Below are 56186 nucleotides of genomic sequence, written 5' to 3'. Positions count from 1 at the left end.
GGCCCAGTTGACGGTGATCGACGACTGGATCGAATCGGTCAGATAGGGGTAGCGGGTCAACGCCGTGACGGGGGCGGCCGCGGCGGACCGCTCCACCGCGGCCATCGAGGTGGCCAGGAGCAGGCCCACGAGGGCCGAGCGTCGTCCGCGCTCGCCCCAGCTCCGGACCTGCATGACGTTTCCCCTTGAACCGTCGGTCTCGCAACCGACCTCACGGTCCTATCACTCGGCCGGGCTGAGCGGATCCGCTGTTTGCCGGAGATCGAACGGCCGGGGCCTATGACGCCCGGGTCGGATCAGAGCCCGAAGGCGGACCGCGGGTCGGGTGCGGTGGCGGCGCCCCGCCCGCGCCATCGATGGCCGAACTCACGTCGACCGAATCCGTGCCGGTGTTGATCGTGACCGGCCCGGACGACCCCAGGGCCGGCCGTCGACGTCACACGTCTGTCTCGATCCGAGCACCGCGTCGACGCCGACCGGAACCGGTTGAGAGAGTGGTGGCGTGAAGGTGCGGATGGGGACGTACGGCGCGTTCAACCTGGTGCTCGGCGCGCTCAGCGTCATCGTGTTCGCGACGATCGCGCTCGTGGTCGGCAACGCCATCTCCGACGAGGCCCACACCTCGACCTGGACCGTCGTGGCGCTGATCGGTTCGAGCGTGCTCGGCCTGGCGTCGCTGCTGGTGGTGGCCGAAGGGCTCAGCGCGCTGCGCCCGGTGGTGCTGACCACCGATCCCGGTGGTGCGGCGCTGTCGTTGCCGCGGTTCACGCTGCGCCGCGGGCTGACCCGCGTGGTCGTGCCGGTCGACGAGATCAAGGACGTCGAGTTCGACTTCCTGCGGTTGAACCGAACCGGCCGTTGGCAGCTCGTGGTCACCCGGGTGGACGGGTCCGAGATCCGCTGCGACAGCGTGACCGGTGCGGCGAAGATGGTGGTCGAGGGGTCCGAGCAACGCCGGCTCGTGCAGCAGCTGCACAACGAGGTCGTCGCGGCGCAACGCGGGTGAGCTCGATGCAGGAGCGGCTCGACGCGATCCTCGACCGCGGGCCTGCGGGCGTGCGCTGGTCGGTGTGCCTGCGCGACGGCGTCTCGACGCCGGCCGAGCGCGCCGCCGACGACGTGCTCGGTACGGCGAGCATCGGCAAGCTGCTGCTGCTGGCCGAAGTGGCGCGGCGGGACCCGAGCTCGCTCGACCGCCGCGTCGCGCGTTGTGACGCCGTGCCCGTCGCCGACTCGGGCATCTGGCAGCACCTGCGGGTCGACGAGCTGAGCGTCCACGACCTGGCCGTGCTCGTCGCGGCGACGAGCGACAACCTCGCCACCAACGCGCTGATCGCGCACGTCGGGCTCGACGCGGTGGCGGCGTGCGGGCGTGACCTCGGGCTGCGCCGGACGAGCCTGCTCGACGTCGTGCGCGGATTCCGCGACGACACGGTGCCCGAGCAGCTGTCCTGCGGCAGCGCGCGCGAGCTGGCCGGGTTCATGGCGGCGGTGGCCGCTGGGCAGCTGGTCGACGCCTCGGTCTCGGCCCGCCTCGCCGGGTGGCTCGCGTTGAACACCGATCTGTCGATGGTGGCGAGCGCGTTCGCCCTCGATCCGCTGGCGCACACTGCGCGCGACGAGCCGGGCGTTCGGCTGTTCAACAAGACCGGCACCAACAGCGGGGTGCGCGGCGACGTCGGGCACGTGTCCGGCGCGGGTGGGAGCATGTCGTACGCCGTGCTGGCGAACGTGATCGACCCCGCGCTGCACCCGCACGTGCTCGCGACGATGCGCGAGGTCGGTGACCTGCTGGTCGACCGGGTGGGTTAGGCGATGACCAGGGCGCCGATCTCGTCGACGACGCGGCGGGGGCCGGCGACGTGCCAGCGGTGCCCACGCGCCTCGATCACCTCGGCCGCCCCGCCGGCGGCGCGGACGAGCGCGGCGCCGGGCAGCCAGTCCCACGGCATCGAGTCGGCCTGCAGGAACGCGCCGAGGCGTCCGGCCGCGACGGCGGCGAGCTCGACCGACCCGGAACCGAGCATGCGCACCGTGGCCGCGCCCCGCATCGCCTGCAGCAGTGGCACGCGCAACGACTCGTCGGGCAGCGTCGTCGGGTGCAGGTAGGTCGCGATCGAGACGTCGGCGAGCGCGGCGTCGCTGAGCGGTTCGAGCGGCTCGCCGTTGCGCGTGGTCGCGTGCCCTGCACCGCCGAGCCAGAGCTCGTCGGCCGCCGGGTGGTAGATCGCGCCGAGCAGCGGGGTGCGGTCGGCGTCGGCGAGCGCGAGCGCGGCGCACCAGGTCGGCAGGCCGGAGAGGAAGTTGTAGGTGCCGTCGACCGGATCGACGAACCAGGTGCGCCCCTGGCCCGAGTCCGACGTGCCCTCCTCACCGACGATCCCGTCGTCCGGGCGCTCGGCCCGCAGCCGCCCGACGACCAGTTCCTCGGCGGCGTGGTCGGCGGCCGACACGACGTCGGAGATCGAGGTCTTGTGGTGGGTCGTCAGCCCGTCGGCGAGCATGCGCGCCGCGAGCACCCCGGCGTCCCGGACGAGAGCGGCGGCGAGGTCGAAGTCGTCGGGTGAGGGCACGTCTCGACGGTAGCGGGGTGCCGGGCTACCCCTCGTAGTGGTCGACGAACTGCTGCCGCACCACGTTCTTCTGGATCTTGCCGGTCGAGGTCTTGGGCAGCTCGTCGACGACGATGAGCGACTTCGGCACCTTGTAGCCGTCCACGTGCTGCTTCATCGCGGCCAGCAGCTCGGCCTCGTCCAGCGTGACGCCCGGCTTCGCCACGACGACCGCGGTGATCGCCTCGGACCAGCGCGGGTGCGGCAGGCCGACGACGACGGCCTCGGCGATGTCCGGCGAGGCGGCGTAGACCGCCTTCTCGACCTCGATCGAGGCGACGTTCTCGCCGCCGGTCTTGATGACGTCCTTGTGCCGGTCGCTGAACCAGAGCATGCCGTCGGGGTCGAGGCGGCCGACATCGCCGGAGTGGAACCAGCCGTGCGCGAAGGCTTCGGCCGTCGCGTCGGGGTTCTTCAAGTACCCGTTGAGCGCCTGCGGCCCGCGGTAGACGATCTCGCCCTCGTCGCCGCGCGGCAGCAGCGTGCCGTCGTCGGCCATGATGCCGATCTGCACGTTGACCACCTGCGTGCCCACCGCTCCGGAGTGCGAGAGCTGGTGCTCGGGCCGGAAGAACGTCGTCACCGGGCTCATCTCGGTCTGCCCGAACGCGAGGTAGAAGTCGCTCCTGAACGTGTCGAGGCACTGCCGCAGCAGGGCGTCGGGCATCGGGGCCATCGCGTACGCCGACATGCGCAGCGACGAGAGATCGCGCGAGGCGATGTCGTCGCGCTCGACCAGCGCGCGGTACATCATCGGCAGCGCGAACATGCGGGTGATCGACTCGCGCTCGATCAGGTCGAGCAGCGCGTCGGGGTCGAAGCCGCGCAGGAGGTACTGCGTCGCGCCCATCATGATCGCCGGCGTGCCGAAGCCGTTGAGCTGCGCGGTGTGGAACAGCGGCATGAGGCAGGCGATGCGCTCGGCGCCGTTGAGCCCGGTCTCGGCTGCGACCATCAGCGACTCGGTGTAGATCGCGAGATGGCTGCCGACGACACCCTTGGGGAAGGACGTGGTGCCCGACGTGTAGAGGTAGCTGATCGCGTCCCGCTCGTGGACGTAGTGCTCGGGATCGCTGTCGGGACCGGTCAGTCCGTCGAAGGCCGTCCAGGACCGGTCGAGCAGCGTCTCGGTCACCTCGCCGCCGGTGCCGGGGGCGACGATGAGGTCCTGCACCGCCGGCACCTTCTCGACCCCGGGCAGCACCTGCGGCAGCAGCTGGGCCTCGACGACGATGCCGCGCGACTCGGAATGGTCGAGCACGTAGGCGATCTCGTCCGGGCGCCAGCCGAGGTTCATCGGCACGCAGACGACACCCAGCTTCGCGCAGGCGAAGTAGGTGACGAGGAACTCGACGCTGTTGCCCGACGCCAGGCCGAGCGCGTCGCCGCGCGTGTAGCCGCGCTCGGCCAGCCCGTGGGCGACCCGGTTCACCCAGGCGTTCAGCTCGGCGTAGGTGAAGCGGCGCTCGCCGTCGACGATCGCCGGATGGTCCGGCACGCGACCCGCCGTGCGGGTCAGCGCGTCGCCGATGTTCACCCGGGTGATCAGGTTGGTGGCTAGGTCATCCGTCATGGGATGACGGTGGCAGAACCCGCGCCGGAAGGGGAGGGTCCGGCCGCGCGTATCGTCGAATTCATGGCAGGAATCCAGCGTCCGCGGGTGGGTCACATCCAGTTCCTGAACTGTCTGCCGATCTACTGGGGCCTGGTCCGCGCCGGCACGCTGCTCGACGTCGAACTCACCAAGGACACCCCCGATCACCTCAATGAGCTGCTGGTCGCCGGAAAGCTGGACATCGGCCCGATCTCGCTCGTCGAGTACCTACGTAACGCCGACGACCTCGTGTTGCTGCCCGACATCGCGATCGGCTCGGACGGGCCGGTGCTGTCGGTCAACCTCGTCTCGCAGGTGCCGCTCGCCGAGCTGGACGGTCGCCGGGTCGCGCTCGGCTCCACCTCGCGGACGTCGGTGCTGCTCGCCCGCATGTGGCTGGAGCAGGTGCACGGAGTGCGTCCGGACTACTTCGTCTGCCCGCCCGACCTGTCGACGATGCTGCTCGAGGCCGACGCCGCCGTGCTCATCGGTGACGCCGCGCTCCGCGCGAACTACGACGCGCCGAACCGCGGCCTGACCGTGCACGACCTCGGTGCCGCCTGGCGCGAGTGGTCGGGGCACCCGATGGTCTTCGCCGTCTGGGCCGCGCGGCGCGAGTACGCCGAGGCGAACCCGGGCCTGGTGAAGGACGTCCACGAGGCGTTCATCCGCAGCCGCGACGACGCGCTCGCGCATGTCGACGAGGTCGCCGCCACGGCCGCGCGCTGGGAGATCTTCGACGTCGCCACGCTCGCGACGTACTTCCGCACGCTCGACTTCTCGCTCGGCCCGCGTCAGGTCGAGGGGCTCGTCGAGTTCGGCCGCCGCGCCGGCATCGACGTCACCCCGGTGTTCGCCGACGTCTGAGGCGCTACTTCAGGCCGGGGTGACCCTTGGCCAGCACCGGGACGAGGAGCTTGCGCGGGGTGAGGTGCGCGACGACGGTGCCGACCCGGTTGGCCGCACCCGGGATGGCGACGAGGCGGCCCTTGTCGAGACCGTTGATCGCGACCTTGGCGACGTCGGCGGCCGACTCCCAGAGGAACTTCGGCAGCGCCGTCGTCTCCTGCTCCTTGGTGAAGCCGGCGGTCTCGCCGAAAGCGGTGGCGACCGGCCCGGGGCACAGGGCCGTGACGCTGACGCCGGTGCCGCGCAGTTCGCCGGCCAGGCTCTGCGTGTACGACAGCACGAAGGCCTTGCCGGCGGCGTAACCGGCCTGGCCCGGCAGCGGCTGGAACGCGGCGGTGGAGGCGACGTTGAGCACCGCGCCGCGGCCGCGTTCGACCATGCCGGGCAGGAAGCGGCTGCACAGGTCGGCGACCGCGACGACGTCGACCTCGAGCATGTTGACCTCGGCCGCCGGGTCGGACTTCGCCACCGGCCCGAGCGTCGACAGCCCGGCGTTGTTGATCAGGATGTCCGGCGTCAGGCCGAGCGCGGTGATGCGGTCGAGCAGCCCGGCGCGGGCCGCGCCGTCGGCGAGATCGGCCGCGACGACGTGCGCGTTGCCGAGTTCCTTCGCGAGCTGCTCGAGCTTGCCGGCGCGGCGGGCGACGAGCACGACCTGGTGGCCGCGCCGCGACAGCTCGCGGGCGATCTCGGTGCCGATGCCCGACGAGGCGCCGGTGACGACGGCGGTGCGGTCGGGGCCGGGGGTGGGGAGGCTCATGCGTCCGAGCGTAGGCGGTCGGTGAGTTCGTGTCGGGCTAACCCAGCAAGGCGTGGAGAGGAGCCAGTACCGAGTTGGCGTCGGACGCCTGCAGGTTGCCGTTGTCGACGCTCGGGGTACAGCCCGGCGACACCCGGACCCAGACCGGCGGACCGTCGCGGTAGGTGAACTCCAGCTCGTAGGTCGCGTCCGTCGGTGAGCCCTGGCACGTGTGGGTCGACGGTGAGGTCCGCAGTGCATCGAGCGCGGCGACGAGGTCGTTGATGTCGACCCGGTCGGTGCGAACCGGCCTCCTGCCGTCGCGATACGTGCAGATGGTGACGGCGGTGGGGTGGTCGGGGACCATCACCGTCTCCTGGCCGAGTCGGCCCGCCGCGAATCCCGTGCAGGGCGCGGGCATCGCGTCCTTTGCCGGCCAGACACCCGATCGGTAGGTGCTCTCGGCGAGCGCGCGCAAATTTCGGACGGTGCGGAACCGGCCGTTCGACGCACCGGCACAGTGGTTGCCCGGTACCGAGATCCACTCGGTCGCGCCCCGGTACGTGAGCCCCAGCAGATAGTTGTCGGAGTCGGTGGTGGCGAGGTAGGACGCACATGCCGTCGGCGCGCTGCCCAGCCTGGGCTGCCAGGTGAGCGTGGGGGTGACCCGGGCGAGGTCGCCGGTCACGGCCCGGCTGCCGCTGAGCGATGCGCCGCTCGGGTTGAGGTACGCGCAGACGACGAGCTCCGCCGGCGTGCGGTCCGGTGCCAGTCGGGCCGCACCGTCGAGTCCGACGGGCTGCGCCGGAACCCAGATGTCGTTCCGGCCGGTCACGTACCTGTCCGGGCAGCTGAGCGCACCGGCCGCTCGGCCGGCCGAGCTCGTGACCGATGCCGCGGCACCGGCCTTCGGGGCGCCGCGGTTCTCGCCGGGGCCGAGCGCGAAGGTTATGCCGACGAGGGTGAGGACGGCGGCGGCCGCGGCGGCGATGGGCAGCCAGGTGTAGCGGCCGCCGGTGGGCACGCGCGGGGCGTCGGCGGCCCGGAAGTCGGGGAGCCCGGCGGCCGGGGCCTCGTGGTCGTGATCGCGCATGGTGGCCCGCAGTTCGTCCTCGAAATGGTCGCTCATGGCGTGCTCCGGAGTTGCGATCGGGGTGAGCGCAGGGCGATGAGGGCCCGCGAGGCGAGGCTGCGCACGGTGGCCTCCTTCGCGTCGACGAGCTCGGCGATGCGGTGGTCGGGGAGGTCCTCGTAGTAGCGCAGGACGAGCACGGCGCGCTGGCGGGCCGGGAGGGCGCCGAGGGCGCGCCAGAGCTCGTCACGGTCGACGATTGTCTGCTCGGCGGACGCGCGACCGGTCTCCGGGACCCGCTCGGTGACGATCTCGGACGACGCGTGCAGCCGCTTGCGGCGCAGGTACTCGTTGACGACGGCGCGCCGGGCGTAGGCCTCGACGTTCTCGATCTCCGGCAGGCGGCGCCGCCAGCTGCGGTGGATGTTCATCAGCGCCTCCTGCACCACGTCCTCGGCGGCGGCCCGGTCGTGGGTCAGCTGGTAGGCGAGGCGCAGCAGCCGATCACCCGATGTGGTGACCAGCTGGGCGAGCGTCTCGTCCGGACCCATGTCCCTCCCTGCCTCTAGAGATGCGTTGGTGACCGAAGCGTGTTGCACAAGCATCCGACAATTCTCGTTCCGGCCATCGACAGCCTCGTCGCTGTCCACAGCGGCGCGGTCTCCGCCCCGTCGACCGGCAGATCTCGCCAGTCTGGACGGCGGAAGTCACAATGGGTCAGCGAGAGGAGTTCTCATGCATCCGGTGCTCGAGATGCGGGATACGTGGACGTTCGACGACCTGCAGGCGCTCCCGGAGGACGTCGACTGGCGACGTTACGAGATCGTCGACGGGGCGCTCGTTGTGAGTCCCGCCCCTGCCCCGCTGCACGAGTACGTCATCAGCCAGGTGCAGTTCGCGCTGCGGAGCGCGATCCCGAAGGGGTACGCGGTCATCGGCTCGAGCGCGATCGACCTGCACCCGTCCTACCGAGTCCCGGACGTCACGGTGGTGGCGTTGTCGGTGTTCGCGTCGCAGGAACTGCTGGTCCAGCCGGCGGACATCCTGCTGACGGTCGAGGTCGTCTCGCCCGGGTCGGTGACGACCGATCGGATCACGAAGCCCGCTCAGTACGCCGCCGGCGGTATCCGCGCCTATTGGCGGGTCGAGACCGATCCCGACATCAGCCTGAGCGCGTACGTCCTCGATGCGGGTGTGTACCGGGAGGTGGGCAGCTGGAGCTCGGGCGAGATCGCCCGGATCACCGACCCGTTCGCGGTCGAGATCACAGTCGCCGACCTCGTCCCTCGCTCGGACTCAGGGTCGGCTGCGACGTAGTCTCGTGCCATGACGTCCGCCATCGGGTACCTGCTCGACCGCGCCGCCGACGGTGGTCGCATCACGCCTGACGAAGCGCTGCTGCTGTACACGCACGCCCCCTTGCACGCGCTCGGCCAGGCGGCCGACCAGGTGCGCCGGCGTCGCTACCCCGACAACATCGCGACGTACATCATCGACCGCAACATCAACTACACCAACGTCTGCGTGACGGCCTGCAAGTTCTGCGCGTTCTACCGCGCGCCGAAGCACGAGGAGGGCTGGACGCACCCGCTGGAGGAGATCCTGCGGCGCTGCGGCGAGGCCGTCGACCTCGGCGCCACGCAGATCATGCTGCAGGGTGGTCACTCGCCCGAGCTCGGCATGCGGTGGTACGAGCAGACGTTCTCGGCGATCAAGTCGGCCTACCCGCAGCTGACGCTGCACTCGCTCGGTGCGTCCGAGGTCGTGCACATCGGCCGGACGTCGAACCTCGACCACGCGACGGTGATCGCGCGGTTGAAGGCGGCCGGGTTGGACTCGTTCGCCGGTGCCGGCGCGGAGATCCTCGTCGACCGTCCGCGCACCGCGATCGCGCCGCTGAAGGAGAAGGGCGAGGTCTGGCTGTCGGTCATGGAGACCGCGCACGGCCTGGGCCTCGAATCGACCGCGACCTTCATGATGGGCACCGGCGAGACGAACGCCGAGCGCATCGAGCACCTGCGCATGATCCGCGACGTGCAGGATCGCACCGGCGGCTTCCGCTCGTTCATCCCGTGGACCTACCAGCCCGAGAACAACCACCTCAAGGGCCGCACCCAGGCGACATCGCTGGAGTACCTGCGCATGGTCGCCGTCGCGCGACTGTTCTTCGACAACGTCAACCACCTGCAGGGCTCGTGGCTGACCACCGGCAAGGACATCGGCCAGCTGACGCTGCACTTCGGCGCCGACGACCTCGGCTCGGTGATGCTCGAGGAGAACGTGGTGTCCTCGGCCGGCGCGAAGCACCGCTCGAACCGGACGGAGCTGATCGAGCTCATCCGCGGGGCGGGGCGCATCCCGGCCCAGCGTGACACTCTCTACCGGCACATCGCGGTGCACGACGACCCCGCGAACGACCCGGTCGACGAGCGCGTGCACTCGCACTTCAGCTCGACCGCGCTGACCCTGCTCCCGACCCCCGCCTGAGCTGCCGCGCGCCGGGCCGCACAGGGGCGACCGGTCGGGCGGGCGGTAGCGCGTCTCACCTCGGCAGCTAATCTGCCTGAATGTCCCTGGTCGTCGCCGTCCCGTTCGGGATCGCGTCGGCGGTCGTGTACGGGACGTCGATAGTCGTGCAGCACCGCACCGCCCAGCAGCACGCGGGCGAGGGGGGCGAGGCGAGCGCGTCGGGGCTGATCGCCATGGCCAAGCACCCGATGTTCCTGCTCGCGATCGCGGGCGACGCCATCGGCTTCGTGCTGCAGATCATCGCGCTGGCGGCGGGGCCGGTGGTGTTCATCCAGCCGCTCGTGGTGCTGATGCTGCCGGTGTCGCTGGGCGTCAGCTTCCTGATGGGCGGCCACCGGCCGCGGGTGGGCGACTACCTCGGCGTCGCCGGCGTGCTCGGCGGGCTGAGCGTCTTCCTCGCGCTCATCGGCCACCCGGGCGACGCGCACGTGCCGCGCTCGCGCTACATCGCCCTGGCCATCGCCGTCGTGCTCGTCGTCGGCATCGTGCTGTGCCTGGCGGTGCAGGGCCGCAACAAGGTGATCAAGGGCGCGATGTACGGCGCGGTCGCCGGCGGCTACTTCGGCACGCTCGCGGTGATGGTCGACGCGGCGTCGGACCGGTTCAGCCGGCACGGCTTCCACGGCCTGTTCGTGGGCCATCGCGGCCTCGTGCCGCTGGTGGGCATCGTGGTGCTCGGCGCCGGCGGCATCATCCTGACCCAGGTGTCGTTCCAGGTCGGCGCGCTGGGCGCCACCCTGCCCGCCAACCTCGCCGTCGACCCGCTGATGGGCGTGCTGCTCGGCGCGGTGCTGCTCAGCGAGCGCGTGCCCTACACCGCCTGGCACCTCGCGGCCTACACCCTGTGCCTGGCCGCGATCGTGGCCGGCGCGATCCGGCTGGCCGACCCGCAGGTCGGTGGGGTCGACCCCGACGAGCAACCCGAGGACCCCGTCGGCGGCCCGCCGACGCAGCAGGGATCATAGGAACCGTGAGCCGCGCGACGCTGGACAAGCAACCCCGAGAGGTTGCCCGCATGTTCGACGGCGTGGCCGCCCGCTACGACGTGACGAACACGGTGCTGTCGTTCGGGCAGGACCACCGTTGGCGCCGGCGCACCCGGCAGTGCCTGCAGTTGCGGCCGGGCCAGCGGGTGCTCGACCTCGCCGCCGGCACCGGGGTCTCGACGGTCGAACTCGCCCGGGGCGGCGCCCGTGCGGTGGCCTGCGACTTCTCCCTCGGCATGCTGCGGGCCGGCCGGGCCAACAAGAAGCGGGCCGGCGTGCCGTTCGTCGCCGGCGACGCCGTGCACCTGCCGTTCGCGGACGCCTCCTTCGACGCCGCGGTCATCAGCTTCGGCCTGCGCAACGTGTCGGACGTGCCGCTGGCGCTGCGCGAGATGGCTCGCGTCGTGCGTCCGGGCGGCCATCTGGTCGTGTGCGAGTTCAGCCGCCCCACGTGGCGGCCGTTCCGCTTCGTCTACCTCAACTACCTGATGCGCGCGCTGCCGTGGGTGGCCCGCAAGGTGTCGTCCAACGCCGACGCGTACGTCTACCTGGCCGAGTCGATCCGGGCCTGGCCGGCGCAGGACGACCTGGCCGCGACGGTGGCGGCCAACGGCTGGACGGCGGTGCGCTACCGCAACCTGACCGGCGGCATCGTCGCGCTGCACATGGCCGAGCGCCCGGCCGGCTGAGCGCGGCAGTTAGCCCCGCGACGGTCGGGGGTACCCGCAACGGGCGATGCGTGGCTAACGTTGAGCTCGCGGCCGTCCGGTCGCGGTGGTCGGGACCTCGGAGGACGCACATGAACTTGGACGACGACACGACGGTGGGCGACGGCGGAGCGGACGGCGGCGCCGGCGGCGACGGCGGCGCGGACGGTCACGCCGGCCCGGGCGGCGACGGCGGGGCCGATGGTGGCGCCGGCGGCGACGGTGGTGCGGACGGCGGTGCCGGTGGTGACGGTGGCGCCGATGGTGGTGCCGGCGGCGACGGTGGCGCGGACGGCGGTGCCGGTGGTGACGGTGGCGCCGACGGTGGTGCGTGAGCACTGATCCAACTCAGCGCAGCGGCGCAGGCGGCTCGGCCCTCGGCCGGTGCATCGCCTGCGCCGCTGACGTGTTCGCCGGCGAGAACTGGGGCCGGGCACCCCGCCTGACCCGGGCCGCCGAGCTGTCCGGCGGCTTCGGTGATCTGCTCGACGCCGCGGCGGTCGACGAGCTCGTGTCCCGCCGCGGGCTGCGCACGCCGTTCCTGCGCATGGCCAAGGAGGGCACCGTGCTGCCCCCGGCCCGCTTCACCCGCGGCGGCGGCGCCGGTGCCTCGATCAACGACCAGGCCGCCGACGACAAGGTGCTGGCCGCGGTCGCCGACGGCGCGACGCTCGTCCTGCAGGCGCTGCACCGCACCTGGCCGCCCCTAGTCGAGTTCGGCTCGGCCCTGGCGGCCGAGCTGGGCCATCCGGTGCAGATCAACGCCTACATCACCCCGCCGCAGAACCAGGGCTTCGCGCCGCACTACGACGTCCACGACGTGTTCGTACTGCAGATCGCGGGCCGCAAGCGCTGGACGATCCACCCGCCCGTCGTCGAGGCGCCGCTCGACAACCAGCCCTGGGAGAACCACCGCGACGCCGTCGGCGCCCGCGCCCAGGAGCAGCCGCTGCTCGACACCGTGCTCGAGCCGGGCGACGCGCTGTACCTGCCGCGCGGCACGATCCACGCCGCCCAGGCCGAGGGCGAGACGTCGATCCACCTGACCGTCGGCGTGCACCCGGTCACCCGCTACCAGCTCGTGCGGCACCTGCTCGAGGCGGCGCAGGACGACCCCGCGCTGCGGGCCTCGCTGCCGATGGGCGCCGACCTCGGCGACCCCGACGTCCTCGCCCCGCACCTCGCCGCGACGATCGCCGCGCTGCAGGAGCGGCTCGGGCAGATCCCGGCGGCCCGCGTCGCCGAGCGGGTCGAGACGAACCTGATGCAGCGCACCCGGCCCGAGCCGATCGGCCCGCTGGCGCAACTGGCCGCGGCCGACTCGGTCGAGGTCGGCACCGAGGTGCGCCTGCGCGCCGGCCTGCGCCTGCGGCTGCGCGAGGACGGCGGTCAGATCCGGCTCGTCCTGCTCGATCGCACCGTCCCGCTGCCCGCCACCCATGCGGAGGCGGTCAAGACGGTCCGGTCGGGGGTCGCGTTCACCGCCGCCGAGTTGCCCGGGCTCGACCCCGAGCAGCAGCTCGAGCTCGTCCGGCGGCTGCTGCGCGAGGGAGTGCTCGTTCCTGTCTGAGCACCCCGTCCCGCACCCGCGCGAGACCCCCGACCGTTGCTCGGTCCGGGCCGAGTTGCGCGGCGACCCGATGCTGGGCACCGCCTTCCCCGCCGCCCGGTTGCTGCTCGTCGAGCAGCCGGGTCCGTGGGGACGCAGCGGCCTGCGCGAATCGCACTTCGACCGCACCCTCGCCGCCCGGCTCGAGCAGCAGGCCGGCCGCACCGGCTACCGGGTCGAGGCGATCCGGCACGTCGGGCGCACGTTCGCGGCCGCGCCGCGCCGCTTCGCGCTCGTCGACACCCGCGACGGTCACGAGACGCTGCGCTGGGGTGCGTTCGATCGGGACGAGGAGCTGCTCGACCTGGCTCTGGACGACGAGTCCCTCGGGGTGCCCGACACCGACCCGGTCTATCTCGTCTGCACCCACGGCAAGCACGACGCCTGCTGCGCACTGCGCGGGCGGCCGGTCGCGGCGGCCCTGCACGCGGTGCGGCCCGACCGGGTGTGGGAATGCAGCCACCTCGGCGGCGACCGGTTCGCCGCGAACGTGCTCGTGCTGCCCACCGGCCTGCTCTACGGGCGGGTGCTACCGCTCGCCGCGGCCGAGTTCGTCGCGGCGGCCGAGGCCGGCGAGGTCATCGGCGGGCTGCTGCGCGGACGCATCGGGCTGCCGTCACCGGCGCAGGCGGCGCTCGCCTTCGCCCACGAGCACCTGGCGCTGCGCCGCCGCCGCGACCTGCAGGTCGAGCGGACCTCGGAGATCGTCGACGGGCACGCGAGCGTGCGGCTGCGCGGCCCGCACGGGCGCATCGACGTCGTCGTGCAGGTCGAACGGGTCGCGGCCGACGGGCTCACCTGTGCGAACCCGCGGCCGAACCAGTACCTGCGCTACCGGCCGTCCTCGATCACGGCGGTCGAGCAGTAGGTCAGTGCCCGCCCTCGGCGACGCGCTGCTTCTCGCGGTCGTACGAGCGCGCGATCTCGCTCTCGGCCTCCTTGCGGCCGACCCAGTTCGCGCCCTCGACCGACTTGCCCGGCTCGAGCTCCTTGTAGACCTCGAAGAAGTGCTGGATCTCGAGGCGGTCGAACTCGGGGACGTGGTGGATGTCGCGCAGGTGCTCGAGGCGCGGGTCGGTGACCGGCACGGCGAGCACCTTGTCGTCGCCGCCCTTCTCGTCGGTCATGCGGAACATGCCGATCGCCCGGCAGCGGACGAGCACGCCCGGGAACAGCGGGTCGCCGTGCAGCAGCACGAGCGCGTCCAGCGGGTCGCCGTCCTCGCCGAGGGTGTCCTCGATGAAGCCGTAGTCGGCGGGGTACTGCGTCGAGGTGAACAGCGTGCGGTCGAGGCGCATGCGGCCCGACTCGTGATCGACCTCGTACTTGTTCTTGCTTCCTCGAGGGATCTCGATGAGCACGTCGAACTCCACGGCGGCTGGCCCCTTCCGTCTCGATTTCCTGGCTAGTGTGACGCATCGTGGGGCGATCACGGACACGGACGGTGCTCCTCGTTCTGCTGGTCCTCGTCCTCTGCGCCGCTGCCGGGATCGGCGCGTACGCGACCACCCGCGCGGCCCGCCACGTGGACGCCGCCCCCTCGACGACCCCGCCGCCGCCCCCGCCGTCCGCCTATCTGGGGGCATCGGACGCGCCCACCCCCGCGCCCACGCCGACCTCGACGCCGGACCGCGCGGCCGGGGTCACCCGCGCGCTGGCCGCGCCGCTCGCGGCCGGCGGCCTGGGCCAGCGGGTGCGGGCCACCGTGCTCGACGTCACCACCGGGGTCGCCCTGCTCGACCGGACCGGTGCCGTGCCGGCCGCGCCCGCCTCGACGGCCAAGCTGCTGACCGCGGCCGCGCTGCTGACGGTGCGGCAACCTACCGACCGCATCACCACCACGGTCCGGGCCGGGGCGAACGGCGCCGTCGTGCTCGTGGGCGGTGGCGACCCGACGCTCTCCGGTGCGACCACCGGCGACCCCCCGTACGCCGGGGCCGCCCGCCTCCGCGACCTGGCGAGCCAGCTCCGCGCGGCGGGCGTCCGGCCCACCCGCGTCCTCGTCGACGACTCGCTGTTCACCGGCCCCGACGTCTCACCCTCGTGGGCCGCCGAGGACGTGCCGACCGACTACGGCGCCGCGATCACCGCGGTGATGACCGACGGCGGACGCGACACCCCCGACGCCACGATCCGCAGCGCGACGCCCGACCTCGCCGCCGGCCACGAGCTCGCGGCCGCCCTGGGCGTGCCCGATGCCCCGGTCGCCCGCGGCCGGGCCGCCGCAGGGGCGACGACCCTCGCCCGGGTTCGGTCGGCCCCGTTCGCGACCCTGATCGGCCAGATGCTGCAGGAGTCCGACAACGTCATCGCCGAGTGCCTCGCCCGCCAGGTGGCGCTGACCGAGCACCGAGCGCCGTCGTTCCTCGGTGCGGCCGCGTCCGTCCGAACCGTGCTGACGGGCATCGGCCTCGACCCGGGCGCGGGACTCGTCGACGGCAGCGGACTGGCCGCCGCCGACCGGGTGAGCCCGCGCGTGCTGGCCGGCGTGTTGCGGGCGGTCGCCACCCGCCCGGGGCTGTCCGCGATCGTCGGCGGCCTGCCCGTGGCGGCGTGGTCGGGCACCCTGGCCGACCGCTACGTGACCGGTTCGGCCCGGTCCGGCGCCGGGATCGTGCGGGCCAAGACCGGTACCTTGAGCGGGGTCTCGGCCCTCGCCGGCCTGGTGCACGATCGCAGCGGTCGGCTGCTCGCCTTCGCGATCATCGCCGACCGCGCCGGGTCGACGGCCGCGGCCGAGGCGGCCCTCGACGCCGTCGCCGCCCGGCTCGCCGACTGCGGCTGTGGGTGAGAACCGGCCAGGCACGCCCGCCGGCGGAAGGCGGATCACCAGCCTGGCCGGTAGCGTGCAGTCATGGCCTCGCTCATCGACTGGGACGTCGCCGCTCGCGCGGCCAAACGGTTCAGTCCGCCCTCGCCCGGGGTTTCGCGGCGCGAGGCCGACGACGTCGTCGGGGAGCTCTACCGGGCCACCGCGACGGCCGCCGACCAGGTCGCCGAGCTGACCCAGCTCTCCGAACCGCCGGTCACCGCCGTCACCCGGGTGATCGACCGCCCGGCCTGGATCGACGCGAACGCCGGCGGCATGCGCGCCGTCATGGCTCCGATCGTCGAGCGGCTGGTCGAGGAGCACCCGGTCGGCAAGGTCGCCGAACGCGTCGGCGGGCGCCTCACCGGCGTGCAGGTCGGCGTGATCCTGGGCTTCCTGTCGGGCAAGGTGCTGGGCCAGTTCGAGTTCTTCGACCGGCCGGGCGGGCAGCTGCTGCTCGTCGCGCCGAACCTCGTCGCCGTCGAGCGCCAGCTCAAGGTCGACCCGAAGGACTTCCGGCTCTGGGTCTGCCTGCACGAGGTCACCCATCGCGTGCAGTTCACCGCCGTTCCGTGGCTGCGCCAGCACATGCTGGACGAGGTCGCCGCGCTCAGCGCCACCATCGAGACCGACCCGGCCGAGATGCGCAAGCGGCTCTCCGGCGCGGTCGGCGAGCTGGTCAAGGTCGTCCGCGGTCAGGGCAACGGCTCCGGGCTGCTCGGCGTGCTCGCCACCCCCGAACAGCTCGCAGTGCTCGACCGCGTCACCGCGTTCATGTCGCTGGTCGAGGGGCACGCCGAGTACGTGATGAACGCCGTCTCGCCGTCGGTCATCCCGAGCCAGAAGGTCATCGAGAGCCGGTTCGCCTCGCGCCGGCGCCGCGGCGGCAACCCGCTCGACAAGCTGCTGCGCCGCCTGCTCGGCATGGAGGCCAAGACCCGGCAGTACGTCGACGGCTCGGCCTTCGTCCGCACCGTCGTCGACCGCATCGGCATCGACGACTTCAACGCCATCTGGACCTCCCGCGAGACCCTGCCGACCAAGGCCGAGATCTCCGACCCGGGGCTCTGGATCGCGCGCGTGCACGCCTGACCCGATGGGACCCGCGCCCGCCGTCGCCGCGGTCCGCCGTGCGGTGCGCACGCTGCTCGCCGGGGTCGACGGCCCCGTGCTCGTCGCCTGTTCCGGCGGGGCCGACTCCCTCGCCCTCGCCGCCGCCACCGCGTTCGTCCGCTCCCGGGACGGTCGGGTGGCCGGCCTCGTCACCGTCGACCACGGCCTGCAGCACGGCTCGCACCACCACGCCGCGCGGATCGCCGACCTCGGCCGCAGCCTCGGCCTCGACCCGGTCGAGGTGATCCGGGTCGAGATCGGCACCGCCGGCGGGCCGGAGGCAGCCGCGCGGGACGCCCGCTACGCCGCGCTGACCGAGGTCGCCGTGGCCCGCGGCGCGTCCGTGCTGCTGGGGCACACCCTCGACGACCAGGCCGAGACGGTGCTGCTCGGGCTGGGCCGCGGCTCGGGCCCCCGCTCGATCGCCGGCATGGTCGCAACGGACGGGCGCTGGCTGCGGCCGTTGCTCGGGTTGCGCCGGGCAACCACCGAGGCGGCCTGCGCCGCGCTAGGCCTCGACGTGTGGGACGACCCGCACAACGCGGACGCCCGCTTCCAGCGGGTCCGGCTGCGGCGCGAGGTGCTGCCCCTGCTCGAGGACGCGCTGCAGGGCGGCGTGGCCGAGGCGCTCGCCCGCACCGCCGACCTGCTGCGCGACGACCTGGACGCGCTCGACGCCTGGGCCGCCGGCGTCCCGATCGGGGCCGAGCCGGACGTCGCCGCGTTGGCCGCCCTGCCCCGCGCGGTGCGCACCCGGGTGCTGCGCCGCTGGGCCGCCGCGGCCGGGGCGCCCACGCTCTCGGCCGAGCGCACCGCCGCCCTCGACGCCCTGATCACCGGCTGGCACGGGCAGGGCCCGCTCGACCTGCCGGGCGGCGTCACGGTGCGCCGGGCGTCTGGGAGACTGGTGGCGATCCCGAGCACCACCCCCGCCGGGTCCCACCATGCTCCGAAGGAGTGACGTGTCCGAGCTTGACAAGGACATCGAGGCGACCATCGTGTCCGCCGAGCAGATCCGCGAGCGCATCGCCGAGCTCGCCGCCCAGATCGATGCCGACTACGCCGGCCGCGAGCCGATGCTGGTGGGCGTGCTCAAGGGGGCGGCCATGTTCATGTCCGACCTCGCCCGGGCCCTGGAGCGTCCGTCGACCATGGAGTTCATGGCCGTCAGCTCCTACGGCAGCGGCACCCAGAGCAGCGGCGTGGTCCGCATCCTCAAGGACCTCGACCGCGACATCGCCGGCCAGCACGTCCTCATCGTCGAGGACATCATCGACTCCGGTCTCACCCTGTCGTGGCTGCTGAAGAACCTCCGCAGCCGCAACCCGGGCTCGATCTCGATCGTCACGCTGCTGCGCAAGCCGGAGGCCGTGAAGGTCGACGTCGACGTCAAGTACGTCGGATTCGACATACCGAACGAATTCGTCGTCGGCTACGGGCTGGACTACGCCGAGCGCTACCGTGACCTCCCGTATATCGGGCGTCTCAAGCCCGCCGTGTACAGCGGGTGACGTGTACCGTCAAGGTCTCTGAGCAAAGGCTCCTGAGCAAGCATTCCGTTGAGGTCGTGTGACGCCTCCAGCGCGGGAAGGAACGCGGGCGGCCAACCGTTCGTGATAACGATATGAATCGCAAGCGCATCCTCCGGTCCTGGTGGCTGTATGCCGTCCTGGTCCTGTTCGCCTTCCTCATCCTGCCCGGGCTCATCTCGGGCGGGAGCAGCTACCACGGGGTGAGCACCTCCGACGCGCTGCAGCAGATCAGCTCGAACAACGTCAAGAAGGCGGTCCAGGCGGACAAGGAGCAGACGCTCCAGCTCGAGCTGAACACGCCGTTCCAGGGCAAGTACGCCAAGATCAGCACCCAGTACCCCGCCGACGCCGGCTCCGACGTCTACCGGACGCTCGAGAACGCCGCGAAGGCCAAGGGTTCGACGCTCCAGTTCCGCACGCTCGTCACCAAGGACAACACCTGGCTCTCGCTGCTGGTGAGCCTGCTGCCGATCCTGCTCATCGTCGGCGTCCTGTTCTTCGTCATGAGTCAGGTGCAGGGCGGCGGCAACCGGGTCATGAGCTTCGGCCGGTCGAAGGCCAAGCTCGTCACCAAGGACACCCCGAAGACGACGTTCGCCGACGTCGCCGGGGCGGACGAGGCGATCGAGGAACTGGACGAGATCAAGGAGTTCCTCGCGAACCCGGCCAAGTTCCAGGCCATCGGCGCCAAGATCCCGAAGGGCGTGCTGCTCTACGGCCCGCCCGGCACGGGCAAGACGCTGCTGGCCCGCGCCGTCGCCGGTGAGGCCGGGGTGCCGTTCTACTCGATCTCCGGGTCCGACTTCGTCGAGATGTTCGTCGGCGTCGGCGCGAGCCGCGTCCGCGACCTCTTCGAGCAGGCCAAGTCCAACGCGCCGTCGATCGTCTTCGTCGACGAGATCGACGCCGTCGGCCGCCACCGCGGCGCCGGCATGGGCGGCGGGCACGACGAGCGCGAGCAGACCCTCAACCAGATGCTCGTCGAGATGGACGGCTTCGACGTCAAGGGCGGCGTCATCATGATCGCCGCCACGAACCGACCCGACATCCTCGACCCGGCGCTGCTGCGTCCCGGCCGCTTCGACCGCCAGATCGCCGTCGGCCCGCCCGACGTCATCGGCCGCGAGGCCGTGCTGAAGGTGCACGCCAAGGGCAAGCCGTTCGCCGCCGACGTCGACCTCAGCGTCATCGCCCGCCGCACGCCCGGCTTCACCGGCGCCGACCTCGCGAACGTCATCAACGAGGCCGCGCTGCTCACCGCGCGCAACAGCGGCCGGCTCATCACCGGCGCCGCGCTCGAGGAATCGATCGACCGCGTCATCGCCGGGCCCGAGCGCAAGACCCGGGCCATGAGCGACAAGGAGAAGCGGGTCACCGCCTATCACGAGGCCGGGCACGCGCTCACCGCGTGGGCGATGCCGAACCTCGACCCGGTGCACAAGGTGACGATCCTGCCGCGCGGCCGCTCGCTCGGGCACACCCTCGTGCTGCCCCTCGAGGACCGCTACACCCAGACCCGCGCCGAGATCCTCGACCAGCTCGTCTACGCGCTCGGCGGCCGGGCCGCCGAGGAGCTCGTGTTCCACGAGCCGACGACGGGGGCGTCCAACGACATCGAGAAGGCGACCAAGCTCGCGCGCGCGATGGTCACCGAGTACGGCATGAGCACAAAGCTCGGCGCGGTCAAGTACGGCACCGGCGACGCCGAGCCGTTCATGGGCCGCGACTACGGCCACCAGCGCGACTACTCCGAGGACATCGCGGCCGACATCGACGCCGAGGTGCGCGACCTCATCGAGGGCGCGCACGACGAGGCCTGGGAGATCCTGCAGCAGTACCGCGACGCCCTGGACGCCATGGTCCTTGAGCTCGTCGAGCGCGAGACGCTCACCAAGGACGACCTCGAGCGCATCCTCGCGCCGGTGCGCAAGCGCCCGCCGCACAACACGTTCAGCGCGTTCGGCAAGCGCACCCCGAGCGACCGCCCGCCGGTCGACATCCCGGTGGCGCTGCGCAAGCCGGCGGCGAACGGGGCGAACGGGCACAACGGTGCCAACGGCAGCAGCGAGCCGTCCGGCTCCTTCCCGGGCGCGATGCCGGAGCCGGCCCCGCCGCAGCCTCCGGCGCCGTCCGACCCAGGTGGCGGCTTCTTCGGGCCGCAGCACGGCGAGTCGGCCACTCCGCCGTACGGCGGAGGGTGAGCGACTCTTGCGGATCGAACCATCGGTGCAGAAGTCCTGTGGCGGCCGTATCGAGCGTAGCGAGGTAGGCCGATGAGCACCCTCGAGTCCGGCGTGAACGGCACGGCCCCCGCGGTCGATGTCGCTCGCGCCGAGGCCGCCGTGCGTGAGTTGCTGCTCGCGATCGGGGAGGACCCCGATCGCGAGGGCCTGAAGGCCACGCCGGGACGGGTCGCCCGCGCCTACGCCGAGGTGTTCGGCGGACTGCACGTGAACCCCGACGACGTCCTCCAGCCGACCTTCGACGAGCACCACGACGAGCTCGTGCTGGTCAAGGACATCCCGCTGTACTCGACCTGCGAGCACCACCTCGTGCCGTGGCACGGCACCGCCGCCGTCGGCTACATCCCGGGCACGGACGGCCGCATCACCGGGCTCTCCAAGCTGGCCCGCGTCGTCGACCTCTACGCCCGGCGGCCGCAGGTGCAGGAGCGCTTGACCTCGCAGGTGGCCGACGCCGTCATGCGCCGCCTCGAGCCGCGCGGCGTGATCGTCGTGATCCAGGCCGAGCACCTGTGTATGGCGATGCGGGGTATCCGCAAGCCGGGCGCGCAGACCATGACCTCGGCCGTCCGCGGCACCTTCAAGGCCGACCCCCGCACCCGGGCGGAAGCGATGAGTCTCATCCTCGGTCGCTGACCGTGGCCGTCCTGCCGGGTCGCCCCGACCGCATCAGCGTCGTCGGCGTCCTCAACGTCACACCGGATTCGTTCTCCGACGGCGGCCGCTACGCCTCGGTCGACGGCGCGATCGCGCACGGCGTCGCCATGCGGGACGACGGGGCCGACCTCGTCGACATCGGCGGCGAGTCCACCCGTCCCGGTGCGCGGCGGGTGTCGGCCGACGAGGAGCTGCGCCGGATCATGCCGGTGATCGAGGGGCTGGTCGACGAGGGCGTCGCGTTGAGCGTCGACACCTACCGGGCCGAGGTCGCGGCGGCGGCGCTCGGGGCCGGGGTGGCGGTGGTCAATGATGTGTCCGGCGGGCTGGCCGACCCGGCGATGGCGGCCGTGGTGCGCGACGCCGGCTGCCCGTGGATTCTCATGCACTGGCGCGGGCACAGCGAGCGGATGGCCGAGCTCGCCGCCTACGACGACGTCGTCAAGGACGTGCGGGACGAGTTGTCGGCCCGGGTCGACGCGGCCGTCGCGGCCGGCGTTCCCGAGTCGCGGCTCGTGATCGATCCCGGTCTGGGGTTCGCCAAGACAGGCGCGCACAACTGGGCCCTCCTGGCCGCGCTCGACTCCTTCGTGGGCATCGGGCTGCCGGTGCTGGTCGCGGCCTCACGCAAGTCGTTCCTGGGGACGCTGCTGGCCGCGGCTGACGGCACGCCCCGACCGGTCGACGATCGGGAGGACGCCACGACCGCGATCACCGCGCTGTGCGCCGCCGCCGGGGTGTGGGGCGTGCGGGTGCACGAGGTGCGTCCGGCGGTGGACGCCGCGCTCGCGGTCGCGGCGGTTCGGGCGGCGCGGGCATGAGCGGCGCGTGCGGAGCGAAGCGTGGGCCCAGAAGTCCTTCGGCGGCCGGACCGGACGCAGCGGGGGTAGGCCGATGAGCGACACCATTTCGCTGACCGGCCTGCGGGTACGCGGGTTTCACGGGGTCTTCGACTTCGAGCGGCGCGAGGGGCAGGACTTCGTCGTCGACGTCGTGCTCGAACTTTCGACGGCCGCGGCCGCGGCGTCCGACGACATCGTCGACACGGTGCACTACGGCGAGCTGGCCGAGGGGCTGGCGGCGGTGGTGGCCGGGGAGCCGGTCAACCTGCTCGAGACGCTGGTGGCGCGACTGGCCGACGCCTGCCTCGCCGACGCCCGCGTCGACGCCGCGACCGTCACCGTGCACAAGCCACAGGCGCCGATCCCACTGACGTTCGGCGACGTCGCGGTGACGATCCGGCGGGCTCGATGAGCGACGCTAGCGGACCGATCCATGGGCACAGATCTCCTCCGGCGGCAGAACCGAGCGCAGCGAGGGCAGGCCGATGACCGCAGCGGTGCTGTCGATCGGGTCGAACCTGGGTGATCGCGCGGCGACGCTGCAGGCCGCGGTCGACGCGTTGCGGCCGTGGCTGCGGGCCGTCTCGCCGGTGTACGAGACGCCGCCGTGGGGTCCGGTGCCGCAGGACCCGTACCTGAACGCGGTGGTGCTCGTCGCCGACGCGCGGGCCACGCCGCGCGACTGGCTGAGTCGCGCGCACGCGGCCGAGCAGGCCGCCGGCCGCACCCGAGAGGTGCGGTGGGGCCCGCGGACGCTCGACGTCGACGTGGTGGCCGTGGACGACCTGGTCAGCGACCACCCGGAGCTGACCCTGCCGCATCCGCGCGCGCACGAGCGGGCCTTCGTCCTCGTGCCGTGGGCGGCGGCCGACGCCGCGGCCGTGCTCGGCGGGCGTCCGGTGGCGGACCTGATCGCGGCACTGCCGACCGGCGACGTCGCGGGTGTCGTCCGCACCTCGGTGGAACTCGCGTGACCCACGAACCGGGCATGCGCCGCACCCGGTGGGGCGACCTCGCCGTGCCGCTGGTCGTGATCGGGGTGACGGTCTACGTGCTGCTGCGCTTCTCCTACGGCTCGTTGCCGCCGCTGCAGCCGCTGACGCCCGTGCCGCTGGCCGCGCTGGCCGTCGTAGAGCTCGTGGCCGCGCGGCGGGTGCGGGCAGCGGTGCGGCACGTGCCCGACGCCAAGCCGATGACCGCCATCGCGATCGCCCGGTGCGTGGCGCTCGCCAAGGCGTCGTCGCTGGTCGGTGCCGGCGTGGTGGGGGCGGCGCTGGCACTGCTGTTGCGGGTGCTGCCCGACGCCGGGACGGTCTCGGCCGCGTCCCGCGACACCCGCGCCGGGGTGTTCCTGCTGCTCGCGGCGGCGGTGCTGGTCGGGGCCGGGCTGCTGCTCGAGCGGGCGGCGATCGATCCCGGACACGACCAAGATCGACGCCGGTGAGGAAGCTGTGAGCATCCGGCCGGTCTGATCGGCCGGACCGGCGGGGCTGGTCACGTTGTCTACGATGGTGCGGTGCCACGCCCCGATACCCCGCCCCTGACGCGTGGTGTCGCCCTCCGCACGGCCGGGTTCGGCCTGGCGGTCGTGCTCGGGGTCATCGCCGTATGGCTCATCTCGACGAGCACCACACCGAAGAGCCTGCAGCTCGGCGTCCTCGCCGGCCTGTGGGGCGCGATCCTCGGCGCGTTCACGGCGTTCGGCCGCCGGCAGCACGACGAGCCCGAGGCTCCGGCCGAGACGGGCACCGAGCTGGAGCTGCGGGCGTCCGGTGAGCTCGACCGGGCCGACGAGGCCGCGGCCCGACGCGCCTACGAGGTGCGGCTCGAGCACATGCTGCGACGCGAGATCAACGCGACGATGACCCGCGAGGTCGCTTCACTGCGGTCGGAGATCGCCCAGCTGCGCCAGGACCTGCTCGAGAAGGTGGGCGGCCAGCTGCGGCTCGAGCGGATCGAGACCACGCGCCTCATCGGCTCCGACCTCGAGGCGCTGCAGCACGAGGTGCGCCAGCTCAAGCAGGCCAGCACCACCGGGTCGCTCGAGATCGCGCTCGGTCGCCTCGCCGGCGCCGACCTGGGCCGCACACGCTCGGTCGTCGAGGCCGACGTCCACACTGTCGAGCGGGTCGACGCCTCGGTGCGCCCGGTCCAGCCGACGGTCGAGGTGCGCGAGCCGATCGCCCCGCCGCCCCCGCCCGCGCCGCCCGAGCAACGGACTCCGCCACCCGCGAACGCGCCGGCGCAGCAGCCCGCCGCCCCGCAGCCCGCGGCTCAGCAGGCGGCCGGCCCGGCCGCCCCCGGAGCACGCCTCAGCCCGCCGGTCAGCCGGGGGCCGCGCCTGCCGCAGAAGGCCGACGCGGCCGCACCGCCCCGCGTCGCCGCACCTCCTCCGGCCGCGGCTCCGTCCGAGTCGCGTCCGCAGCAGCCGGCGCGCCCGGCCGTGCCGCTGCCGCCACCGCCGCCGCCACCGATCGCCGTCGGCGCCGCCCGGGGCGAGGATCCGTTCGCGTCGCTGCCCCGCATCCGTCCGTTCACCGACTTCGAACTCGACCCGATCGAGTCGGTACCCGCCGCGGCGAAGCCCGAGCGCGAGCCGGAGCCGGCCGAGGGTCCGCGCTACACCGGACGCCGCCGCGTCGCGGACGAGATCGAGGCGGAGAAGGCGGCCCAGGCCGCGGAGAAGGCGGCCGAGGCCGAGCGCGACGCCGGGCGCCACTCGCGCGGCGGCGAGGGTGGGGCCGAGGCTCCGGCCGGACGCCGGCACCGCCGCGCCGACGAGAGCGACTCGGGCGAGGACCTGCTGGCCCGCCTGCTCGCCCGCGAAGGCGTCCAGCGCTGAGCTCGGGCCCCGTTACGGGTGCAGCGTGGCGTCGAGGATCGTCGCCCACTGCCGGGCGATGCGGTCGCGCCGCGCGCTGTCGTCGGTGAGCAGGGTGGCCAGGCCGAGGCCACGGGCAAGGTCGAGGGTGGCCTGCACGGTCTCGCGCACGCCCTCGACCTGCTCGTCCACGCCGAGGAGTTCGACGACCGAGCGGTGGATCTCGCGCCCGATGCGGGCCTCGAGCGGGACGATCTGGTCGCGCAGCTGAGGCTCGGACGCGGCCGCCACCCACAACATCAGCGCGGCCCGGAAGAACGTGCCGGTGAACAGGCCGAACACGAGGTCGACGATCGCCGCGGTGTCGAACTCACGGCGCTTCTCGCTGACCTCGCGGCGCATCTCGGCCGCCCGCTCGGTCGTCACCTGTTCGAGCGCGGCGGTGAAGAGCGCCTCGCGGGTGGGGAAGTGGTGCTGCGCGGCCCCTCGCGAGACGCCGGCGTGCTCGGCGACGACCGCGACGGTGCTGGCCGTCCACCCGAGGTCGGCAAGACACGTGATGGCCGACTCCAGCAGCCGCGCGCGGGTGGCCCGGGAGCGGTCCTGCTGCGGCTGGCGCGCCTCGGCGACGGTCATCGGGCGGTGGACATCGGTCTAGGCGCTCGCCCAGCGGGGCGGACGCTTCTCGAGGAACGCCCGCATGCCCTCGCGGGCCTCCTCCGAGCCGAACAGCCGCTGCGACTGCGCCTGCACCTCGTCGCCCCGCTCGGCGAACGCGGCGAGCATCGTCCGCGTGGTCACCGGTTTGGTCTCGGCCAGGCCCTGGGGCGAGCAGGCCCGCAGCGCGTCGGTGAGCACCGCGAGCTCGGCGTCGAGATCGTCGGCGGCCGTCGTGATCAGCCCGCAGTCCGCAGCCGCCGCGGCGTCGAACTTCTCGCCGGTGAGGTAGTAGCGCGCGGCGGCCCGCTCGCTCATCCGGGTCAGCGTGCTGAGCGAGATGATCGCCGGGGCGAGGCCGAGGCGCACCTCGGTGAACGCGAACGACGCCGCCGGGCTCGCCACGGCGATGTCGCTCGCGCCGACGATGCCGAGGCCACCCGCCCGCACCGCGCCGTCGATGCGGGTGATCACCGGCTTGGGCAGCTCGGCGATGGCGCGCAGCAGGTCGAGCATCCGTTTCGTACCCATGGCCGGACCGCCCTCGGCGGCCGACTCCTTGAGGTCGGCGCCCGCGCAGAAGGTCGTGCCGGAGTGGGTGAGGACGACGGCCCGCACCGCGTCGTCGGCCGCGGCCGCCTGCAGGTGCTCGGTGGTCTCGGTGACGAGCTGGGCCGAGAGCGCGTTGCGGTTGTGCGGCGAGTCGAGCGTGATCGTCGCGATCGCGCGCTCGACGGTGTAATGCGTGAGTGCCATCAGTACGACTTCGGCAGGCCGAGACTGAACTGGGCGACGAAGTTGAGGATCATCTCCCGGCTCACCGGCGCGATGCGCGCGACCCGGGCGCCGATGAGCAGGTTGCCCAGCCCGTACTCGTGCGCGAGGCCGTTGCCGCCGTGGGTCTGGACGGCCTGGTCGACGGCGGCGATGGACGCCTCGGCGGCGGCGTACTTCGCCATGTTGGCGGATTCGCCCGCGCCCATGTCGTCGCCGGAGTCGTAGAGGGACGCAGCCTTCTGCATCATCAGCTTGGCCAGCTCGAGCTCGACCTTGGCCTTGGCCAGCGGGTGCGAGATGCCCTGGTGGGTGCCGATCGGCTTGCCGCCCCAGACGGCGCGCTCGTTGGCGTAGGCGACGGCCTTGTCCATCGCGTAGCGGCCCATGCCGATCGAGCCGGCTGCGGCCATGATGCGCTCGGGGTTGAGCCCGGCGAACAGCTGGGCGAGGGCGGCGTCCTCATCGCCGATGAGCGCGTCGGCCGGCAGCCGGACGTCGTCCATGTAGAGCATGAACTGCTTGTCCGGCATCACGACGTCCATGTCGATCGCGTTGTACTCGAAGCCGGGGGTGTCGGTCGGGAAGGCGAAGAGGGCAGGCTTGAGCTTGCCGGTCTTCTGGTCCTCGGTGCGGGCGACGATGAGGATCGCCTGCGCGTGATCGACACCGGACACGTAGTACTTGCGGCCGCTGAGCAGCCAGTCGCTGCCGTCGCGCCGCGCCGTCGTGGTGATCTTGTGTGTGTTCGAGCCGGCGTCGGGCTCAGTGACCCCGAAGGCCATGATGATCTCGCCGCTGGCGATGCCGGGCAGCCAGCGGTCCTTCTGCTCGTCGGTGCCGAAGCGGCTGATGATCGTGCCGTTGATGGCGGGCGAGACGACCATCATGAGCAGGCCGCAGCCGGCCGCGTTGAGCTCCTCGCCGACGATCGCGAGCTCGTACATGCCGGCCCCGCCGCCGCCGTACTGCTCGGGCAGGTTGAGCCCGATGAAGCCGGCCTTGCCGGTCTCGTTCCACAACTCGGTCAGCGGCTCGCGGTTGCGGGCGCGGGGCGCGGTGTACTCGTGGCCGTAACGGCGGCCGAGCTCGGCAACGGCCTTGCGCAGCGCGAGCTGCTCTTCCGTCTCGCGAAAGTCCATGGTCACTCCTCCGGGTCGGTGACCACGGCGAGAACCGCGCCCACGTCGATCTGCTGTCCTGCGCTGACCGGCAGCTCGGCGATGACGCCGTCGGCCGGGGCATTGATCTGGTGCTGCATCTTCATGGCCTCGAGCCAGAGGATCGGCTGGCCCGCCGTGACGGTGTCGCCCTGCGCGACGGCGATGCGGATGACCGAGCCGGGCATCGGGGCCAGCAACGAACCCGCGGCCACCTGCTCGGCCGGGTCGACGAAGCGCGGGACGCGGCGCAGCCGCACCGCCCCGAGCGACGAGTCGACGTAGGTCTCGTCGCCGTGGACCTCGACGGTGAACCGGCGCCGCACGCCGTCGGTGTCGAGAGTTACGAGAGCACTGCTCACAGAAACGAGAGCAGTGCTCTCGAATCCGTCGGCAACGAGCCCGTCGCGGGTCAGCCGGTAGCCGACCTCGTGGGTGGTGGTGCCCTCGAAGGTGATCTGCTGCGGCCCCGACACGACGTTGCGCCAGCCGGACGGGATCTCGCGCAGCACCACCGCGTTCTCGCGGGCCGCGGCGTCGAGCGCGAGGGCAGCGGCGAGCGCGCTGATCCGTTCCCCCCCGGCGTCGGCCAGCGGGGCGGCCAGCGTGTCCAGCCCGTGCCGGTCGAAGAACGCCGTGTCGGTCTCGCCGGCGAGGAAGGCGGGGTGGCGGAGCACGTTCACGAGCAGGTCGCGGTTGGTGACGACGCCGTGCACGCGGCTGCGGGCCAGCGTGGTCGCGAGCGCTCGGGCGGCCTGGTCGCGGGTCGGCGCCCAGGCGATCACCTTGGCGAGCATCGGGTCGTAGTGGATGCCGACGACCGAGCCGTCGACCACGCCGCTGTCGAGGCGGATGCCGGCCGAGCGCGAGTGGAGGTCGAACTCGGTCGTGACGCCCGGAATCTCGACGCGGTGCAGCGTTCCGGACTGGGGCTGCCAGCCGGCCGCCGGATCCTCGGCGTACAGGCGCACCTCGATGGCCGCGCCGTGGCTCGCGGGCGGTTCGGGGTCGAGCGTCGCACCGCCGGCGACCGCCACCTGGAGGGCGACGAGGTCGAGGCCGGTGGTGCACTCGGTGACCGGGTGCTCGACCTGCAGTCGGGTGTTCATCTCGAGGAAGAAGAAGCGACCGTCGTCGTCAGCGATGAACTCGACCGTGCCCGCGCCGGTGTAGGCGATGGCGCTCGCGGCGGCCCGGGCGGCGTCGAAGAGTTCCTTGCGCAGGCCGTCGCCGATGCGCTCGACGAGCGGCGAGGGCGCCTCTTCGACGACCTTCTGGTGCCGGCGCTGGATCGAGCACTCGCGCTCGCCCACGGCCCACACCGTGCCGTGCCGGTCGGCCATGACCTGCACCTCGATGTGCCGCCCGGTCGCGAGGTAGGGCTCGCAGAAGACGGTCGGGTCGCCGAACGCGCTCGCCGCCTCGGATCGGGCGGCCTCGACCTCACCGGTCAGGGCGTCGAGGGAGCGGACGATGCGCATGCCACGCCCGCCGCCACCCGCGCTGGCCTTGATGAGCACCGGGAGGTCGGCCTCGGTGACCGATCCCGGATCGAGCTCGGTCAGCACCGGCACGCCGGCCGCGGCCATCATCCGCTTGGACTCGATCTTGCTGCCCATCGAGTCGATCGCCTCGGGCGGCGGCCCGATCCAGGTGAGCCCGGCCTCGATGACCGCGCGGGCGAACCCCGCGTTCTCGGACAGGAAGCCGTAGCCGGGGTGGACGGCATCGGCGCCCGCCTGCCGCGCCGCGGCGACGATCAGGTCACCCCGCAGGTACGTCTCGCCCGGCGTGCTGCCCGGCAGGTGCACCGCGGCATCGGCCTCGCGCACGTGCGGCGCATCGGCGTCCGGGTCGGAGAACACGGCCACCGTGCCGAGTCCGAGGTCGCGGCAGGTGCGGAACACCCGTCGCGCGATCTCGCCCCGGTTCGCGACGAGGACGGTCGTGACGCTCATCGGTGCAGCCCCATCCCGTTGAGTGGCGAGTTCCGCCGTTGAGTGGCGAGTAGGTACGCGCCACTGAAGACCGTTTCTCGCCACTCAACGGTCGGGGCGGGCGGCGGGGCTTGCCGGATCGCTCCGCAGGCGTCGCTCACAGCCGGAACACCCCGTAGCCCTGGGCGCCGGCGACGGGTGCGTTGTGGACGGCCGACAGCGCGATGCCGAGGACGGTGCGGGTGTCGCGCGGGTCGATGATGCCGTCGTCGTAGAGCATGCCGGAGAGGAAGGGGGCGAGCGACTGCTCCTCGATCTGGCCCTCGACGTAGGCGCGCATCTGGGCTGCGCCGGCCTCGTCGAACTCCTGACCCCGGGCCTCGGCGGCCTGCCGGGCGACGATGGTCATGACACCGGCGAGCTGGGCCGGTCCCATCACGGCCGACTTCGCCGAGGGCCAGGTGAACAGGAAACGGGGGCCGTAGGCGCGTCCGCACATGCCGTAGTTGCCGGCGCCGTAGGAGGCGCCCATCGTGACGGTCAGGTGCGGCACCTTCGAGTTCGACACCGCGTTGATCATGAACGCGCCGTGCTTGATGATGCCGCCCTGCTCGTACTCCTTGCCGACCATGTAGCCGGTGGTGTTCTGCAGGAACAGCAGCGGGGTGTCGGCGCGGTTGGCGAGCTGGATGAACTGCGCCGCCTTCTGCGCCTCCTCGCTGAACAGCACGCCGCGGGCGTTGGCCAGGATGCCGATCGGATAGCCGTGCAGCGACGCCCAGCCGGTGACCAGCGACGATCCGTAGAGCGGCTTGAACTCGTCGAACTCGGAGCCGTCGACGAGCCGGGCGACGACCTCGCGCGGGTCGAAGGGCACCTTCAGGTCGGTGGGGACGATGCCGAGCAGGTCCTCGGCGTCGTAGAGCGGCGGAGCCGGATCCGGTTTGGGCGAGGGGCCCTGCTTGTGCCAGTTGAGCCGGCCGATGATCTCGCGGCCGAGGCGGATCGCGTCCCGCTCGTCGACGGCGAAGTAGTCGGCCAGGCCGGACTGCCGGGCGTGCATGTCGGCGCCGCCCAGCGACTCGTCGTCGGACTCCTCACCGGTCGCCATCTTCACCAGCGGCGGGCCGGCCAGGAACACCTTGGCCCGCTCCTTGACCATGACGACGTAGTCGCTCATGCCCGGGATGTACGCGCCGCCCGCGGTGGAGTTGCCGAAGACCAGCGCGAGGGTCGGGATGCCCTCGGCCGACAGGCGGGTGAGATCCCGGAAGATCTGCCCGCCCGGGATGAAGATCTCCTTCTGCGTCGGCAGGTCGGCACCACCGGACTCGACCAGCCCGATCATCGGCAGCCGGTTCTCCAGCGCGATCTGGTGCGCCCGCAGGCTCTTCTTCAACGTCCACGGGTTGGACGCGCCGCCGCGCACGGTCGGGTCGCTGCCGCTGATCAGGCACTCGACGCCGTTGACGATGCCGATGCCCGTGACGACGGAGGCGCCGACGGTGAAGTCCGAACCCCACGCCGCCAGCGGTGAGAACTCGAGGAAGTGCGAGCCCGGGTCGATGAGCAGCTCGACGCGCTCGCGCACCAGCAGCTTGCCCCGCTCGTGGTGCCGGGCGACGTACTTCTCGCCGCCGCCGGCGACGGCCTTGGCCTGCTCGGCCTCGACGTTCGCGATCTGCTCGAGCAGCGCCGCGCGGTTCGTGGCGTACTCCGGCGACGACCGGTCGACCGTGGTCTTGAGGATCGTCACGACGTGTATCCGAGCGTCTTGGCCGTGAGCCCGGTCAGGATCTCGTTCGTCCCGCCGCCGATGCCCATGATCCGCATGTCGCGGTACTGCCGCTCGACCTCGGACTCGCGCATGTAGCCCATCCCTCCGTGCAACTGGACGGCCTGGTCGACCGCGTACATGCCGGCCTCGACCGCGGTGTTCTTCGCGAAGCAGGCCTCGGTGACGAGGTTGGTCTCGCCGGCGGCGGCGCGGGCCGCGACCGAGCGGGTGTAGACCCGCGCGACCTCGATGCGCCGCGCCATCTCGGCGAGCGTGTTCTGCACCGGCTGCCGGCTGATCAGCGGGCGGCCGAACGTCTCGCGGTCCCGGCACCACTGCACGGTGAGATCGAGCGCGCGCTGCCCGCAGGCGTAGGACTGCACGGCCAGCCCGATGCGCTCGGAGACGAAGTTCTGCGCGATCTGGACGAAGCCGGTGTTCTCCTTGCCGACGAGATTGGCGACCGGCACCCGCACGTCGACGTAGGAGAGCTCGGCGGTGTCGGAGCAGAGCCAGCCCATCTTCTCCAGCTTGCGCGAGACCGCGAAACCGGGCGTGCCCTTCTCGACCACGATCAGCGAGAGGCCGTGCGCGCCGGCGTCGCCGGTGCGCACCGCGGTGACCACGAAGTCGGCCCGCACGCCGGAGGTGATGTAGGTCTTGGCGCCGTTGATGACGTACTCGTCGCCGTCGCGTGTGGCCGCCGTGCGGATGCCCGCGACGTCCGAGCCGCCGTCGGGCTCGGTGATCGCGAGCGAGCCGATCATCGCGCCGGCGATCGTCGGGCGCACCCAGCGGTCGATCTGTTCGGCGTCGCCCGCCGCGACGAGGTGCGGCAGCGAGATGCCCGACGTGAACAGCGACGCGAACAGCCCGCTCGACCCGCCGGCGTAGTGCATCTCCTCGGCCAGCACCAGCGCGTCGACGGCGTCTCCGCCGCCACCGCCGACCGACGACGGATAGGAGAGCCCGATCAGTCCGAGCTCGCCGGCCCGCTCGTGCAGGGAGCGCGGTAACTCACCCTCACGCTCCCATACCGTTTGGTATGGCAGCACATCGCTGCGGACGAAGCGCCGGATCGTGTCGCGCAGCGCCGCGCGCTCCGGGGTCGCGAACGGGTCAGAGAGCACGAGCCGCCTCCGGGATCTCGACGACGCGCGAGCGCAGCCACTCGCCGATGGCCTTGGCCTGCGGGTCGTGCCGCGCCTGCGAGGCGACACCCTGCCCGAGCACGCCCTCGACCACGAAGTTGAGCGCGCGCAGGTTGGGCAGCACGTTCCGCGTGACCGGCAGGGACGCCGTCTCCGGCAGCAGCCGCTTGAACTCGGCGACCGTGAGGAAGTTGGCGAGCCACGACCAGGCGGCGTCGGAGCGGGCCCACACGCCGACGTTGGCCGAGCCGCCCTTGTCACCGCTGCGGGCGCCGACGAGCGTGCCGAGCCAGAGCCGCCGCGACGGCCCGGACGGCAGTGCGGCGGGCAGGTCGGGCTCGGGCACCGCCTCGAGCTGGCGCGTCTCGCCGGCCGGGGCGATGTCGACCCGCGTCCCGTCGGGATGCACCGCGACGTGCGGCACCTCGCCCGCCGGCACGAATGCCGAGGTGAACACGCCGTAGGGGGAGGCGTCACCGGGCGGGGCGGTGACGAAGAAGCCCGGGTAGGACGCCAGCGCGAGCTCGATGGCCGCCCCGGAGAATGCCCGGCCGAGCGCCTTCGGATCGGTGCCCCGGACCACGCAGTGCAGCAGCGCCGCGGCCTCCTCCTGCACGTCGGCGTCGGTGTGGTCGGTGCGGGCGAGCGTCCACGTGGCGTCGAGGTCGGCCAGCTGCTGCTTGACGAACGACGCCTTGGCCTCGATGTCGAGACCGGTGAGCACGAAGGTGACCTCGTTGCGGAATCCGCCGAGGGTGTTGAGCCCGACCTTGACCGTGGGCGGGGGGGCCTCGCCCCGCACGCCGCTGATGCGCACGCGGTCGGGGCCGTCGCCGGTCAGCTCGATGGTGTCGAAGCGGGCGGTGACGTCGGGTCCGGCGTAGCGGGCGCCGCCGATCTCGTAGAGCAGCTGCGCGGTCACCGTGCCGACGCTGACCGCGCCGCCCGTCCCGGGGTGCTTGGTGATGACCGACGAGCCGTCGGCGAAGACCTCGGCGATCGGGAAGCCGAGCGGCTTGTCGAGGGGGCCGAGCTCGCGGAAGAACGCGTAGTTGCCACCGGTGGCCTGCGGCCCGCACTCGATGACGTGCCCGGCCGCGACGGCGCCGGCCAGCTCGTCGTACGAGGTCCGGTTCCAGCCGAAGTGCGCCGCGGCCGGCCCGACGACCAGCGACGCATCGGTGACCCGCCCGGTGACGACGATGTCGGCGCCGGCCTGCAGGCACGAAGCGATGCCCCACGCGCCGAGGTAGGCGTTGGCCGCGAGCGGCTCACCCAGCCCGAGCTCGCCCGCGCGACTCCGCAGGTCGTCGCCCTCGACGTGCGCGACCGAGACGTCCAGGCCGAGGTTGTCGGCCAGGGTGCGCACCGCGTTCGCCAGGCCGGCCGGGTTGAGCCCGCCGGCGTTCGTCACGATCTTGACGCCCTTCTCGAGCGCGGTGCCGAGGGAGGATTCGAGGTGGCGCAGGAAGGTCTTGGCGTAGCCGAGAGAGGCGTCCTTGAGCCGGTCGCGGCCGAGGATCAGCATCGTCAGCTCGGCCAGGTAGTCGCCGGTCAGGACGTCGATCTCCCCGCCGGTCAACATCTCGTGCATGGCCGAGGCGCGGTCGCCGTAGAAGCCGGAGGCGTTGGCGATACGCAACGGAACCGAAGGTGGTGTGCTCACGTCGCGTCTCCGGACGGTGCGCGTCCCTCGCCGGGCGGCCCGGCGAAGGCCTGGGCGATGTCGAGCCAGGCGTCGGCGTCGGCCCCGACCGCGACGACGGCGAGATCGGCCCGGTTGCGGCGCTGGGTCACGAGCAGACAGAAGTCGAGCGCCGGGCCGGCCACCTGCTGCGCGGCGTCGTGCGGCCCCCACGTCCACAGGTCGCCGAACGGGCCGACGAGCTCGACCCGGAACGGCTCGGTCGGCAGGGTGCGGTCGTTGACGAGGAACGCGAAGTCCCGGGTGCGCACGCCGATGTGGGCGATGTGCCGCAGCCGATCGGTACCGAAGTGCTCGACGCCGAGCGCGTCGAAGACGTCCTGCGAGTGGGCCCACGTCTCCATCAGGCGTGCGGTGGCCATCGACGTCGGGCTCATCGGCGGCCCGAACCAGGGCAGCTTGACACTCTCGGGCACCCGGCGCAGCGCGTCGGCCAGGGCGCGGCGCGACGCGCGCCACGAGGCCAGCAACTCCTCCGGCGGCCCGGCGGCCCGTTCGGCGGCGGCGCGGTCGACATAGCCCTCCCAGGCCGACGCGACCTTGCTCAGCTCCAGTTGGAAGGCGTCCGGCTCGGCCGCGGCCAGCCGGGCGATGTCATCGGTCCAGGCGAGGTGCCCGACCTGCTGCGCGACCGTCCACCCCGGTGCCGGCGTGAGTCGCGACCAGTCCTCGGCGGGGCGCGTCGAGAGCAGTTCGTCGAGCGTGTCGCCCTCGTCGGCGAGGTCGGCGAGAACACCGGCAAGGTCAGCCACATTGGGAGCCTGGCACGGGCCGCCCGAAGAATCAAGCCTGCATGCTTGTTTTTCGCGGCGTCAGCAACCGGGCCGACGATCGAGGTGGGGGCTACGCCGCTTCGGACGACGTGGACGGGTGCTCGGGGGCGCCCTTGAGCATCCGGCTGTTCGGCACGACCAGCAGGCCGCCGGCGACCATCAGGGTCGTGTTGGCCGGCCCCACGCGCACTATCTCGGCATCGACGACCGAGTGCAGCGTGGGCACGAACAGGCGCACCTGCTCGCCCGGGCTGTACGGCTGGGCCAGGCGCATACCGGCGCCGGCCACGAGGCTCTCGACGGTGCGCCGGCCCAGAACCGCGGCCACCAGCGCCACGCCCCCGCCGACGAGCACGACCAGGTCGTCGGGCAGGCCGAGCACCAGCGTGACGGCCACGGAGAGCAGCACGGCGACGACGGCGGACGTGAGCGGGGCGAGCACCGGGGTCGGCCGCGCCGAGGCGCGGGCGCGGCGATCGGCACAGTGCCGACGCGCGTCGTCCCGGATCAAGCTCATTCGCATCACATCCCTTGCGTAGCAAGGGATTCCCGGCTGGGGTCGGGACTACTCACACCTCTGCCAGCGTGTCTAGTGAGGGTGCTCACTCGCCCCGGTCGGATCAGGCCATCTTGCGCAGAACGCGCAGCGGCGCGTGCCGCATCACGAAACCGAGCGGGCGCCACGGCCAGGCCGGGACAGCGGCCTCGGCGACCTCGCGGTCGATCGCGGCGACCATCGCGCGCACGCCCTTCTCGGTCGTCGCCACGAGCGGCGTGCGCTGCGCCACACGCTCGTTCATCTCCGAGGCGATGTAGCCCGGGAAGAGCGTGGTCACGACGATCGGCGTGCCGACCATCTCGACCCGGATGCCCTCGGCGACCGACGCGATGCCGGCCTTCGAGGCGGCGTACGCGGTCAGGCTCCCGGGCAGCCCGCGCATCGCCGACATCGACGAGATCACGACGAGAGATGGCCGGCGTTCGCGGCGCGGAAGTGTTCCATCGCCGCCTCGCACTGGGCCAGCGCCGAGACCAGGTTGGTGGTCACGGTCTGGCGGTTGACGTCGAAGCGGCCGGTGCCGACCGGCGCGCCCTTGCCCAGCCCGGCATTGACGATGACGCGGTCGAGGCCGCCGAGCTCGTCGGCGAGGCCGCGGATCACGGTGAAGACGTCGTCGTGGTCGTCGACGTCGAGGTTGCGGATCACCACCGTGCGCTCGGGGTGTGCGGCCCGGATCTCGGCGCGCAACTCCTCGAGCCGCTCGAGCCGGCGCGCGCACAACGCGAGGTCGTGACCCTTCGCCGCGAACTGCCGGGCCATCTCCGCGCCCAGCCCCGAGCTGGCGCCGGTGATGAGGATGCGGCGGCGGTCGCCCCTAGGCGCTCTCAAAGGGCCAGCCGTTCTCGCTGGCCGCCTTCGCCTGCTTGCCCTTGAACTCCAGGTGCTCGGCGGTCAACTCGACGGCTCGGGCCAGGTCGACCCCGGTCTGGTCGGCGAGCAGGAACACCCCGTACGCGAGCTCGCCGATCCGGGGCGACCAGTCCGGGCCGGGACGGAACGGGCGGCGGCCCCGGTCGGTGCCGGCGGTCACCGTGGCGGTGAGGGCCCCGAGCAGCGTCTGCAGCTCCAGCAGGAGCGTGGGGACGGTGGCGTGCAGGTCGGCGGTGTCGGCGCTGCGGGCGACGGTCTCTTGCAGATCGGTCACGGCTCCCGAACCTACCTGCCGGTGACTCTGCGTGACAGCCGTGACCCGAACGGGCCCGCGCGGGCGGCCAGTAGGCTCGCGGACGTCGCTCGACACCGGCGAAGTGAGGATCGTCCATTGACCAGCGCGCCAGCAGCGCGACCGGCTCGTCTCCGCGTGGGTGTCGTCGGCGCCGGCCGGGTCGGCAGTGCCCTCGGTGCGGCGATCGCGCGGGCCGGTCACGACGTCGTCGCCGTGAGCGCGGTGTCGGCGGAGTCGCTGGCCCGGGCCGAGCGGATGCTGCCCGGTGTGGCGGTCCGCCCCGTCGACGAGACGGTCTCGACGGCCGACTTCGTCCTGCTCGCGGTGCCCGATGACGTGCTGCGTCCCCTCGTCGCCGGTCTCGCCGAGACCGGCGTCTGGCGGCCGGGGCAACTCGTCGCGCACACCTCGGGGGCCCAGGGCATCGGGGTGCTCGACGCCGCGGCGGCGCGCGGCGTGCTCGCGCTCGCGCTGCACCCGGTGATGACCTTCACCGGACGACCCGAGGACCTCGATCGGCTCGACGGCGCGACCTGGGGCGTCACCGCCCTCGACGAGCTGCGCCCGGTCGCGGAATCGCTCGTGCTCGAGATGGGTGGCGAGCCGGTATGGGTGCCCGAATCGGCCCGGCCGCTCTATCACGCGTCGCTCACGGTCGCGTCCAACCACCTCGTCACGCTCGTCAACGACTCGATGACGCTGCTCGACGGTGCCGGGGTGGCCGAGCCGGCCCGCCTGGTAGCGCCGCTGCTCAGCGCCGCGCTCGACAACGTGCTGCGCCTCGGCGACGCCGCCCTCACCGGTCCGGTGTCCCGCGGCGACGTCGCGACCGTGACCGCCCACGTGCAGACGCTCGCGCGACGCGCGCCCGACGTGCTGCCCTCCTACCTCGCGATGGCCCGCCGCACGGCCGAACGGGCGCACGCCTCGGGCCGGCTCAGTGCTGCCCAGACCGACGCCGTCCTCGCCGCCCTGGAGATTGCATGACGGTGTTCGCACTGACCCGGGCGGATCTCGCCGCGGCCCGGGACGACCTCGCCGGACCGGTCGGGCTCGTCCCCACGATGGGGGCGCTGCACGCCGGGCACGCCGCGCTCATCGAGGCGGCGAAGGAGGTCTGCGAGTCGGTCGTCGTCACGATCTTCGTCAACCCCATGCAGTTCGCGCCGACCGAGGACCTCGCCACCTACCCCCGCACCCTCGACGACGACGTCGACCTGTGCCGCCGCCTCGGGGTCGACCTGGTGTGGGCGCCCGGCGTCGAAGACGTGTACCCGGCCGGCGAATCGCAGGTGAGCGTGCACCCGGGCCCGCTCGGCAGGATCCTCGAGGGCGCGTCGCGGCCCACCCACTTCGCCGGCGTGCTGACGGTCGTCGCCAAGCTGTGCCACCTCGCCCGCCCGGCGCTGGCCTTCTTCGGCGAGAAGGACTACCAGCAGCTCGCCCTGATCCGTCGGATGTCGGGCGACCTCGATCTCGGCGTCGGTATCGCCGGCGTGCCGACCGTGCGCGAGCCGGACGGCCTGGCGCTGTCGAGCCGCAACGTCTACCTCTCGGCCGACGACCGGCAGCAGGCGCTCGCGCTGTCCCGCGCGCTGTTCGTCGGCCGCGACGCCGCCCCCGACGGTGCGCTCGCCGTGATCACCGCGGCCACCGCGGTGCTGGCCGCCGCACCCGGCCTCGACGTCGACTACCTCGAGCTGCGCGCGGCCGATCTCGGCGAGATCCCCGAGCACGGCCCGGCCCGCCTGCTCGTTGCCGCCCGGGTCGGACGAACCCGGCTCATCGACAACGTCGCGGTGGAGCTGTGAGGCTGCCGACGCGCCTGGCGGCCCCGGAACCCGGATGGCACGTCGAGACCGACGTCGTGGTCGTCGGTTCCGGCATCGCCGGGCTCACCACCGCGCTGCACATCAGCCGCCAGTCGTCGCTGCGGGTGCTGCTCGTGACGAAGGACGTGCTGGCCGCCGGCAGCACCCGCTGGGCGCAGGGCGGCATCGCGGCGGCGCTCGGCGCCGGTGACTCGCCCGAGGACCACTTCGCCGACACCGTCGTGGCCGGTGCGGGCGTGTGTGACGAGGCCGCCGTGCGGGTGCTCGTGCGCGAGGGCGCCGCCGCCGTGCGCGAGCTCGTGCAGATGGGCGCCCGGTTCGACCGCGCCGGTGACGGGCAGCTGTCGCTCACCCGGGAGGGCGGCCACCACCGCGACCGCATCGCGCACGCCGGCGGCGACGCGACGGGGGCGGAGATCCAGCGCGCACTCGTCACCCGCGTGCTCGACGCCACCGGCGTCGACGTCATCGAGCACGCGCTCGTGCTCGACCTGCTGACCGCGGCCGACGGCTCGGTCGCCGGGCTCACGCTGCACGTCATGGGCGAGGGCCAGCGCGACGGCGTCGGCGCCGTTCGGGCCCGCGCCGTCGTGCTCGCCACCGGCGGCATCGGCCAGGTCTACGCGTCGACGACCAACCCCAGCGTCTCGACCGGCGACGGCGTGGCCGCGGCGATGCGGGCCGGGGCTGTCGTCCGCGATCTCGAGTTCGTGCAGTTCCACCCCACCGTCACCTGGCTCGGACGCAACTCGCGGGGCCAGCAGCCCCTCGTGAGCGAGGCGGTGCGAGGCGAGGGCGCGTTCCTCGTCGACGATGCGGGTGAGCGGTTCATGCAAGGGCAGCACGAGCTCGCCGACCTCGCCCCGCGCGACGTCGTCGCCAAGGCGATCCTGCGCCGTATGCGCGAGACAGGCGCCGAGCACGTGTGGCTCGACGCGCGCCACTTCGGCGCCGAGAAGTGGCGCGTCCGCTTCCCGACGATCCACGAAACCCTGCTGTCGTTGGGGATCGACCCGGTGCGCGACCTGATCCCGGTCGTCCCGGCCTGTCACTACGCGAGCGGTGGCGTGCGCACCGACCTCGTCGGGGAGTCGTCGCTGCGTGGCCTGTTCGTGTGCGGTGAATCGGCCTGTACCGGCGTGCACGGCGCCAACCGGCTGGCCTCGAACTCGCTGCTCGAGGGTCTCGTGTTCGGGCACCGCATCGCCGAGACCGTCGTCGCCCGACTCAGCGAACCGACAGCGCCGCCGGAGGTCGTCGCCCCGGCGGCGGTCAGCGGGGGCCTGCTCGCCGAGTCGGCGCGTCCGGAGCTGCAGCAGCTGATGTCGCGCGACGTCGGCGTGCTGCGCGACGAGAAGGGGCTGACCGTGGCCGGCGAGGGCCTGGCCGCGCTCGCCACGCGCGACGGCGGCACGCCCGGCACCGAGGCGTGGGAGACGACGAACCTGCTCACCGTCGCGTCGGCCCTCGTCGCCGCCGCGCAACGCCGCGAGGAGACCCGCGGCGCGCACTGGCGCGACGACCACCCCGATCTCGACGACGCGCACTGGCGCGGGCACCTCGACACCGGGCTGACCGCCGGCGGCGAGCTCGTCACCGACTACGTGGCCATCCCCTCATGACCGAGCTCGCACCCGGGCTGCCCCGCGACGTCGTCGCCGACATCGTGGCCCGCGCGCTGGCCGAGGACCTCGGCCCCGAAGGTGACGTGACCACCACCTCGACCGTCGACGCCGCCACCGTCTCGGCCGCGAACCTGGTGTCGCGCCAGGACGGCGTCGTGGCCGGCCTGCCCGTCGCCGCGTACGTCTTCGAGACGGTCGGCCAGGGGCGCGTGCAGGTCGAGTTCGGCAGCGCCGACGGCGCGCGGGTGACCTCGGGCGAGGTGCTGGCCACCGTGCGCGGGCCGATGCGCGACCTGCTCACCGCCGAACGCACCGCGCTGAACCTGCTCGGGCACCTCTCCGGCGTCGCGACGCTCACCCGGCGCTGGGTCGACGCGATCGAGGGCACCGGCGCGGCGATCCGCGACACCCGCAAGACCATGCCCGGCCTGCGCGCGCTGGAGAAGTACGCGGTGCGCTGCGGCGGCGGGGTGAACCACCGCATGTCGCTGTCCGACGCCGCGCTGGTGAAGGACAACCACGTCGTCGCGGCGGGCGGCGTCGTCGAGGCGTTCCGCCGCGTGCGCACGGCCCACCCCGACCTGCCGCTGGAGATCGAGGTCGACACCGTCGAGCAGGCCCGCGAGGTGATCGACGCCGGCGCCGACCTCGTGCTGCTCGACAACATGGGCCCGGCCCTCCTGCGCGAGGTCGTCGCCTACGCGCGCGGCCGCGCCCGGCTCGAGGCGTCCGGACGGCTCTCCCTCGACACCGCGCGCGAGGTCGCCGGGACCGGCGTCGACTACCTTGCTGTCGGCGCGCTGACGCACTCGGCGTCCGTGCTCGACATCGGCCTGGACATCTAGGGGAACCGCTCATGCTGCTCGCGATCGACACCGGCAACACGAACACCGTCATGGGCGTGTTCGACGGCGAGACGCTGGTGCAGTCGTGGCGCATCAAGTCCGACGCCCGCACCACCGCCGACGAGCTGGCGCTGACCTTCCGCGGCCTGCTGGCCGACCACGTCGTCACCGGCATCGCGGCCTGCTCGACCGTCCCGGCGGTGCTGCGCGAGCTCCGCACCATGCTGTTGCGCTACTACTCCGACGTGCCGACGGTGCTGGTCGAGCCGGGCATCCGCACCGGCGTGAGCATCCTGACCGACAACCCGAAGGAGGTCGGCACCGATCGCATCTGCAACACCGCGGCGGCGCACCACCTGATCGACGGCCCGTGCATCGTCGTCGACTTCGGCACCTCGACGAACTTCGACGTCGTCAGCGCGCGCGGCGACTTCCTCGGCGGCGCCCTCGCCCCGGGCATCGAGATCTCGCTCGACGCCCTCGCCGCGCGGGCCGCGCAGCTGCGCAAGGTCGAGCTCGTCGTGCCCCGCAGCCCGATCGGCAAGAACACCGTCGAATCGCTGCAGTCGGGCATCCTCTACGGCTTCGCCGGGCAGGTCGACGGCATGGTGCGGCGGCTGTCCGCGGCGCTCGTGCCCGACGACCCGCAATCCGTCCACGTCGTCGCCACCGGCGGCCTCGCGTCGCTCGTCATCGACCACAGCGAGACGGTCACGCGCTACGAACCCGAGCTCACGCTCATCGGCCTGCGCCTGATCTACGAACGCAACACCTGACCCGCCGGCCTGCCCGCCCCTTTCGGTCGCCCGCCCCACTTCGGTTGTGTGGCGAGTCCGCGGTTGAGTGGCGACCAGGTACGCGCCAGTCAAGGGCGGATGTCGCCACTCAACCGCGAGGGGGGCGGGACCACGGCTGCGGGCGCGCGCGTCGCTAGGGTCGGATCATGGATCTGCGCATCTTCACCGAACCCCAGCAGGGCGCCACCTACGAGGACCTGCTGCGCGTCGCGACCGCCACCGAGGTGCTCGGCTTCGACGCCTTCTTCCGCTCCGACCACTACCTCCGCATCGGCGGCGGCGACCCCGGAGCCGGCCCGTCGGACGCGTGGCTGACCCTCGCCGCGCTCGCTCGCGAGACCTCGCGCATCCGCCTCGGCACGCTGGTGACGCCGACGACCTTCCGGCTGCCCGGACCGCTCGCGATCTCGGCCGCACAGGTCGACCGGATGAGCGGCGGACGGGTCGAGCTCGGGCTGGGGGCCGGCTGGAACGCGCGCGAGCACGCGGCCTACGGCATCCCGTTCCCCGAGACCGGCGAGCGCTTCGACCGCTTCGTGGAGCAGGTCGAGGTCATCGACGGCCTGCTGCGCACGCCCGAGGGCGCGACCTACAGCTTCACCGGTGAGCACCACACGGTGGTCGACTCGCCCGCCCTGCCCAAGCCGGTGCAGTCGCCGCGCCCGCCGATCATCCTGGGCGGACTGGGCAAGAGCCGCTCGGCCGCGCTCACCGCACGCTTCGCCGACGAGTTCAACGTCGCCTTCCGCTCGGTCGAGGAGACGAACGAGATCTTCGGACGCGTGCGGGCCGCCGTCGACCCGACCGGCCGCGACGTCGTCTACTCGGTGGCCCAGGTGCTCTGCGTCGGCCGGGACGAGGGCGAGATCGCCCGCCGGGCGGCCGCGATCGGCCGCGAGGTCGACGAGCTGCGCGAGAACGGCCTGGCCGGCACCCCGGCCGAGGTGGTCGACCGCATCGGCCGCTTCGTCGAGACGACCGGCACCACCCGGCTCTACCTGCAGGTGCTCGACCTCGGCGACCTCGAGCACCTCGAGCTGGTCGCGGCCGAGGTGGCGCGCCAGGTCGGCTAGAGCCAGCCGCGGTGGTCGGCCACCCGCACGGCCTCGACCCGGTTGCGCACCCCGGTCTTGGCGATGGCCGCCGAGAGGTAGTTGCGCACCGTGCCCTCGGACAGGAACAGCTTGCGGCTGATGTCGGCCACGGTCGCGCCGTCGCGGGCGGCCACGAGCACGTCGCGCTCGCGCCCGGTCAGCGGTGAGGCCCCACCGGCGAGCGTGGCCGCGGCCAGGGCCGGATCGACGACCCGCTCGCCCCGGTGCACGCGGCGCACGGCGTCGGCCAGCTGCTCGGCCGGCGCGTCCTTCACGACGAACCCCGAGGCCCCGGCCTCCATCGCCCGGCGCAGGTAGCCCGGTCGCCCGAAGGCGGTCAGGATGATCATCCGCACCCCCGGCACCTCGTGGGTGATCGCGGCGGCGGCGGCCAGGCCGTCCATGCCCGGCATCTCGATGTCGAGCAGCGCGACGTCGGGCCTCGCCTCGCGGGCCGCGGCCACGACCTCGTCACCGCGGCCGCACTGGGCCACGACCTCGAAGTCGTCCTCGAGGTCGAGCAGCGCCGCGAGGGCGGTGCGCACGAGCGTCTGGTCGTCGGCGAGCAGCAGCCGGATCACGGCGCCACCGGGGTGGCCGGCGCGGTGATGTCGGCCTCCACCCCGGGCACCTCGACCCGCAGCCGGAAGCCCTTCAAGCCGCTGGTGGCGACGAGCGTGCCGCCGGCGGCGTCGGTGCGCTCACGCAGGCCGAGCAGGCCGTTGCCGCAGCTGCCCGCCCCGCCGCCCCGACCGTCGTCGGCGATCTCCACGAACGAGCGGCCCAGGGTGATGCGCACGTGCTCGGCCCGCGAGTGGCGCACCACGTTCGTCACGCCCTCGCGCACCACCCAGCCGAACAGCTCCGACAGCGTCGGATCGGTCTCGGCCACCGACCCCGGCAGCTCGGCGATTATGCCGGCCGCCCGCAGCACCTCCCGGGCGGTCGCGAGCTCGCCGGTCAGCGTCACCTCGCGGTGCGCCGACACCGCGGCCCGCACGTCGCCCAGCGTGCGGCGCGACAGCTGCTCGACCTCCGCGATCTCGGTGAACGCCCGCTCCGTCTCGCCGTGCTCGGCCAGCCGCCGGGCGAGCCCGGCCTTGACCGTGATCGTGGTGAGCGAGTGGCCGAGCAGGTCGTGCAGGTCGCGGGCGATGCGCGAGCGCTCGTTCTCGGCGGCGAGCCGCGCCACCTCGGCCCGCGCGGCGGCCAGCGCGATGTTCGACTGCACGATCTTGAAGAAGCCGAACATCGCCAGCGACACGAGCAGCACGCTCAGCGCCGCGCCCCACTGCACCTTGCCGCCCAGCGCCGGCACCGACCAGGGCACCAGGGCGGTGATCAGGGTCAGGGCCACGACCCCGACCAGCGCCCATCGCACCTGCGTCGCGACGGTCAGCACCGCGAGGTAGACGCAGAAGACCAGCGCGTCGGCGCGGGCGAACACGAGCTCGACGCCGGTCAGGGCGAAGGCGAATCCGTAGAGGGTCCAGAACAGCCGGTACTGGCCCGACCAGCCCATCGGCAGCGCGGCGAGATACGTCGCGGCGAACAGCACCACGATCGCGTAGCCGGCGAAGGCCGCCCACCCGTGGGACGCCTTGCTGACCCCGTCGACCGTCTGGCCGAGATACACCAGCCAGAACGCCGGGAAGAAGTAGCGGCGCCACCCGGCGCCCCACATGCGCGCGACCTCCTCGAGCCGGGGCTCGACGGCGGCGAGGGTTGGTGAGGTCATGACCGGATCAGCCTAAATTCGCGGAGCTCTACGCGCGACGGGTGTCGCGCTGATAGGCCCACATCGCCAGGGCGGCCGCGACGGCCGACCACACCGCGAGGACGAGCCAGCCCTTCACGCCCCACGGGTCACCACTCTGGCCCAGCCCGACGTGTCCGGCCTGCACCAGCCAGTACGACGGCAGCAGCTGGCAGAAGTCGACGAACAGCCCACCGCCCGTGATCGGGAACCAGGTGCCGCCGAGGAACGCGAACAGCGATCCGCCCACACCCAGCGCGGCGCCGGCGGCGTCGTCGTTGAGCACGTGGCCCATGGCGATGCCGAGGGCGGCGAACGGGATCAGGGCGATGAGGACGAGAGCGGTCATGTGCAGCCAGGTGCCGAGCGGCAGCCGTACGCCGAGAGAGATGCCGGCCGAGAAGAGCAGGACGACGCTGATCAGGGCCAGCAGGTAGCCGGTGACGACCTTCGACCGCAGGTACCCGCGGGCCGACAGCGGCGTCAGGCGGAGCTGCCGGTTCCACCCGATCGTGCGCTCAGCCGCGATGCGGGCCCCCGTGGACAGCACGGCGATCATCGTGCCGAAAGCCAGCAGCCCGACCATGTAGTACTGGGGCGCGAACAGGCCGGTGTGGTGCTTCGAGTCGCCGCCGAAGTTGTGGTTGTCCTTGTTCGGACCGGCGAGCAGGAAGAACATGACGATCGGGAAGAACACCGTGAAGACCAGGGCCTGGCGGTTGCGCACCGCGCGCAGCAGTTCGAACTTCTGGTAGGTCGCCGTGCTCATCGGTCCGACTCCTCGACGATGGTGTTTCCGGTCAGTTGCATGAACGCCTCTTCCAGCCCGGCGCCGCGGACCTCGATGTCGCGGGCCTGGGGGTAGGCCGGCAGCAGGGCCCGCAGGGCGACGTCGGAGTCCGAGCAGACCAGTGTCACCCCGTCGCCGTGCGCGTCGGAGTTGGTGACGCCGGGGAGGGCGGCGAGGGCGGCGAGGTCTGCATCGGGCAGCGTGGTCCGGATCGTGCGGCTGCCGACGGTGGCCTTGATCTCGGTGGCCGGCCCGTCGGCCACGACCGACCCGTTGGCCATCAGGATGATCCGGTCGGCGTAGGCGTCCGCCTCCTCGAGGTAGTGCGTCGCGAAGACGACGGTCTTGCCGCGGCCGACGAAGGTGCGCATGGTCGCCCAGAAGTCGCGCCGGGCCTGCACGTCGAGGGCGACGGTCGGCTCGTCCAGCACGAGCAGATCGGGATTGCTGACCAGCGCGACGGCGAAGCGCAGCCGCTGGGTCTGGCCGCCCGACAGCTTGGTGGTCTTGCGCCCGGCGATGTCGCCGATGCCGGTCAGGTCGATGGCCTCGTCCACCGAGAGCGGGTTCGGGTACAGGCTCGCGACCATGGTGATCAGCTCGCGCACCGTCAGGTACTGCACGACGCCGCCCACCTGGAGCATGCCGCCGACGGCACCGGCCCGGACGGCCTCGCTCGGCCTCATCCCGAACACGGACACCGATCCCGAATCGGGAGGCAGCAGGCCGAGCAGCATGTCGATGGTGGTCGACTTGCCGGCGCCGTTGGGGCCGAGCAGGGCCACCGTCTCGCCCGGTGCGATGTCGATGTCGATGCCGCGCACGGCGTGCACGCGACCCTGGGGCGAGGGGAAGGACTTGGTCAGGCCGGCGAGCGAAATGCCCGCCGTCGCCCGATCCGCGATGTTCGTGGTCATGGCGCCGAGCCTGCCGGAAGCCGGCGGCGCGCGGCAGTGACGATGACGGGCGGGGTCGCTGTGACATTCGTCAGGGCCGTCCCCGCGCTCGGAAAGCGTCCGAGCCCCGCCGATAGTGTGCTGGTGTGAGCGAGACGCCCGACGATCCGGCCGAGGACCTGCCCGAGCAGATGCGGGTGCGTCGCGAGAAGTACGACCGTCTCGCCGCCGACCCGGCCCGCGCGCCCTTCCCGGTCGGGGTCGGGCGCACGGCCTCCCTGGCCGAGGTGCGGGCCGCCCACCCCGACCTTCCGGCGGGCACCGAGACCGGGGTGGTCGAGGGCGTCACCGGTCGCGTCATCTTCGTGCGCAACACCGGCAAGCTCTGCTTCGCGATGCTGCGCGAGGGCGCCGCCGAACTGCAGGTCATGCTCTCCCTCGACCGGGTCGGACCGGACGAACTCGTCGCCTGGAAGGCCGATGTCGACCTCGGCGATCTCGTATTCGTGCGGGGCGAGATCATCTCGTCCAAGCGCGGGGAATTGTCGGTGCTGGCCTCGGAGTTCCGGATCACCGCGAAAGCCCTGCGCCCACTACCGGTTGCACACAAGCCATTGTCGGACGAGACCCGCGTACGTCAGAGATATGTCGATCTGATCGTCCGGCCCGAGGCCCGGACGATGGTGCATGCGCGCGCCGCAGTCTTGCGTTCGCTGAGATCGACATTTCACGACCGCGGGTATCTCGAGGTCGAGACGCCGGTTCTGCAAGTGGTGCACGGTGGTGCGGCCGCGCGGCCATTCCATACCCACTTGAATGCTTTCGATCTCGACATGTCGTTGCGAATCGCGACCGAGTTGTACCTGAAGAAGTGCATCGTCGGCGGCATCGAGAAGGTCTACGAGATCGGGCCGGTGTTCCGCAACGAGGGCGTCGATTCGAGCCACTCGCCGGAGTACACGCTGCTCGAGGCGTATCAGGCCTACGGCGACTACGACACGATGGCCGAGTTGACCCGAGCACTCATCCTGGACGCCGCGGACGCGGTCGGGGTCCGCGAGCCGGTGACCGCCGACGGAACGCCCATCGACCTCAGGGGCGACTGGCGCACCATCACCCTGCACGGCGCAGTGTCCGACGCCGTCGGCGAGGAGGTCACGCCCGACACCGGGGTCGACGAATTGCGCCGGCACGCCGATCGCCGCTCGGTCGCCCTGCAGCCCGAATGGGGCGCGGGTGAGATCGTCCTGGAGCTTTACGAGAAGTTGGTCGAACACTCTCTCGTCCAGCCGACGTTCGTCCGGGATTATCCGGTGGCTGTCCGGCCGCTGGCCCGGCCGCACCGCGACGACCCGCGGCTGTCCGAGGCCTGGGACCTCATCATCGGCGGCGTCGAGATCGCGCCGGCGTATTCGGAGCTGGTCGATCCGGTCGAGCAGCGCCGCCGTCTGATCGAGCAGTCGCGGGCCGCGGCCAAGGGCGATCCCGAGGCCATGGAATTGGACGAGGACTTCCTGCGCGCCCTCGAATACGGCATGCCGCCCACCGGCGGAATGGGTCTCGGCGTCGACCGGTTGATCATGATCCTGACCGGGCGAGGAATTCGCGAGACGATCCTGTTCCCGCTCATCAAGCCGCACTAGTTGGGTTCGGCGACCCCGAAAGCGCGCGGGTCGGCGCAACATAACGCATCGTGCCGGTGCATTTGCAGCCGGGTCATCACCGTCTTTTTCTGCTAATCGCGCTATGCTGTTCGGCATCTAATCCCGCGCACAGGAAATGGTACGAAGATGGCTCAGAAGCACATCGTCCAGCTGATCGACGATCTCGATCAGGGAACTGCCGAGGAGACCGTCAGTTTCTCGTTGGACGGGTCGAACTACGAAATCGATCTCTCCGCGAAGAACGCGGCCAAGCTGCGCGATTCGATGGCCGAATACGTTGCGCACGCGCGGCGCGCCACCCGCAGCGGCGCCCGTCCCGTCACGGGCAGCGGCGCCCGCCGGGGCCGTCCGGCCCGCGGCGACCGCGAGCAGACCCACGCAATTCGCGAATGGGCCCGCAACAACGGTCACAAGATCGGCGAGAAGGGTCGCATTCCGGCCCACATTCTCGAGGCGTACAACTCGCAGGCCTGATCCACGCCAGCATTCCGGCCCGGCTCGCATCGGCGAGCCGGGCCGGCGGCATTTCCACGCCGGGTCAGCCGCCGAGATGTTCGCCGAAGAAGGCCTCGATACGTTTCCAGGCATCGGGCGCCGCGACCGGGTCGGGGCCCAGGTGCGCGATGCGCTGCACCGCGTGGGTGAGGCCCGGCCCGAAGAACTCGTCGTTGAGGAACGAGTGCCCGGCGGTCGGGTACTCCTTGACGTCGTGCGGGATGCCGAGTCCGGTGAGCGCACCCTCGAGCTTCTTCGCCGTCCCGCGCAGCGCGACGTCCTTCCCGCCGTAACTCGCAACGATCGGGCAGGCGCCGGTCAGCGCCTTCTCGAGGTCCTTCGGCGGCATGCCGTAGTTCGGCGCGGCCGCGTCGAAGCCGCGGTTGGCGGCGACGAGGGCGAAGCCGCCGCCCATGCAGAACCCGATGATGCCGACCTTCCCGGTGCAGTCGGGCCGGTCGAGGACGAACTGCCGGGCCGAGTCGATGTCGACCAGCGCCTTGCCCTGCCCCGCGGCCAGCGCGCGGAAGGTGTTGACGATGCAGCGCGGCGTCCGCCCGTCGCTGAACAGGTCGGGGGCCAGCGTCAGGTAGCCGGCGGCGGCGAGCCGGTCGGCCTGGCGGCGGACGAGGTCGTTGAGCCCGAACAGCTCGTGGATCGCCACGACACCGGGCCACGGGCCGCCGCCGTCGGGGCGCGCGAGGTAGCCCCGCAGCCTCGTCGACCCACCGGCGGACCCACCGAGCTCGATGTCGGGCATGCGTGTTTCTCCTCACCGCGGGATGCCGGTACGTCCGGACCCTATCTAGCGTCTCCGGCCATGACCGGCATGTACCGCACGATGTTCAAGAGCAAGATCCATCGCGCGACCGTGACCAAGGCCGACCTGCACTACGTCGGTTCGATCACGATCGACGCCGACCTGATGGACGCCGCGGACCTGCTCCCCGGCGAGCAGGTCGCCGTCGTGGACGTGACCAACGGGGCCCGCCTGGAGACCTATGTGATCGAGGGCGAGCGCGGCACCGGCGTGCTGGGCATCAACGGCGCGGCGGCGCACCTGGTGGCTCCGGGGGACCTCGTCATCGTCATCAGCTACGCCACGATGCCCGACGCCATGGCCTCGGCCTACGTGCCCAAGGTGGTCCTGGTCGACGGCGACAACCGGATCGCCCACCTGGGCGGTGACCTCGCCCATCCGGGCACGCTGCCCGCCTAGCCCGATCAAGGTCGAACGAATCTGGCCGACAGTAAAGGTGGCGTGAATAGTTCGCTGTCAGCGAAGTCGGTTCCGGGCATCATTGCGGACCGGTCGCCGTTGGACCACATAGGCGCCGCTCGTACTCGCGTGCGGCGGCCCCGTTGCTGTCCCGGGCGTTCCCCGGCCGAGACCTATCGGTCGGCGCCCCGGGCTAAAGTCATTACCAGTAGTCGACCGCACCATGTCGATCGCAGCACGAAGAAGGCGCGGAAGGAGCTGCCTGATGTTCGAACGGTTCACTGACCGCGCGCGTCGCGTTGTCGTCCTGGCCCAAGAAGAGGCCCGGATGCTCAACCACAACTACATCGGCACCGAGCACATCCTGCTCGGGCTGATCCACGAGGGTGAAGGCGTCGCCGCCAAGGCCCTCGAGTCGCTCGGCATCTCCCTCGATGCCGTCCGCCAGCAGGTCGAGGAGATCATCGGCCAGGGCCAGCAGGCCCCGAGCGGGCACATCCCGTTCACGCCGCGCGCGAAGAAGGTTCTCGAGCTGTCCCTGCGCGAGGCGCTGCAGCTCGGGCACAACTACATCGGCACCGAGCACATCCTGCTCGGGCTGATCCGCGAGGGCGAGGGCGTCGCCGCCCAGGTGCTGGTGAAGCTGGGGGCCGACCTCAACAAGGTCCGCCAGCAGGTCATCCAGCTCCTCAACGGCTACCAGAGCAAGGGCGAGCCCGCCGGCACCGCGTCGGAGGCCACGCCGTCGACCTCCCTCGTGCTCGACCAGTTCGGGCGCAACCTGACCCAGTCGGCCAGGGAGGGCAAGCTCGACCCCGTCATCGGGCGCGAGAAGGAGATCGAGCGCCTCATGCAGGTGCTCAGCCGCCGGACCAAGAACAACCCGGTGCTCATCGGCGAGCCCGGCGTGGGCAAGACCGCGGTCGTCGAGGGCCTGGCCCAGGCGATCGTCAAGGGCGAGGTCCCGGAGACGCTGAAGGACAAGCAGCTCTACACTCTCGACCTCGGCTCGCTGGTCGCCGGTTCGCGCTACCGCGGTGATTTCGAGGAGCGCCTGAAGAAGGTGCTCAAGGAGATCCGCACCCGCGGCGACATCATCATGTTCATCGACGAGATCCACACCCTGGTGGGTGCCGGTGCCGCCGAGGGCGCGATCGACGCCGCGTCGATCCTCAAGCCGATGCTGGCCCGTGGCGAGCTGCAGACCATCGGGGCGACGACGCTCGACGAGTACCGCAAGTACCTGGAGAAGGACGCAGCGCTCGAGCGCCGCTTCCAGCCGGTGCAGGTGGGCGAGCCGACCGTCGCGCACACCATCGAGATCCTCAAGGGTCTGCGCGACCGCTACGAGGCGCACCACCGGGTGTCGATCACCGACGCCGCGCTGGTGGCCGCGGCCGGTCTGGCCGACCGCTACATCAGCGACCGCTTCCTGCCCGACAAGGCGATCGACCTCATCGACGAGGCCGGCGCGCGCATGCGCATCCGCCGCATGACCGCCCCGCCGGACCTGCGTGAGTTCGACGAGCGCATCGCCGACGTCCGGCGCGAGAAGGAATCCTCGATCGACGCGCAGGACTTCGAGAAGGCCGCGTCCCTCCGCGACAAGGAGAAGACGCTGCTGGCCGAGAAGGGCAAGCGCGAGGCCGAGTGGAAGGCCGGCGACCTCGACGTCGTGGCCGAGGTCGACGACGAGCAGATCGCCGAGGTCCTCGCCACCTGGACGGGCATCCCGGTCTTCAAGCTCACCGAGGAGGAGACCGCGCGGCTGCTGCGCATGGAGGACGAGCTGCACAAGCGCGTCATCGGCCAGGAGCAGGCGATCAAGGCGGTCTCGCAGGCCATCCGGCGTACCCGCGCCGGCCTGAAGGACCCGAAGCGTCCCGGTGGCTCGTTCATCTTCGCCGGCCCGTCCGGCGTCGGTAAGACCGAGCTGTCCAAGACGCTCGCCGAGTTCCTCTTCGGCGACGCCGACGCGCTCATCCAGATCGACATGTCCGAGTTCCACGACCGGTACACCGTGTCGCGGCTCGTCGGTGCGCCTCCCGGCTACGTCGGCTACGACGAGGGTGGTCAGCTCACCGAGAAGGTTCGCCGCAAGCCGTTCAGCGTCGTGCTGTTCGACGAGGTCGAGAAGGCCCACCCGGACGTCTTCAACACGCTCCTGCAGGTGCTCGAGGACGGTCGCCTGACCGACGGCCAGGGCCGCATCGTGGACTTCAAGAACACGGTGCTGATCCTGACCACCAACCTCGGTACGCGCGACGTGTCCAAGGCGGTCGGCCTCGGGTTCGCAGCGGCGAACGACACCGAGAGCAACTACGAGCGGATGAAGAACAAGGTCAACGACGAGCTGAAGCAGCACTTCCGGCCCGAGTTCCTCAACCGCATCGACGACATCATCGTGTTCCACCAGCTGACCGAGGCCGAGATCGTCAAGATCGTCGACCTGATGACGGCCCGCCTGGACACGCAGATGCGCAACAAGGACATGGGCATCGAGCTCACGTCGGCGGCCAAGGCGCTGCTGGCGAAGAAGGGTTACGACCCCGTGCTGGGCGCGCGGCCGCTGCGCCGCACCATCCAGCGCGAGATCGAGGACCCGCTCTCGGAGAAGATCCTCTTCGGCGAGCTGACGGCGGGCGAGATCGTCGTCATCGACACCGCCCCGGAGGACCCGCTCAAGAAGGACGGCCCGGAGAAGTTCACCTTCCGCGGTGAGCCGAAGCCGTCCGCGCTCGTGCCCGACGTCCCGCCGGCGAACATCTCCGCCGACTGACGTCGCAACGACGAAGCGGCCCCGGACGGTTTCTCCGTCCGGGGCCGCTGCCGTTCGTCAGGTCGGCAGACCACGGTGAGGGTCCGGTGCAGGTCCACCCTGGTGCCGGACAGGTTGAACGTGCTCGCGAAGACGTTGTTGCCCGAGATCACGGCCGAGGAGATGAACGCGCCGCCGTCCATGCCGGTGACCGCGGTGCAGCCGGTCAGGTCGTGGTTGATCGCGACCGTGTAGCTCCCGGTTGCCGTGCGGGCCGAGGACAGCTCCTCCGGTGAACTGCTGAGGATGCCCCCGGAGTTGATGAGCACCGCGTGGATCTGCGGCTCGTAGTAGCCGTTCACGTCGATGATCGTGAAGGCCGGCCCGGAAACGTTCTCGATGCTGATCCGACCGGCGCTGCCGACCTGCTGGGTGGCGCCGGTGGTCGCGTTGGCGCCCTTCGCGTAGTACAGCGTCCCCTGGCCCGTCGGCGCCCCCGTCGGGAAGGCGACCAAGGCCCAGGCGCCGAGCGCACCGCCGGCGCCGGACCGTTGTGATTGGTCGGCCGGCCGCGGAGATGCGAGCGACACCCCACGTCCGCCGGTCTGGTCACCGGCTGGAGGAACCGCCGCCGCGGCGCCGTGACACGTCGCCGGATGGGTGTTTCACAAACGCGAGATGTCACTGGGAAGGGAGAAACGACCGTCGGGCAGCGGATCGACGAGCCCGTCGGCCACCAGAGCGTCGAGGGCGCGGGCCCGCTGGACGGGTTCGGGCCAGGCGAGATCGAGCGCGGCGGCGGTCACCGGTCGGTCGGCGGCGCGCAGCACGTCGAGCAGCCGACCGCGCACCTGCCGGTCGGTGCCGGCGAAGCGTTGCGGGCGCACGGTCGGCCCGTCGTAGGGCGGCGAACCGGCGGCGATCCAGGCGCACCGAGCGGCCAGCGGGCAGTCGCCGCAGCGGGGCGAGCGGGCGGTGCAGACGAGCGCGCCGAGCTCCATGACCGCGACGCCGAAGCGCGCGGCCCGAGCGGGTTCGGGCGGCAGCAGGGCCTCGACCCGCGCGTGGTCGCGCGTCGTCGAGGGCGGGCCGGCCTCGCCCTGGCCGAGCACTGCGCGGGCGATCACCCGCCGCACGTTGGTGTCGACGATCGGGTGCCGCTGGCCGTGCGCGAACGAGGCGACGGCGCGAGCGGTGTAGGCGCCGACGCCGGGCAGCCCGAGGAGGTCGTCCAGCGAGTCGGGGACGCGGCCGGCGAAGCGTTCGGTGATGGCCGTCGCGGCCGCATGCAGCCGCAGGGCGCGGCGGGGATAGCCGAGCTTGCCCCACATGCGCACCGCGTCACCCGGCGACGCGGCGGCGAGCGCGGCCGGGGTCGGCCAGCGCTCGAGCCAGGCGGCGTAGGCCGGCAGCACCCGGGCGACCGGCGTCTGCTGCAGCATGATCTCGCTGACGAGCACGGCCCAGGCGCCGGCGTCGGGGGCGCGCCACGGGAGCTCCCGGGCGTTCGCCTCGTACCAGGCCAGCAGGCGGCGGGCGAATTCCGCAGCCGGGTCCGGGACGGGAACGGCAGACATCCGCCGCATCCTCGCACGCGGGTCGGACGCGCGATTGCGCGCGCCGTCGGCGGTCGGTCAGCGGCAGACGCTAGCGTGATGGCGACATGTTTCATCCCGTGGGCTCCCGGCCGCCGTCCGTGTACTGGCGACGCCGTCTCGTGCTGATCGGCTCGGCCGTGCTGATCGTCGCGTTGCTCGTGCTGACCCTCCGCGCGCTCACCTCGGGGGACGGCACCCCCAGCGGTGCCGGCACCGCGGCGGGCAGCACCTCTCGCGCGGCGAGCCCGAGCCCGTCCCCGACCTCGACCGCGGCGAACGCCTCGTCGGGGTCGTCGTCGCACTCGGCCTCGGTGTCGAGCTCCAAGGTCGCGTCGTCGTCCGTCCCGCCGGCGCTCTGCGCGGCGGCGGGACTCGAGGTGCAGGCCGTCGTGGCGAAGTCGAACTACCAGGTGGGTGACCGTCCGGTCGTCGAGCTGCAGGTGACGAACACCGGCGCCCGGCCGTGCGTGCAGGACCTCGCCGACCAGCAGGTCGAGCTCAAGGTCTACAACGGCGAGTCGCGGGTGTGGGGCAGTCATGACTGCGAGGTGCAGCCAGGGACGAACGAGCGCACCCTCGCGCCCGGCCAGCCGGTGCGGGTCAGCATCACGTGGTCGGGCCTGACCTCGCAGCCGAAGTGCGCCGGCACCCGGCAGCGCGTCGGCGCGGGCACGTACACGCTCTACGCGAGCCTGTCCGGCCGGACCGGCAAGGCCGCGCAGTTCGCGATCTCCTAGGACGCGCCCGCTCTAGTTGAAGCGGTCGATGATCGACACCTCGGCCAGCCGCGAGATGCCCTCCCGCACCGCTCGGGCCCGCGTCTCGCCCACGCCGTCGACGACCTGGAGGTCCTCGACCGAGGCGGCCAGCAACTTCTGCAGCCCGCCGAAGTGCTCGACGACGCGGTCGAGGATCGTCGCCGGGATGCGCGGCACCCGGGCCAGCAGCCGGTAGCCGCGCGGGCTGATCGCGCTGTCCTGCGCCTCGGGGGTGAACGGCATGCCCATCGCCCGCGCGACCTGGGTGAGGTCCAGCAGGTCGACGGCGGAGAGGTCGGCGAGGTCGCGCAGCACCTGCTCCGAGGTGCGGGCCCGCCGGCCGGTCGGCACGTAGTCGCGGGCGATGAGCTCGCGGTCGGCGTCGACGCCGGCCATCAGCTCGTCGAGCTGCAGGGCGAGCAGGCGGCCGTCGGTGCCGAGCTCGACGACCTGGCCGGTGACCTCGTCGGCGATGCGGCGCACCATCTCGAGCCGCTGCGACACGATGGCGGCATCGCGGACGGTGACGAGATCCTCGATCTCGAGAGCGGACAGCGCGTGCGACACCTCGTCGAGGCGCTGCTTGTAGCGCTCGAGCGTGGCGATGGCCTGGTTGGCGCGCGACAGCAGCTCGCCGCTGCTCTCCAGCACGTAGCGGCGGTCACCGACGTAGAGGCTGATGATGCGCATCGACTGCGACACCGAGATGACCGGGAAGCCGGTCTGCAGGGCGACGCGCTGCGCGGTGCGGTGCCGGGTGCCGGATTCCTCGGTCGGGATCGCGGGGTCGGGCATGAGGTGGGCCGACGACCAGACGATGCGCAGGCCGTCGCCGGTGAGCACGACCGCGCCGTCCATCTTGCAGAGTTCGCGCAGCCGGGTGGAGGAGAACTCGACGTCGAGCGGGAACCCGCCGGTGCACAGGCCCTCGACGACGCGATCCCAGCCGATGACGATCAGCGCGCCGGTGTTGCCGCGCAGGATGCGTTCGAGACCGTCGCGCAGCGGCGTGCCGGGTGCGACGGTGGCGAGCACGCTGCGCAGCGCGTCCTCGCGGTCGGTCGTCGCCACGTCAGGCCCCCAAGCTCTGTCGATCTTCGTGCCGCGGTGGCGGCTTCCCCGGCGCTCAGTCTAGGCAGCCCGGGCCAACGAACCGTGCGATTTCAGCCGATCATCCGTGCCGAGCCTCTCACCCGGGCTCATTGGGCACCGGCCGCAGCATGACCTGATGACGTTTCGACCGGCTCGTCGGCTCAGGTGGCGCCTCGAGCGCGATGATCGCCTCGCGGAGCGACGGCACCTCGATGAGACGTGCGGCCTCGACCCGGCTGCCGAGGCGCGATCGCGTGCCGACCGGCACGATCAGGCGCCGGTACCCGATGCGCAGCGCCTCGGCGACACGCTCGGACATCATCGGCACCGGCCGGACGTCGGCCGACAGCGTGACCTCACCCAGCGCGGCCATGTCGAGCGGCACGACCTGGTTGCGGGCGGCCGAGACGACGGCCAGGCACACCGCGAGGTCGGTGCCGGGGTCGGAGATGCGCATGCCGGCCGCGGTGGCGAGGAAGACGTCCTTGTCGAACAGGCGCAGGTTCGCCGCGCGCTCGCTGACCGCGATGAG

Annotated in this window: 58 protein-coding genes and 1 pseudogene (2 of these 59 only partly in view); 33 read left to right on the top strand and 26 right to left on the bottom strand. The window is 72.2% G+C overall.

The features are described from left to right. On the bottom strand, positions 1-174 hold the start of the coding sequence (locus VGN18_RS14440) for a DUF7594 domain-containing protein (RefSeq protein ID WP_327540402.1). It extends 3537 nt beyond the left edge of the window; 174 of the gene's 3711 nt are visible here — the first part of the coding sequence; it begins with the start codon at positions 172-174; its stop codon lies beyond the left edge, outside the window. Positions 175-502: 328 nt separating this feature from the next. Between VGN18_RS14440 and VGN18_RS14435 the strand changes: the two genes are divergently transcribed. Beyond that, a complete protein-coding gene (locus tag VGN18_RS14435; RefSeq protein ID WP_327540401.1) occupies positions 503-1006 on the top strand; it encodes a hypothetical protein in 504 nt (167 codons plus the stop codon). A 5-nt stretch (positions 1007-1011) separates the two neighbouring features. Further along, the gene (locus VGN18_RS14430) at positions 1012-1812 is read left to right on the top strand and encodes a serine hydrolase (RefSeq protein ID WP_327540493.1); all 801 of its coding nucleotides are present in this window, start codon (positions 1012-1014) and stop codon (positions 1810-1812) included. Here the strand turns inward: VGN18_RS14430 and VGN18_RS14425 are convergent. Both VGN18_RS14425 and VGN18_RS14420 read right to left on the bottom strand, forming a co-directional pair. Next, the gene (locus VGN18_RS14425) at positions 1809-2573 is read right to left on the bottom strand and encodes an inositol monophosphatase family protein (protein WP_327540400.1); all 765 of its coding nucleotides are present in this window, start codon (positions 2571-2573) and stop codon (positions 1809-1811) included. The genes VGN18_RS14430 and VGN18_RS14425 overlap by 4 nt on opposite strands. A gap of 25 nt (positions 2574-2598) precedes the next feature. Further along, a complete protein-coding gene (locus VGN18_RS14420) occupies positions 2599-4185 on the bottom strand; it encodes an AMP-binding protein (protein ID WP_327540399.1) in 1587 nt (528 codons plus the stop codon). Between the two features lie 63 nt (positions 4186-4248). Here VGN18_RS14420 and VGN18_RS14415 point away from each other — a divergent pair, with 63 nt between their 5' ends. After that, positions 4249-5073, top strand: coding sequence for a menaquinone biosynthesis protein (locus VGN18_RS14415; RefSeq protein WP_327540398.1), 825 nt, complete (start codon positions 4249-4251; stop codon positions 5071-5073). A gap of 4 nt (positions 5074-5077) precedes the next feature. On the opposite strand, the gene VGN18_RS14410 is transcribed toward VGN18_RS14415, so the two are convergent. Genes VGN18_RS14410 through VGN18_RS14400 form a run of 3 tightly spaced genes read right to left on the bottom strand, consistent with a single transcriptional unit; the run spans position 5078 to position 7477 of the window. Further along, on the bottom strand, positions 5078-5875 hold the full coding sequence (locus tag VGN18_RS14410) for an SDR family oxidoreductase (RefSeq protein WP_327540397.1): 798 nt from the start codon (positions 5873-5875) through the stop codon (positions 5078-5080). Positions 5876-5912: 37 nt separating this feature from the next. Continuing rightward, complete coding sequence (locus VGN18_RS14405) at positions 5913-6983, bottom strand: hypothetical protein (protein WP_327540396.1); 1071 nt, start codon at positions 6981-6983, stop codon at positions 5913-5915. After that, entirely contained in the window at positions 6980-7477 is a 498-nt protein-coding gene (locus VGN18_RS14400; protein ID WP_327540395.1) for a sigma-70 family RNA polymerase sigma factor, read from the bottom strand. The genes VGN18_RS14405 and VGN18_RS14400 overlap by 4 nt, the downstream gene beginning before the upstream one ends. A gap of 184 nt (positions 7478-7661) precedes the next feature. On the opposite strand from VGN18_RS14400, the gene VGN18_RS14395 reads away from it, so the two are divergent. The 7 genes from VGN18_RS14395 (at position 7662) to VGN18_RS14365 (ending at position 13625) form a co-directional block, all read left to right on the top strand. Continuing rightward, positions 7662-8243 carry a Uma2 family endonuclease gene (locus tag VGN18_RS14395; protein WP_327540394.1) on the top strand — a complete coding sequence of 194 codons (582 nt, stop codon included), beginning with the start codon at positions 7662-7664 and terminating at the stop codon, positions 8241-8243. Positions 8244-8252: 9 nt separating this feature from the next. Continuing rightward, positions 8253-9413 (top strand): cyclic dehypoxanthinyl futalosine synthase, encoded by a 1161-nt coding sequence (mqnC, locus tag VGN18_RS14390; protein WP_327540393.1) that lies wholly within the window; start codon positions 8253-8255, stop codon positions 9411-9413. An 80-nt stretch (positions 9414-9493) separates the two neighbouring features. Beyond that, positions 9494-10420 (top strand): DMT family transporter, encoded by a 927-nt coding sequence (locus tag VGN18_RS14385; RefSeq protein WP_327540392.1) that lies wholly within the window; start codon positions 9494-9496, stop codon positions 10418-10420. After that, positions 10417-11130 carry a demethylmenaquinone methyltransferase gene (locus tag VGN18_RS14380; protein ID WP_349259926.1) on the top strand — a complete coding sequence of 238 codons (714 nt, stop codon included), beginning with the start codon at positions 10417-10419 and terminating at the stop codon, positions 11128-11130. Before VGN18_RS14385 ends, VGN18_RS14380 begins: the two co-directional genes overlap by 4 nt. Positions 11131-11240: 110 nt before the next feature. Continuing rightward, positions 11241-11483, top strand: a complete 243-nt coding sequence (locus tag VGN18_RS14375) for a hypothetical protein (RefSeq protein ID WP_327540390.1) — start codon at positions 11241-11243, stop codon at positions 11481-11483. Next, positions 11480-12718, top strand: a complete 1239-nt coding sequence (locus VGN18_RS14370) for a cupin domain-containing protein (protein WP_327540389.1) — start codon at positions 11480-11482, stop codon at positions 12716-12718. The genes VGN18_RS14375 and VGN18_RS14370 overlap by 4 nt, the downstream gene beginning before the upstream one ends. 70 nt (positions 12719-12788) lie before the next feature. Then, positions 12789-13625: a sucrase ferredoxin gene (locus VGN18_RS14365; protein ID WP_327540388.1), complete on the top strand. Its 837-nt coding sequence runs from the start codon at positions 12789-12791 to the stop codon at positions 13623-13625. Between the two features lies 1 nt (position 13626). On the opposite strand, the gene VGN18_RS14360 is transcribed toward VGN18_RS14365, so the two are convergent. Next, a complete protein-coding gene (locus VGN18_RS14360) occupies positions 13627-14130 on the bottom strand; it encodes an inorganic diphosphatase (RefSeq protein WP_327540387.1) in 504 nt (167 codons plus the stop codon). A gap of 71 nt (positions 14131-14201) precedes the next feature. Between VGN18_RS14360 and dacB the strand changes: the two genes are divergently transcribed. The 11 genes from dacB (at position 14202) to VGN18_RS14305 (ending at position 24795) form a co-directional block, all read left to right on the top strand. Beyond that, positions 14202-15548 carry a D-alanyl-D-alanine carboxypeptidase/D-alanyl-D-alanine endopeptidase gene (gene dacB, locus VGN18_RS14355; protein WP_327540386.1) on the top strand — a complete coding sequence of 449 codons (1347 nt, stop codon included), beginning with the start codon at positions 14202-14204 and terminating at the stop codon, positions 15546-15548. A gap of 63 nt (positions 15549-15611) precedes the next feature. Beyond that, complete coding sequence (locus VGN18_RS14350; RefSeq protein ID WP_327540385.1) at positions 15612-16658, top strand: zinc-dependent metalloprotease; 1047 nt, start codon at positions 15612-15614, stop codon at positions 16656-16658. A 4-nt stretch (positions 16659-16662) separates the two neighbouring features. Beyond that, positions 16663-17640: a tRNA lysidine(34) synthetase TilS gene (tilS, locus tag VGN18_RS14345; RefSeq protein ID WP_327540384.1), complete on the top strand. Its 978-nt coding sequence runs from the start codon at positions 16663-16665 to the stop codon at positions 17638-17640. Next, positions 17624-18190, top strand: coding sequence for a hypoxanthine phosphoribosyltransferase (gene hpt, locus VGN18_RS14340; protein WP_349259919.1), 567 nt, complete (start codon positions 17624-17626; stop codon positions 18188-18190). Before tilS ends, hpt begins: the two co-directional genes overlap by 17 nt. A 113-nt stretch (positions 18191-18303) precedes the next feature. Next, entirely contained in the window at positions 18304-20412 is a 2109-nt protein-coding gene (gene ftsH / locus VGN18_RS14335) for an ATP-dependent zinc metalloprotease FtsH (RefSeq protein WP_327540382.1), read from the top strand. A 72-nt stretch (positions 20413-20484) separates the two neighbouring features. After that, positions 20485-21090 (top strand): GTP cyclohydrolase I FolE, encoded by a 606-nt coding sequence (gene folE / locus VGN18_RS14330; RefSeq protein WP_327540381.1) that lies wholly within the window; start codon positions 20485-20487, stop codon positions 21088-21090. Positions 21091-21101: 11 nt separating this feature from the next. Further along, positions 21102-21932 carry a dihydropteroate synthase gene (folP, locus tag VGN18_RS14325; RefSeq protein WP_349259925.1) on the top strand — a complete coding sequence of 277 codons (831 nt, stop codon included), beginning with the start codon at positions 21102-21104 and terminating at the stop codon, positions 21930-21932. Between the two features lie 73 nt (positions 21933-22005). Further along, entirely contained in the window at positions 22006-22365 is a 360-nt protein-coding gene (gene folB / locus VGN18_RS14320) for a dihydroneopterin aldolase (RefSeq protein ID WP_327540379.1), read from the top strand. A gap of 73 nt (positions 22366-22438) precedes the next feature. Further along, positions 22439-22927 carry a 2-amino-4-hydroxy-6-hydroxymethyldihydropteridine diphosphokinase gene (gene folK, locus VGN18_RS14315; RefSeq protein WP_327540378.1) on the top strand — a complete coding sequence of 163 codons (489 nt, stop codon included), beginning with the start codon at positions 22439-22441 and terminating at the stop codon, positions 22925-22927. Continuing rightward, positions 22924-23397, top strand: coding sequence for a DUF3180 domain-containing protein (locus VGN18_RS14310; RefSeq protein WP_327540377.1), 474 nt, complete (start codon positions 22924-22926; stop codon positions 23395-23397). The genes folK and VGN18_RS14310 overlap by 4 nt, the downstream gene beginning before the upstream one ends. 72 nt (positions 23398-23469) lie before the next feature. Beyond that, entirely contained in the window at positions 23470-24795 is a 1326-nt protein-coding gene (locus VGN18_RS14305) for a DUF6779 domain-containing protein (RefSeq protein WP_327540376.1), read from the top strand. Between the two features lie 12 nt (positions 24796-24807). On the opposite strand, the gene VGN18_RS14300 is transcribed toward VGN18_RS14305, so the two are convergent. The 11 genes and pseudogenes from VGN18_RS14300 to VGN18_RS14245 form a co-directional block, all read right to left on the bottom strand. After that, on the bottom strand, positions 24808-25410 hold the full coding sequence (locus tag VGN18_RS14300) for a TetR/AcrR family transcriptional regulator (RefSeq protein ID WP_327540375.1): 603 nt from the start codon (positions 25408-25410) through the stop codon (positions 24808-24810). Positions 25411-25428: 18 nt separating this feature from the next. Beyond that, the gene (locus VGN18_RS14295) at positions 25429-26187 is read right to left on the bottom strand and encodes an enoyl-CoA hydratase family protein (protein WP_327540374.1); all 759 of its coding nucleotides are present in this window, start codon (positions 26185-26187) and stop codon (positions 25429-25431) included. Continuing rightward, on the bottom strand, positions 26187-27347 hold the full coding sequence (locus VGN18_RS14290) for an acyl-CoA dehydrogenase family protein (protein WP_327540373.1): 1161 nt from the start codon (positions 27345-27347) through the stop codon (positions 26187-26189). Before VGN18_RS14290 ends, VGN18_RS14295 begins: the two co-directional genes overlap by 1 nt. Positions 27348-27349: 2 nt before the next feature. Then, positions 27350-29323 (bottom strand): acetyl/propionyl/methylcrotonyl-CoA carboxylase subunit alpha, encoded by a 1974-nt coding sequence (locus VGN18_RS14285; protein WP_327540372.1) that lies wholly within the window; start codon positions 29321-29323, stop codon positions 27350-27352. Positions 29324-29459: 136 nt separating this feature from the next. Beyond that, the gene (locus VGN18_RS14280; protein ID WP_327540371.1) at positions 29460-31058 is read right to left on the bottom strand and encodes an acyl-CoA carboxylase subunit beta; all 1599 of its coding nucleotides are present in this window, start codon (positions 31056-31058) and stop codon (positions 29460-29462) included. Next, positions 31055-32209 (bottom strand): acyl-CoA dehydrogenase family protein, encoded by a 1155-nt coding sequence (locus VGN18_RS14275; RefSeq protein ID WP_327540370.1) that lies wholly within the window; start codon positions 32207-32209, stop codon positions 31055-31057. Before VGN18_RS14275 ends, VGN18_RS14280 begins: the two co-directional genes overlap by 4 nt. Beyond that, entirely contained in the window at positions 32199-33896 is a 1698-nt protein-coding gene (locus tag VGN18_RS14270; protein WP_327540369.1) for an acyclic terpene utilization AtuA family protein, read from the bottom strand. The genes VGN18_RS14275 and VGN18_RS14270 overlap by 11 nt, the downstream gene beginning before the upstream one ends. Beyond that, the gene (locus VGN18_RS14265; protein WP_327540368.1) at positions 33893-34687 is read right to left on the bottom strand and encodes a TIGR03084 family metal-binding protein; all 795 of its coding nucleotides are present in this window, start codon (positions 34685-34687) and stop codon (positions 33893-33895) included. The genes VGN18_RS14270 and VGN18_RS14265 overlap by 4 nt, the downstream gene beginning before the upstream one ends. Positions 34688-34778: 91 nt before the next feature. Next, positions 34779-35225: a hypothetical protein gene (locus VGN18_RS14260; protein ID WP_327540367.1), complete on the bottom strand. Its 447-nt coding sequence runs from the start codon at positions 35223-35225 to the stop codon at positions 34779-34781. A gap of 103 nt (positions 35226-35328) precedes the next feature. After that, positions 35329-36029, bottom strand: a pseudogene (locus tag VGN18_RS21115) (SDR family oxidoreductase). 55 nt (positions 36030-36084) lie between these two features. Next, entirely contained in the window at positions 36085-36414 is a 330-nt protein-coding gene (locus tag VGN18_RS14245) for a hypothetical protein (protein ID WP_327540364.1), read from the bottom strand. A 117-nt stretch (positions 36415-36531) separates the two neighbouring features. On the opposite strand from VGN18_RS14245, the gene VGN18_RS14240 reads away from it, so the two are divergent. The 6 genes from VGN18_RS14240 (at position 36532) to VGN18_RS14215 (ending at position 42607) form a co-directional block, all read left to right on the top strand. Beyond that, on the top strand, positions 36532-37422 hold the full coding sequence (locus VGN18_RS14240) for a Rossmann-like and DUF2520 domain-containing protein (protein WP_327540363.1): 891 nt from the start codon (positions 36532-36534) through the stop codon (positions 37420-37422). After that, a complete protein-coding gene (gene panC, locus VGN18_RS14235) occupies positions 37419-38246 on the top strand; it encodes a pantoate--beta-alanine ligase (RefSeq protein WP_327540362.1) in 828 nt (275 codons plus the stop codon). The genes VGN18_RS14240 and panC overlap by 4 nt, the downstream gene beginning before the upstream one ends. Before the next feature lie 2 nt (positions 38247-38248). Continuing rightward, positions 38249-39889, top strand: coding sequence for an L-aspartate oxidase (locus VGN18_RS14230; protein ID WP_349259924.1), 1641 nt, complete (start codon positions 38249-38251; stop codon positions 39887-39889). Next, positions 39886-40737: a carboxylating nicotinate-nucleotide diphosphorylase gene (gene nadC / locus VGN18_RS14225; protein ID WP_327540360.1), complete on the top strand. Its 852-nt coding sequence runs from the start codon at positions 39886-39888 to the stop codon at positions 40735-40737. The genes VGN18_RS14230 and nadC overlap by 4 nt, the downstream gene beginning before the upstream one ends. Before the next feature lie 11 nt (positions 40738-40748). Next, on the top strand, positions 40749-41513 hold the full coding sequence (locus VGN18_RS14220; protein ID WP_327540359.1) for a type III pantothenate kinase: 765 nt from the start codon (positions 40749-40751) through the stop codon (positions 41511-41513). A gap of 167 nt (positions 41514-41680) precedes the next feature. Continuing rightward, entirely contained in the window at positions 41681-42607 is a 927-nt protein-coding gene (locus tag VGN18_RS14215) for an LLM class F420-dependent oxidoreductase (RefSeq protein ID WP_327540358.1), read from the top strand. Here the strand turns inward: VGN18_RS14215 and VGN18_RS14210 are convergent. Genes VGN18_RS14210 through VGN18_RS14195 form a run of 4 tightly spaced genes read right to left on the bottom strand, consistent with a single transcriptional unit; the run spans position 42604 to position 46091 of the window. Continuing rightward, a complete protein-coding gene (locus tag VGN18_RS14210) occupies positions 42604-43209 on the bottom strand; it encodes a response regulator transcription factor (RefSeq protein ID WP_327540357.1) in 606 nt (201 codons plus the stop codon). The two genes, VGN18_RS14215 and VGN18_RS14210, sit on opposite strands and share 4 nt — an antisense overlap. Beyond that, positions 43206-44366 (bottom strand): sensor histidine kinase, encoded by a 1161-nt coding sequence (locus VGN18_RS14205; RefSeq protein ID WP_327540356.1) that lies wholly within the window; start codon positions 44364-44366, stop codon positions 43206-43208. The genes VGN18_RS14210 and VGN18_RS14205 overlap by 4 nt, the downstream gene beginning before the upstream one ends. A gap of 28 nt (positions 44367-44394) precedes the next feature. Continuing rightward, complete coding sequence (locus VGN18_RS14200) at positions 44395-45153, bottom strand: ABC transporter permease (protein WP_327540355.1); 759 nt, start codon at positions 45151-45153, stop codon at positions 44395-44397. Next, a complete protein-coding gene (locus tag VGN18_RS14195; protein WP_327540354.1) occupies positions 45150-46091 on the bottom strand; it encodes an ABC transporter ATP-binding protein in 942 nt (313 codons plus the stop codon). Before VGN18_RS14195 ends, VGN18_RS14200 begins: the two co-directional genes overlap by 4 nt. Before the next feature lie 170 nt (positions 46092-46261). On the opposite strand from VGN18_RS14195, the gene lysS reads away from it, so the two are divergent. Further along, positions 46262-47713 carry a lysine--tRNA ligase gene (lysS, locus tag VGN18_RS14190; protein WP_327540492.1) on the top strand — a complete coding sequence of 484 codons (1452 nt, stop codon included), beginning with the start codon at positions 46262-46264 and terminating at the stop codon, positions 47711-47713. A gap of 147 nt (positions 47714-47860) precedes the next feature. Continuing rightward, positions 47861-48208 carry an Lsr2 family protein gene (locus tag VGN18_RS14185; protein WP_327540353.1) on the top strand — a complete coding sequence of 116 codons (348 nt, stop codon included), beginning with the start codon at positions 47861-47863 and terminating at the stop codon, positions 48206-48208. A gap of 64 nt (positions 48209-48272) precedes the next feature. On the opposite strand, the gene VGN18_RS14180 is transcribed toward VGN18_RS14185, so the two are convergent. Then, positions 48273-48989: a dienelactone hydrolase family protein gene (locus VGN18_RS14180; protein ID WP_327540352.1), complete on the bottom strand. Its 717-nt coding sequence runs from the start codon at positions 48987-48989 to the stop codon at positions 48273-48275. A 69-nt stretch (positions 48990-49058) separates the two neighbouring features. On the opposite strand from VGN18_RS14180, the gene panD reads away from it, so the two are divergent. From panD to VGN18_RS14165, 3 genes are all read left to right on the top strand, one after another. Beyond that, positions 49059-49448, top strand: coding sequence for an aspartate 1-decarboxylase (gene panD, locus VGN18_RS14175; RefSeq protein WP_349259923.1), 390 nt, complete (start codon positions 49059-49061; stop codon positions 49446-49448). Positions 49449-49713: 265 nt separating this feature from the next. After that, a complete protein-coding gene (locus VGN18_RS14170) occupies positions 49714-52227 on the top strand; it encodes an ATP-dependent Clp protease ATP-binding subunit (RefSeq protein WP_327540350.1) in 2514 nt (837 codons plus the stop codon). Between the two features lie 102 nt (positions 52228-52329). After that, the gene (locus tag VGN18_RS14165; protein WP_327540349.1) at positions 52330-52461 is read left to right on the top strand and encodes a hypothetical protein; all 132 of its coding nucleotides are present in this window, start codon (positions 52330-52332) and stop codon (positions 52459-52461) included. Positions 52462-52871: 410 nt separating this feature from the next. Here VGN18_RS14165 and VGN18_RS14160 read toward each other — a convergent pair whose 3' ends face one another. Beyond that, a complete protein-coding gene (locus VGN18_RS14160) occupies positions 52872-53783 on the bottom strand; it encodes an A/G-specific adenine glycosylase (RefSeq protein WP_327540348.1) in 912 nt (303 codons plus the stop codon). Between the two features lie 86 nt (positions 53784-53869). Here VGN18_RS14160 and VGN18_RS14155 point away from each other — a divergent pair, with 86 nt between their 5' ends. Next, positions 53870-54541, top strand: coding sequence for a hypothetical protein (locus VGN18_RS14155; RefSeq protein ID WP_327540347.1), 672 nt, complete (start codon positions 53870-53872; stop codon positions 54539-54541). 12 nt (positions 54542-54553) lie between these two features. Here VGN18_RS14155 and disA read toward each other — a convergent pair whose 3' ends face one another. Together disA and radA are read right to left on the bottom strand one after the other, a co-directional pair. Then, on the bottom strand, positions 54554-55633 hold the full coding sequence (disA, locus tag VGN18_RS14150) for a DNA integrity scanning diadenylate cyclase DisA (RefSeq protein WP_327540346.1): 1080 nt from the start codon (positions 55631-55633) through the stop codon (positions 54554-54556). A gap of 118 nt (positions 55634-55751) precedes the next feature. After that, positions 55752-56186 carry the 3' portion of a DNA repair protein RadA gene (radA, locus tag VGN18_RS14145; RefSeq protein WP_327540345.1) on the bottom strand. Its footprint extends 1017 nt past the window's final position, so only the last 435 of its 1452 coding nucleotides appear in the window; its start codon lies beyond the right edge, outside the window — the gene reads right to left on this strand; the stop codon is at positions 55752-55754.

It is taken from the genome of Jatrophihabitans sp. (assembly GCF_036000465.1).
Taxonomy (GTDB): Bacteria; Actinomycetota; Actinomycetes; order Mycobacteriales; family Jatrophihabitantaceae; genus Jatrophihabitans.
This window is presented reverse-complemented; position numbering and strand designations above follow the sequence as displayed.

Coding starts and splice junctions, on each gene's coding strand:
- VGN18_RS14430 (WP_327540493.1), top strand. CDS start 1,012: ATGCAGGAGCGGCTCGACGCGATCCTCGACCGCGGGCCTGCGGGCGTG.
- VGN18_RS14420 (WP_327540399.1), bottom strand. CDS start 4,185: ATGACGGATGACCTAGCCACCAACCTGATCACCCGGGTGAACATCGGC.
- VGN18_RS14415 (WP_327540398.1), top strand. CDS start 4,249: ATGGCAGGAATCCAGCGTCCGCGGGTGGGTCACATCCAGTTCCTGAAC.
- VGN18_RS14410 (WP_327540397.1), bottom strand. CDS start 5,875: ATGAGCCTCCCCACCCCCGGCCCCGACCGCACCGCCGTCGTCACCGGC.
- VGN18_RS14405 (WP_327540396.1), bottom strand. CDS start 6,983: ATGAGCGACCATTTCGAGGACGAACTGCGGGCCACCATGCGCGATCAC.
- VGN18_RS14400 (WP_327540395.1), bottom strand. CDS start 7,477: ATGGGTCCGGACGAGACGCTCGCCCAGCTGGTCACCACATCGGGTGAT.
- VGN18_RS14395 (WP_327540394.1), top strand. CDS start 7,662: ATGCATCCGGTGCTCGAGATGCGGGATACGTGGACGTTCGACGACCTG.
- mqnC (WP_327540393.1), top strand. CDS start 8,253: ATGACGTCCGCCATCGGGTACCTGCTCGACCGCGCCGCCGACGGTGGT.
- VGN18_RS14385 (WP_327540392.1), top strand. CDS start 9,494: ATGTCCCTGGTCGTCGCCGTCCCGTTCGGGATCGCGTCGGCGGTCGTG.
- VGN18_RS14375 (WP_327540390.1), top strand. CDS start 11,241: ATGAACTTGGACGACGACACGACGGTGGGCGACGGCGGAGCGGACGGC.
- VGN18_RS14365 (WP_327540388.1), top strand. CDS start 12,789: ATGCTGGGCACCGCCTTCCCCGCCGCCCGGTTGCTGCTCGTCGAGCAG.
- VGN18_RS14350 (WP_327540385.1), top strand. CDS start 15,612: ATGGCCTCGCTCATCGACTGGGACGTCGCCGCTCGCGCGGCCAAACGG.
- tilS (WP_327540384.1), top strand. CDS start 16,663: ATGGGACCCGCGCCCGCCGTCGCCGCGGTCCGCCGTGCGGTGCGCACG.
- hpt (WP_349259919.1), top strand. CDS start 17,624: ATGCTCCGAAGGAGTGACGTGTCCGAGCTTGACAAGGACATCGAGGCG.
- ftsH (WP_327540382.1), top strand. CDS start 18,304: ATGAATCGCAAGCGCATCCTCCGGTCCTGGTGGCTGTATGCCGTCCTG.
- folE (WP_327540381.1), top strand. CDS start 20,485: ATGAGCACCCTCGAGTCCGGCGTGAACGGCACGGCCCCCGCGGTCGAT.
- folB (WP_327540379.1), top strand. CDS start 22,006: ATGAGCGACACCATTTCGCTGACCGGCCTGCGGGTACGCGGGTTTCAC.
- folK (WP_327540378.1), top strand. CDS start 22,439: ATGACCGCAGCGGTGCTGTCGATCGGGTCGAACCTGGGTGATCGCGCG.
- VGN18_RS14300 (WP_327540375.1), bottom strand. CDS start 25,410: ATGACCGTCGCCGAGGCGCGCCAGCCGCAGCAGGACCGCTCCCGGGCC.
- VGN18_RS14295 (WP_327540374.1), bottom strand. CDS start 26,187: ATGGCACTCACGCATTACACCGTCGAGCGCGCGATCGCGACGATCACG.
- VGN18_RS14290 (WP_327540373.1), bottom strand. CDS start 27,347: ATGGACTTTCGCGAGACGGAAGAGCAGCTCGCGCTGCGCAAGGCCGTT.
- VGN18_RS14285 (WP_327540372.1), bottom strand. CDS start 29,323: ATGAGCGTCACGACCGTCCTCGTCGCGAACCGGGGCGAGATCGCGCGA.
- VGN18_RS14260 (WP_327540367.1), bottom strand. CDS start 35,225: ATGAGCTTGATCCGGGACGACGCGCGTCGGCACTGTGCCGATCGCCGC.
- panC (WP_327540362.1), top strand. CDS start 37,419: ATGACGGTGTTCGCACTGACCCGGGCGGATCTCGCCGCGGCCCGGGAC.
- nadC (WP_327540360.1), top strand. CDS start 39,886: ATGACCGAGCTCGCACCCGGGCTGCCCCGCGACGTCGTCGCCGACATC.
- VGN18_RS14220 (WP_327540359.1), top strand. CDS start 40,749: ATGCTGCTCGCGATCGACACCGGCAACACGAACACCGTCATGGGCGTG.
- VGN18_RS14215 (WP_327540358.1), top strand. CDS start 41,681: ATGGATCTGCGCATCTTCACCGAACCCCAGCAGGGCGCCACCTACGAG.
- VGN18_RS14205 (WP_327540356.1), bottom strand. CDS start 44,366: ATGACCTCACCAACCCTCGCCGCCGTCGAGCCCCGGCTCGAGGAGGTC.
- VGN18_RS14200 (WP_327540355.1), bottom strand. CDS start 45,153: ATGAGCACGGCGACCTACCAGAAGTTCGAACTGCTGCGCGCGGTGCGC.
- VGN18_RS14195 (WP_327540354.1), bottom strand. CDS start 46,091: ATGACCACGAACATCGCGGATCGGGCGACGGCGGGCATTTCGCTCGCC.
- lysS (WP_327540492.1), top strand. CDS start 46,262: ATGCGGGTGCGTCGCGAGAAGTACGACCGTCTCGCCGCCGACCCGGCC.
- VGN18_RS14185 (WP_327540353.1), top strand. CDS start 47,861: ATGGCTCAGAAGCACATCGTCCAGCTGATCGACGATCTCGATCAGGGA.
- VGN18_RS14180 (WP_327540352.1), bottom strand. CDS start 48,989: ATGCCCGACATCGAGCTCGGTGGGTCCGCCGGTGGGTCGACGAGGCTG.
- panD (WP_349259923.1), top strand. CDS start 49,059: ATGTACCGCACGATGTTCAAGAGCAAGATCCATCGCGCGACCGTGACC.
- VGN18_RS14170 (WP_327540350.1), top strand. CDS start 49,714: ATGTTCGAACGGTTCACTGACCGCGCGCGTCGCGTTGTCGTCCTGGCC.
- VGN18_RS14160 (WP_327540348.1), bottom strand. CDS start 53,783: ATGTCTGCCGTTCCCGTCCCGGACCCGGCTGCGGAATTCGCCCGCCGC.
- VGN18_RS14155 (WP_327540347.1), top strand. CDS start 53,870: ATGTTTCATCCCGTGGGCTCCCGGCCGCCGTCCGTGTACTGGCGACGC.